Here is a 57,142-nt window from a genome sequence, read left to right as displayed (position 1 = left end):
AGCCGGAGATCGGTTGGTCGCTGAACCGGGCCAGTTGGGGGCGGGGGTTCGCCACGGAAGCGGCGGGGGCATGCATGGACTACGCGATCGATGAGCTGGGATGGCCGGATGTCATCCATCTCATCGATGCCGACAATAGGGCGAGCCAAGCCGTGGCCGCCAAGATCGGCTCGCGGGACCTGGGCCATGACGCCGAGGTCGCCGGGTTCAACATGATCGTCGATGTCTGGGGTCAGAGTTCCAGCGAATGGCGGACCCGCCGCAAATCCTTGCGCTAATACCAGCCGGCGTCGCGTAATTTTGGCGCATAGGTCCGGCTGACCGGTGCTTCGGCACCTGTCGTCAGTGACAGGGTGGCGCGACCATCGCTGCGGGATATGCGTTCGACCGCTTTGCGGGCGACCCACCAGGACCGGTGCGTGCGGGCACCGTCGAGGGGCGCGACAGCCGCGACCGCATCACTCAATCGCATCAGGATCAGGCAGTCGCCGAGGTCGGTATGGACGCGCAAATAGTGATCCTCAGCCTCCAGAGCCAGGATATCGGCGCGGCGAAGCCGCGGCGGAAGCTTGTCAGTCAGTGCAACCGATGGCCGCGTGGCATCCGGGTTGGATGTGCCGCGCGCGCGATTTTGTTCAATCAGAATTGAGACTGTCGTGACAGCTGCCGAGATCACCCAGACGAGAAAGTAGATCATCGGAAGGACATAAAGCGGGTAGCGTCCGCTCAGGACCAGCTGCAGAAGTGCCACGGCCGCAGTCACGGGTATCGACACCAGCAGTGTCGTCGCGAGACCCGTCGCCAATTTGGGCCAGTCCGGTGCATAGCGGTCAAACAGCCAGTTGCAGCCATGGCCGCAAGTCCAGCCCAGCGCCATCAAACCCGTCCAGTAAAGCCAGATCCATGGCAGGCCGAGACTGGCCGTTTCATAGGGGGCAAGGATGGCGAGAAACGTCCCCGCCGCGAGGACGATGGCGACGTTGGGACCCCAGGATTTCACTCTTTCGATCATCGTTGGCCCGGTCATTCACGAAGCGTGAATGAACACCTAGCGCAATTCGCGCAGCGCGGCAGCCCGTTGACGCAATCTCGGTTTCCCCGCGGTGCAGGGTGGCGCCATGCCTGTCCCGACACCCGGTCATGGGACCGGACAGCACGGGAGATAACTCGATGATGATGACCGCAATGATCCTGGCCGCTTGCCTCGGATCCGCCGCCCAAGATGAGGCCAACCTCACAGTCCATGTTGACGGGTTTTCGGAAGCTCGCGGCGCGGTGATGATGGCGGTCTTTGCCTCGGCGGAAAGTTGGAATGGCGGCGACCCGGTTGCCGGCAGCCGCGTTGAGGTGAGTGGCGACACCGTGACGGTCTCTTTCTCGTCATTGCCAGCCGGCGACTACGCCATTCGAATGTTCCATGACGTCGATGGTGACGGAGAACTCAATGTCAATCTGATGGGCATCCCGAGCGAGCCCTTTGCTTTTTCCAACAATGCCCGCGGCAATTTCGGGCCGGCCAGCTGGCAAGACGCCGTCTTCCAGCTGGTGCCCGGCGAGAACACGCATTCGCTGGACCTGCGCTAGGGAGGTGATGATGCAGACTCACCCCAATCGTCGCGACATGCTCGCCCTGCTCGCCGCCGCTGGCGGGGCCGCCAGCCTGCCGGGACTCGCTTTTGCGAGCGAGGGCGCTGATCCTGTCTACCAGGCGTTCGAAGCGGCCAGTCGGCACGATCCGTGGACATTGGGCTTTACCGATGCGCCGGCTACTGGTCTGGATGGCGTGCCGCAACGTCTGCATGGGCGGCTGCCTGACGGCTTGGCCGGGACGCTTTACCGCAACGGGCCGGCGCGCTTCAGCCGTGATGAGTGGCGCTACCGTCACTGGTTTGACGGTGACGGCATGGTGCACGCTTGGCACTTGGCGCCGGGCGAGCCGGTCACCCACAGGGCGCGTTTCGTCGAGACCCCCAAATGGCGGGACGAGGAAGCGGCGGGGCGCTTTTTGATGCCGACCTTCGGCTCACAGCCGCCCAATACCCGCGGCATGCGTGGCCCGGATGACATGAATGCGGCCAACACGTCGGTGATGGTGCTCGACGGCCAGCTGATGGCGCTCTGGGAGGGCGGCTCGGCCTGGCAACTCGATGCGCAAACCCTGGCGAGCCAAGGGCCCCGAAATTGGGGCGACGGTCTGGAGGGGCTGCCCTTCTCGGCCCATCCCAAGGTCGATCCCGACGGCACCGTGTGGAATTTCGGCCAGGCGCCGGCGCAGGAAGCGCTCGTGATCTGGCAATTGGGCCGCGACGGTTCCCTGCGTCGGGCTGAACTCGTCGGCGATATACCGGGCGGCATGATCCATGATTTCGCGGTTACCGACCGCTCGCTTGTCTTTCTGGTCGGCAATCTGCGCTGGGCAGGGCCGCAGCTGCCTTATCTCGACAGTTTCCGCTGGGATGACAGCCGCGCCATGCAAGTCATTGCCATTGACAAGTCGGACTGGTTACAGCGCCGCGTCTGGGAGTTGCCGCCGGGCTTTCTTTTCCATGTCGGTGGTGCCTGGGAAGACGCCGACGGGACGATCCATGTCGATGCTGCCCTGTCCGACGACGCCCGCATGGCAACGATTGGCGCCCGGGACGTGATGCTGGGCAGGCCCAGTCCGGAAAGTGAAGGCGGAAGCCGGATGCACATGATCACCCTGTATCCTGGCGGTCGCTTTGAACGCGCGGCGTTCAACGATGGCGGCGCCGAGTTCCCGCAGGTTGATCCGCGCTACACCGGCTTGGCGCGGCGCTTTACCTGGCATGTCGGCTGGTCGGACGGTCAGGTCCGCGGGGCCAGTCAACTGGTTGAACGGAATCTCTTGTCCGGCGCGACACGACGCTTTGATTTCGGCACAGATGTGGTCGTTGAAGAACCGCTCTTCATCCCACGCGACCGCGCTGCGGAAGAGGGCGATGGCTGGCTCGTCCACACAGCGTTGAACAAGCAGGCGCGCGCCAGCGAACTGCATATCTTCGAGGCGCGTCGCCTTGAAGACGGGCCGGTCGCCAGCTGGCGTTTGCCCTATGCCTGCCCGTTGGGCTTTCACGGTTGCTGGCAGGCGGCTTGATCCGCGCAAGGATGTTTGTCTCCCCGGCCGGGAGTTAATCTGTCGGCAAGCTTGCCGACATTCCGGCCGTGTGAGCCTTGGCTTCCCGGCTCGGGCGTTGGGAGACTGACATGCAGAATTATTGCCTTGCGGCGTTTGGCGCGGCGGCGCTTTTGGCAACGCCCGCCCATGCTCAATCATTGACCGATTGGCGCGACCAGCTGGACCCGGACGCTCTCGCTGGCGGCGAGATATATCTTGAGCTTCAGTATGAAGGCGAGGCTGACGGCTTCATGCGATATGGCTGGCAGACCGACGGTGATGAAATCGCCATTTATGATCGGACAATGTGGGCCTCGCATGAGATCTACGAGACGTTGGAGACGCGGATCCGCTTGGCGGACCTGGCACCGGTCTCCTCCGATATCCGTTTCCATCAAGGCGGCAATTATTATGTCTTTGATATCGATTTCGAGCCGGGGATCGCTCGCGGACGGATGCAGGCTGTCCGTCCAGGACAACCCGACGCATCTCAACCCCTCGCAAGCGAGCTTGAGAGCGGCACGATCCTTCGGGCCAGCATTTTCTTGGTCGCCTCAGCCCTGCCGCTCGAGGTCGGCGACAGCATCGCCTTCAATTGGTACGCCGAGATGGGCAATGCGGTCGCCGCGGTGACGTTGAGCGCGGTTGAGGAGGTCACCATTGAGACCCCTGCCGGCAGTTTTGCGACCTTGCGTCTGGAGCAGCGCGGCGGCACGCCTGCCAACGACATTTTCATTGACCGGCAAAGCGGCGACATCGTCCGGATTGATGTCGGTGGACAGCCGATGCAATTCGTCGCGCCAGCGGCCGCCGAATAGCCGACACGGTATCACGCAATCGGGACAATTGACCCGGCGCGCCGAGTTTGCGACCTCTTTGGCGTCCAGCTCGGAGTTGAGTCATGATCCCAGTCCGCACCGCGTTCGCCGCCCTGCTTGCCGCTCTCGGCGCCTTTATCCTGCCCGGTCACGCCGCCGCCCAGCGTGATGTGCTGCTGAATGTCTGCAATGACGCCGGTTTCAGCGTCGCTGTTGCGGCGGCCTATCGGACCAGTCCCACCGAGGACCGCACCTTGCGGAGCTGGTTCTTGGTCGAGCCGGGCAGCTGTCTTGAGGGCGCGGTCAATAATGTGGTGGGAGATATGCTCGATCTGCACGTGATGTCCGGCGAATGGCGCTGGCCGGCACGTGTCGGTGACGCGGTCTATTGCACACCCGCCAACTCGACGTTTGCCCTGGCGACTACCGAGCCCTGCCGCAATGAGCGCGAGCCGCGCAACTTCGTCCGCTTGCCGATCTCGTCGAGCCGTTACCGGGGTGTGGGGCAGGTTGACTACAGGGTGCGATGTGAAGCGCTGTCCGGCGCGGACGCAGACATGTGTGTCGGTGCGCCCCGGGATGAGCGCGGCCTGGCGCAGATCGTACGTACGTTGGAAGTTTGTCACACCGGCGCACGCCCGGCCGATACTGTCGTGCTCGTGGCGAGGCCTGATGGGCGATATGATGTTGCTGCCCGCCAGATCATTGCCGGTGGTGACTGCGTCGATCTCTATCGGGGCTTTCCGCCCGGCAATCTCGTCATGGTCGGGGCGCTTGGCCGGCGCAATGAAGACGGTGCGGCGTTGTTTTGTGTGCCGGACATGGTCGAGGGGCCCTTGGTGCGCGGTAATGGCGAATGCGGCGGCGATCAAAGCGTGAATGCAGAGGCCCATTCCTTCCGCGCCAACGTGTCCCGTTTCACAGCCTACCTTCAATAGGTAGGTCACAGACCCGCTGGTTTGCCCGCCGCTGATGGATGGCTGACGCAATGCGGGCCTGTCGTTAGTTGCGCGCTCTCGCAACCCATGACGCATTCACATGCCCGAACCCGCTGACCGATGCCTCGGCCACGCGCTCGGGAGCGGCTGCGCTGGTTCGTGGCACTTGTCGCCGATAAAATTTTCGCGCGTTAGGCGCGTTGCGTTGCGCCGCCTGCGGCGCTGTTGCATGGTCCGCGTGCACCCCGCTGCGCCGGGGAAGTCGCACCGGGGGGTGATCATGGACACGAGCGAGCCGTCGGCCCGGGCCGAACGCTTTTTGCCTGACTGGATCGTCGGTGGTGTCGTCCGGGCGAGCTTGATTCCGGGCCTTTGGAGCTGGGGGCGTGCCAATGCGGATGTCTGGCCAGGCGTCATGCCGGATACGATTGCGGCGGCTTCGGTGTGGAACATTCCGCTGATTTCTGCGGTGCAGACAGCCCAGATCGCCGTTTGGGGCGCGCAGCTGATCGCCTTTCTCCTGCTCGTCGGCTTTCTGACCCGCCTCGTCGGACTGGTCCTGTTGGCCGCTTGTGCGATCTACGCATTCTGGATCATGCCCGAGGCGTGGACCTCTGTGGTGGTTTTTGCGGCGTCAGGCTTTTATCTCTTCGCGCGAGGTGGTGGTGCCGTCTCAATAGACGGGGCGATCGTGGCGACACTGCGCTAAATACGGGTCAGACTTACACAATCTCAAGAAGTGTGGGGCAGGCTGGATGAGTCGGAATTGGCCGGACCGGATCGTCCACCATGTCACCAGAACTGCGGCAGAAGCTGAAAACGGCGCTCGTCGGACGTGAGTCCGTCGATATGGGTCAATTTCAGTTCCTCAACTTAGAGCGTGTTCGGGCACGGACCGGCGAGGACTGGCCGCGTTTGCGTGAGAAAGTTTACGAGACGTCGACGCAATTCATCGAGCGGCGCCTTGGCCCGGACGACGTGATGATTCGTGTGCAGGGCGGTTTCCTCATCATTTTTCGCGCCAGTGACGTTGAGGCGGCGCAAGACATGGTTGATGCGATCTCGGGCGAACTCAACACATTCTTCCTGGGCGAGGCCGGTCTCGAAGATGTCCGGACAGAGGCGGATGCCCGTGACGTGCCGACGAGTGAATTGCTGGAGATTGTTGCGCGTTCCCAGCCACATGACCATGCGGGCCAGTCCGCGATATCGCCGGATGCAGGGGCGGGTTTACCGGCGGACCTCGCGACGCCTTGGGCATCATCATCGCCGCCGGAACGAGATGATGATGGCAAGACGCGATGGGTTGAAGCGCCCAAGCCCGAACGGCGCGACCGCCCCTCATTGGTTCCGGGCCAGGCGACGGCAGCGGGCGATGTGCCGCCGAGCTGGGACGATATTGTCTTCAAGCCGGTTTGGGACAGCCGGAAATCCTATATCAGCCACCATATCTGTGTAGCGAGGAAAATCGTCGACGGGTTCGCGTACTATGGCCGCGAGACCCTGTCGGGCGCGGCGGATCGCGACCAGCACCGGCGGCTTGATCGCGTCGTCGCGCTCGCGGCCCAGCGCGGGTTTCAAAAGGCTCGAGCGGCGGGACATGGCAGCATGATCATTGTCCCGGTCCACTATGACAGCCTGTCGTCAGTGTCGCGTCGCATGGAGTATTTCAAAATTCTTCAGCCGATCCCCGAGCCGGCCCGTCGTTTCTTCCTGCTGCGTATCGATGGTGTGCCCGACGGCGCGCCGATGGCGCAGCTGCAGGAAGTTTGCCGGTCGATGAAGCATTTCGGGGCCTATGTGCTGGTCCATCATCGCTTCGGCCTGGCCGGGCTGGACCGGTTCGAGAGCTGCGGCATCGGGATTTTCAGTGCGGACACGCCGCCGCGGCTCAACGATGCCGGCGCTGGCGACAAGGACTTGATGGCCTGTGTCACCTGGGTTTCGACGGTCCAGCAAATGAGCGCCGAGACTTCACTCCTGGAGATCGAAAACACGGCCCTTCTTGAGGCCGCAATGTCAGCCGGCGTTCGCTATTTCTCGGGTCCGGGGATTGCAGCCGCGGCCGAAATGCCCGGCCCGCCGCGCCGCTTGTCATTGTCGGCCATCCTGGCGCCGCCCGACAGCACGGGTGGTCGCGACGAGACATTCGAGATTGACTGACAAATAGACGCTGCGAGTGCGTTGCACCGCAGCAGCCCAGTGCTATAAGGCGAGTCCATTCTGGCCGTTTTGTCGCTTTTATCCTCCCGCGAGGCCCCTACATGAATATCCACGAACATCAGGCGAAAGCCGTCCTGAAATCCTTTGGCGCACCGGTCGCTGAAGGTGTCGCCATTTTCTCTGCCGATGAGGCTGCTGCCGCGGCCGACAAGCTGCCCGGACCGCTCTGGGTGGTGAAGTCGCAAATCCACGCTGGTGGACGCGGCAAGGGCAAATTCAAGGAACTGGGTCCCGACGCCAAGGGCGGCGTCCGTCTCGCCTTTTCCAAGGAAGACGTGATTGCCAACGCCAAGGACATGCTCGGCAATACGCTGGTTACGCACCAGACCGGCCCTGAAGGCAAACAGGTCAATCGCCTCTATATCGAGGACGGTGCCGACATCGCCACCGAGCTGTACTGCTCGTTGCTGGTCAACCGTGAAACCGGCCAGGTCGCCTTTGTCGTCTCGACCGAAGGCGGGATGGATATCGAGGACGTCGCCCACGAAACGCCCGAGAAGATTCAGACGATCAACATCGATCCGGCCACCGGCGTTACCGACGCTTCGGCGGCTGCGGTCTGCGACGCGCTGAAGCTGGAAGGCCAGGCGCGCGACGACATGATGGGGCTCGCCAAGATCCTCTACACAGCCTTCTGTGAGAAGGACATGGCGATGCTGGAGATCAATCCGCTCATCGTCATGGACAATGGCCATGTCCGTGTGCTGGACGCCAAGGTCTCCTTCGACGGCAATGCGCTTTTCCGTCACCCGGACATCATGGAGCTGCGTGATACGACCGAGGAAGACGAGAAGGAAATCGAGGCCTCCAAATATGACCTCGCCTATGTCGCCCTTGATGGGGATATCGGCTGCATGGTCAATGGTGCCGGTCTCGCCATGGCGACGATGGACATCATCAAGCTCTATGGTGCCGAGCCGGCCAACTTCCTCGATGTCGGTGGCGGTGCCACGACCGAGAAAGTCACGGCCGCCTTCAAGATCATCACGGCCGACCCGAACGTCAAAGGTATCCTCGTCAACATTTTCGGTGGCATCATGCGTTGCGACGTGATCGCCGAGGGCGTGGTCACCGCGGTCAAGGATGTCGGCCTGCAAGTGCCGCTCGTTGTTCGCCTGGAAGGCACCAATGTCGCCAAGGGCAAGCAGATCATCAATGAAAGCGGTCTCAACGTGATCGCCGCCGATGATCTCGACGACGCTGCCCAGAAAATTGTCGCCGCCGTGAAGGAGGCCAACTGATGTCGATCATCGTCGATAAGAACACCAAGGTCATCGTCCAGGGCCTGACCGGTAAAACCGGTACCTTCCACACCGAGCAGGCGCTGGAATATTACGGCACCCAGATGGTCGCCGGCGTGCACCCGAAAAAGGGTGGCGAGACCTGGTCGGCCGGCATGGACGGCGCAGCCTCTCTGCCGATCTTCGCCTCCGTCGGTGAAGCCAAGGAAGCCACCGGCGCCGACGCCTCCGTGATCTATGTCCCGCCGGCCGGTGCCGGTGCGGCGATCATCGAGGCGATTGATGCCGAGATCCCCTTCATCGTGTGTATCACCGAAGGCATCCCGGTGATGGACATGGTCAAGGTCAAGGACCGCCTCGACAAGTCGAACTCCATGCTGCTGGGTCCGAACTGCCCCGGCATCCTGACTCCGGAAGAGTGCAAGATCGGCATCATGCCGGGCTCGATCTTCAAGAAGGGCTCGGTCGGCGTGGTCTCGCGCTCGGGTACGCTGACCTATGAAGCCGTTTTCCAGACCTCCCAGGTCGGCCTCGGCCAGACCACGGCGGTCGGCATTGGCGGTGACCCTGTCAAGGGGACCGAATTCATCGACGTGCTCGAGAAATTCCTTGCCGACGACGAGACCCAATCAATCATCATGATCGGCGAAATCGGTGGCTCGGCCGAAGAAGATGCGGCGCAATTCCTGGCCGATGAAGCCAAGAAGGGCCGCAAGAAGCCGACTGTCGGCTTCATCGCTGGTCGCACGGCGCCTCCGGGTCGCACGATGGGCCATGCCGGCGCCATCGTCTCCGGCGGCAAGGGCGGAGCGGAAGACAAGATCGCGGCCATGGAAGCGGCCGGGATCAAGGTTTCGCCGAGCCCGGCGCGCCTGGGTACGACGCTGGCCGAGCTTCTCAAGGGCTAGGGTCGGCGCTATCGCCGAAACAACAAACCGCGTTCCGGGCCTCCGGGGCGCGGTTTTGTTTTGTCACCATCTTGGCAGCAGACCGGCGCGAATCCCTTTCGTGACACGCGGATTAGGCATAGAGGGTTGATTAACCCACTCGGTTTAACCCCATCCAGACACACTCCTGACTCAGGCCTCCCCTCAATATGTCTGACCAAAGCCGTTCCCAAGAAAACCAGAACTTCCTGGATACCTCCTTCCTCCAGGGCGCCAATGCGGTCTATCTCGAGCAGATGGCTGCTGCCTATGCCGCAGACCCGAACTCGGTTCCGCCGAGTTGGAAGGCCTTTTTCGACGCGATGGGCGATGCGCCGTCGGAAAGTTCGCACGCGGCTCGTGGCCCGGCCTGGAAACGCGCCGACTGGCCGCGCAAGGTCAATGGCGAAATGGTATCGGCCTTGGGTGATATTGGCCCGGATGAGGCAGCCATGGTCGACAAGGTCGCCGGTCATGTTGCGGCAACGCAGCCGGGTGCCAGTGCGGACGATGTCCGCAAGGCGACCCAAGCGTCGATCCGCGCGATCATGATGATCCGCGCCTATCGCATGCGCGGTCACCTGGCCGCCGATCTTGACCCGCTGGGTTTGACCGATTTTGGCTACCAGGCTGAACTCGATCCTGCGACCTATGGCTTTTCCGGTGCAGCACTGGACGAGGATGTCTTCATTGACGGCTATCTTGGTCTGGAGACGGCCACGCCGCGCGTCATGCTCGATATCCTGAAGCGGACCTATTGCGGTCCGGTCGGTGTCGAATTCATGCATATTTCCAACCCGGAAGAGAAAGCCTGGTTGCAGGAGCGCTTTGAAGGGCCGGACAAGGACATTTCCTTCACCAAGGAAGGCAAGATCGCCATCCTGTCCAAGCTGATTGAGACCGAGCGCTTCGAACAATTCCTGCATAAGCGCTATCCGGGCACCAAACGTTTCGGCGTCGATGGTGGCGAGAGCATGGTCCCGGCGCTGGAACAGATCATCAAGCGCGGTGGTTCGATGGGTGTCGAGGACATCATTCTCGGCATGCCGCACCGCGGCCGCCTCAATGTGCTCGCATCTGTAATGGGCAAACCCTACCACCAGATTTTCCACGAATTCCAAGGCGGCAATACGCAAGGCGAGGACGAGTTCGGTTCCGGTGATGTGAAATACCATCTCGGTGCGTCGTCTGACCGTGAGTTCGATGGCAACAAGGTCCACCTGTCGCTGACGGCCAACCCGTCTCACCTTGAGGCCGTCGACCCGGTCGTCCTGGGTAAAGCGCGCGCCAAACAAGAGGAAAACTGCCGCAAGAAAGCGGGTACGCCGCGTTCAAGCGTGCTACCGCTGCTTTTGCACGGTGATGCCGCTTTTGCCGGCCAGGGCATCGTGACCGAATGTCTGGGCCTGTCCGGGCTTCGCGGGCACCGCACCGGCGGCGCGATCCATTTCATCGTCAACAATCAGATCGGCTTTACGACCGACCCCAAGGACAGCCGCTCAAGCCCCTATTGTTCGGACGTGGCGCTGATGGTCCAGGCGCCGATCTTCCACGTCAATGGCGATGACCCGGAAGCGGTTGTTCACGCCACCCGTATTGCGACTGAATACCGTCAGCTGTTCGGCAAGGACGTGGTCATCGACATGATCTGCTATCGCCGCTACGGCCACAACGAGGGCGATGACCCGACCTTCACCCAACCGATCATGTACCGCATCATCAAGGACATGCCGCCGGTCAAGAAGAAGTACCAGGACCGTCTCCTGGCCGAAGGCGTACTCAGTGCGGCGGACGCTGAGGCGATTGAGAACGAGTTCGACACATTCCTGGAAACCGAGTTCAACGCGGGCAAGAGCTTTGAGCCCAAAAAGGCCGATTGGCTCGACGGTCGTTGGTCGGGCCTCGGTCTGCCGGAAGGCGATGATCGCCGTGGCGAAACATCGGCAACCATGGAAAGCCTCAAATCGGTCGGCCTCGCCATGACCGAAGTGCCGGAAACCATCAATATTCACCGCACTTTGCAGCGTGTGCTGGGGGCGCGCCGCGCCGCGATCGAAAGTGGCGCCGGCATTGACTGGGCGACCGCCGAACACTTGGCCTTCGGTACTTTGTTGACCGAGGGCTTCCCGGTTCGCCTGTCTGGGCAGGATTGTGGTCGCGGCACGTTCTCGCAGCGCCATTCGCATATCATCGACCAGGAAACCGCGGAGAAGTACACGCCGCTCAACAACCTGTCCTACGACCAGAAAAAATATGAAGTCATAGACTCCATGCTGTCGGAAGAGGCGGTTCTGGGCTTCGAATACGGGTATTCGCTGTCCGCACCGAACACGCTGGTGATGTGGGAAGCCCAGTTTGGCGACTTCACCAATGGCGCCCAGGTCATCATCGACCAGTTCATCTCCTCCGGTGAGCGCAAATGGCTGCGCATGTCGGGCCTGACCATGCTCCTGCCGCACGGTTATGAAGGTCAGGGTCCGGAGCACTCATCAGCGCGTCCGGAGCGCTTCCTGCAAATGTGTGCGGAAGACAATATGCAGGTTGCCAACTGTTCGACACCGGCGAACTACTTCCACATTCTACGGCGCCAGATTCACCGCAACTTCCGCACGCCGCTGGTGATCATGACGCCGAAAAGCCTGCTGCGTCACAAGCGTTGCGTGTCGCAGTTGGCGGCGATGGGGCCGGGGTCGTCCTTCCACCGCGTGCTTTGGGACGACGCCGATGGCGCCTCGCGTCCGGAAGGCGAAAGCCGTCAGACCACGCTTGAACTCAAGTCCGATGCCGACATCCGCCGTGTCGTGCTGTGTACCGGCAAGGTCTATTACGACTTGCTCGAGGAGCGTGAGAGCCGCGGCGCGGATGATGTCTATCTGATGCGGGTCGAGCAACTTTATCCCTTCCCTTACAAGGCACTGATTGCCGAGCTCGCGCGTTTCCCGAATGCCGAGATCGTCTGGTGCCAGGAAGAGCCGCGGAATATGGGTTATTGGACCTTCGTCGAACCCAATATCGAATACGTGCTCGGCAAGATCGAAGGTCAGGCCAGCCGTCCGCGCTATGTCGGCCGCTCGCCGACCGCATCGACGGCAACCGGCATCGCCTCCAAGCACAAACAGCAACAAGACGCCCTGGTCGATGAAGCCCTCTCCTAGGGCCGGCCAACTTCTTTGAAGGAAAGACGAGAGACATGACCGATATCACCGTGCCGCAGCTCGGCGAGAGCGTCACCGAAGCCACCGTCGGCAGCTGGATGGTCAAGTCCGGCGATGCCGTTTCCCGGGACGATGTCCTGGTCGAGCTGGAAACCGACAAGGTCGCGGTCGAAGTCCGCGCCGATGCCGACGGGGTCATGGGCGAGATCTTCGCGAGCGAAGGCGACAATGTCGAGATTGGCGCCAAGCTGGCGGTTCTGGAAGCCGACGGCGAGGCTGACGGCGCGGATCAGTCGGCCGCATCCGAAGGGCCGGCCGAAGACGCAAAACCGTCTTCCCAGTCGGACGCGGCAGCCAGCGACGAGCCGGCGACCCAGGACAAGGCGTCATCCGAATCATCCGGCAAAACCGTCGACGCGACTGTTCCGCAAATGGGCGAAAGCGTAACGGAAGGGACGATCGGGTCATGGCTGGTGAAGGCCGGCGACACGGTCGAGATCGACCAGGCCTTGGTCGAGATCGAAACTGACAAGGTCGCCGTTGAGGTGCCGTCGCCGGTCGCTGGTGTCGTGTCCGATCTCCTGGTCGCAGAGGGCGACACGGTTGCTCCGGGAGACGCGGTGGCACGGATCAGCGAAGGGGCATCGGCACCGGCTGCCAAGGCAGAAGAGGCATCCGGCGATAAAAGCAGCAAGACAGTGATGCCGTCCGCCCAGCGCGTGATCGAAGAGAACAAGCTCGATGCCAACGCGATCGAAGGGACTGGCAAGGACGGCCGGATCACCAAGGGTGATGCCCTGAAAGCCGCTGACGCTCCGAAGTCGGCGCCGGCACCGTCCGCGTCCAAACCAGCTGCTGCACCGGTCAAGGCGCCGTCGGCGCCGCGCGAAACCGGCCCGCGCGAAGAGCGTGTCCGTATGACGCGCTTGCGCCAGACGATCGCCAAGCGTCTCAAGGACGCGCAAAATTCCGCAGCCATCCTCACCACATACAATGAGGCCGACATGTCGGCGATCATGTCGGCGCGTAAGGCTCATCAGGACGCCTTTGTCGCCAAGCATGGCGTCAAGCTCGGCTTCATGAGCTTTTTCGTGAAGGCCTGCTGCCATGCGCTCAAGGAGGTCCCGGCCGTCAATGCCGAGATCGACGGCACGGACCTGATCTACAAGAATTATTATGACATGGGTGTCGCCGTTGGCACCGATCGTGGTCTTGTGGTGCCGGTCGTCCGAGATGCTGACCAGATGTCCCTTGCCGAAATCGAGAAAGAAATCATTCGTCTTGGCAAGCGGGCGCGGGACGGAAAGTTGACGATCGAGGAGATGCAGGGCGCAACCTTCACGATCTCGAATGGTGGCGTGTATGGCTCGCTGATGTCGATGCCGATCCTCAATGCGCCGCAATCGGGCATTCTGGGCATGCACAAGATCCAGGAGCGGCCGATGGCCGAGAACGGTCAGGTGGTGATCCGGCCGATGATGTATCTGGCGCTGTCCTACGACCACCGGATCGTCGACGGCAAGGAGGCCGTTACTTTCCTCGTCCGGGTCAAGGAGAATCTGGAAGACCCCCAGCGCATGCTGTTTGATCTCTAGTGTTTGAAATATATTATTAATTACCCGCCCGGTTGATCCGTTCGACCGGGCGGTTTCGTTTGACCGCACGACCTTGACGCCGCAAGATACTGGCTGCTGCCGGTGGGTTTCTTCCGCCGCCGCGGCGCGCTGGAGGGGCGAGTGCCAAGACCGGAAACCGGGCGTTGGGAGATTGTCGCGCTGCGCTGGGGCCTCATTGTGGGTATCAGTTATTGGGCGCTTACCCAGCTTGGTTCCGCCACGCGGGTCCTGATTATCAAGTTTGGTGATGCGGTGTCGGCCGGGATCGATCCGACCTTGGTCATCATTGTGGACAATATGGGCATGTTTGGTGCCGCCCTGACGGTTGCCAATGCCGTCGCCTATTCCGGGGCTGTTGCGCTGCTCGTAATGCGGATGTCGGCGGCGTTGCCGGTCTACGCTGCGGCGTTGGTCTTCGACCTGACCGGCTGGGTCATCTACTCGACTCACTCGCTCTATGATTTCTGGAGCGACTCCTCGAACCAGATCGAAGACTGGGTGGCCAATGGGCTGCTGCTGGTCGGACTCATTGGCTTGATCATCCTGCGGCAGGCGGGAGCGCTTCCCAAACGGCTCGTCATTTCACGCTGATCCGCTGCATTCGCGATCGATTTACCCCTTACGTTTGCCCTTTTGCGGGGGCATATAGGGCCAACGGGCCGCCTTGGCGGCGAGCACAGCGAGGCAGGCATGTCTGACACATATGATATCGTGATCATCGGCGGCGGACCCGGCGGCTATAACTGCGCGATCCGCGCCGGCCAGCTCGGCCTGAAAACGGCGTGCGTCGAGATGCGCGGTACGCTTGGCGGCACCTGCCTCAATGTTGGCTGTATACCGTCCAAGGCGCTGTTGCACGCTTCCGAATTGTTTGAGGCTGCGAGCACGGAATTTGCGGCGCTTGGCATCAAGACCGGGAATGTGGAACTCGACCTGGACGCCATGCTGGGCCAGAAAGACGAGGCGGTGGATGGCCTTACCAAGGGTATCGAATTCCTGTTCAAGAAAAACGGTGTCGACTATGTGAGCGGCCGCGGGCGCATTGCTGGCGCCGGCAAGGTCGAGGTGACGACCGATGACGGCGTCACGACGCTCGAGACCCGGAATATTGTGATCGCGACCGGGTCGGAAGTTACGCCGCTCCCGGGGGTCGAGATCGATGAGAAGCGAGTGGTCTCGTCCACCGGTGCGCTGTCTCTCGACAAGGTTCCGGGAAAGCTGGTTCTGATCGGGGCTGGCGTGATTGGCCTTGAGTTGGGGTCGGTGTGGCGTCGTTTGGGCGCCGAAGTGACGGTGGTCGAGTATCTCGACCGCATCCTGCCGGGCATGGACAGTGAGCTGGCGAAAACCGCCCAGCGCATTTTTGCCAAGCAGGGCATGGACTTCAAGCTCGGCACAAAGGTGACCGGTGTCGATGCGTCCGGGGACACCCTGGCTGTCACACTCGAGCCTGCGGATGGCGGCGACGCCGAAACCGTCAAGGCGGACACTGTTCTGGTCTGTATCGGCCGCCGGCCCTTTACCGAAGGTCTGGGTCTCGAGACCGTGGGAATCGAAACCGACAAACGCGGCTTCATCGCTCACGATCAATACCGCACATCGGCCGAGAATGTCTGGGTCGTCGGCGACTGCACACATGGTCCCATGTTGGCCCACAAGGCTGAGGACGAGGGTGTTGCTTGTGCCGAGCGGATTGCCGGCAAGGCCGGTCACGTCAATTACGGTGTGATACCGGGTGTCGTTTATACAGCGCCCGAGATCGCGACAGTCGGCAAGACCGAGGACGAGTTGAAGGCGGAGGGCCGCAAGTACAAGAAGGGGAAATTCCCCTTCCAGGCCAATTCCCGTGCACGCACCAATCACGCCACGGATGGTTTCGTCAAAATCCTTGCCGATGCCGAGACGGATGAAATACTCGGAGCGCACATGATCGGTGCCAATGTCGGCGAAATGATCAGCGAGCTCTGTCTTGCGATGGAATTCCGGGCGGCTTCCGAAGACATTGCCCGCACGTGTCACCCGCACCCGACGCTGACCGAGGCCGTGCGCCAGGCGGCGATGGGCGTGGAAGGCTGGACCATGCAGTCCTGACCTGCCTGTCACAACCCCGTCGCACTGAATTGCGATCAACGTGGTAAGATGATGTTGTCGCAGGCTGAGTCGTCGGTCGACGTCGTCCGCGGGGTGCGGTCACAGGGATGTGGCTTGCGAATTGCCATAGTGGGTCTGTACACGTGGGGTCATGGGTTACACGCTGATGCCGAAGCCGATTGAAATCGCTTCGCCGCGCTTGCGGCTGGTTGCGCTGAATGCCGAGTTGGCGACCCTGCAGCTTGAGGACCGCATTGGTTTCTTCAGGGCGTTGGGTGTCGAACCAGAGCCGTCCTGGCCGCCTGAACTGATGGACGGGGACACGTTGGAATGGACGCGAGACCGGCTTGTGGCCCGACCTGCGGACAGTGGTTGGTATTCGTGGGTCTATGTCTCGCCTGTCATGAACCGTTTGCTCGGAACCGGCGGCTTCAAGGGCACGCCTGACAAGCAGGGTGCGGTCGAGATCGGCTATTCGATGTTGTTGTCCTATCGCGAACAGGGCCTTGCCACGGAAGGTGTCGTGGCGCTGCTGGACTGGGCTTACACGCATGAGCGAGTGAAGTCGGTCGTGGCGCATACCCGCGATGATCGTGATGCCTCGCATCGCGTGCTGGAAAAGGCAGGCTTCGTTCAAGGAGCGACCCGGCGCGACAGCGACGAAGGGATCGATGTCATTGCCTGGCACCATACGCCCAGCCGCCGCGCGGCTTGAGGTCAATCGTCAGGGTTGGATCAGGTTGCGGAGCTGGTCGAGATAGGCCAGCCAGGCCGCGCGTCCTTCCGTTGTCAGGGCAGCGCGGGTTTGCGGTTTGCGGCCGACGAAACCCTTGCTGATCTGGATGTAGCCGGCCTCTTCAAGCTTGCGCAGGTGCACTGACAAATTGCCGTCAGACGCGTTGGTCCGGGTTTTGATTTCGCCGAACGTCGCGTCCCGCGTTGCCGACAGGAATGCCATGATCGCCAGCCGTAGCTTGCCATGGATGACGTCATCCAGAGAGTTGGCGTCGAAGTCGTCGGGCATTCACCCAGCCTCCGCCGCTGGTTCGCCGCGCAGTAGCACAAGGCCTGGAATGATGGCCAGAACAGCGATAGCGCCGGCTGCAAAGAGGTAGAGGTCTGAAGTGCCGACAAGGGACAGACCGGCACCACTTGCGAGCCACGCGATGATGGCCATGCCCTGCATCCAGCGGGCGCCGCCCAACTGAGCGCTTACGTGGAATGACAGGCCATATCCGGCGAAGGCCACAAGCGGGATTGTATCGAACAACACCATGTGTCCGCGGCCGACGGCCATAGCAATTACGGCGCCGATTGCGTAGGCCGCCACCATCCAGGTCACGCCGCGCCAGGCGGCGGCCTCGCCGCGATTATTGATGGCGCCGGCGCCCGGCTTGCTGCGCAGGCTGCGGCCGAGCAAGCTCGAACCGGCCATGCCAATCAATCCATAGGCCATCCAGACGAAGCCGACATAAGCCACCGGAATTTCGACAAGCCCGGTCAAGATGGTCCAGTGTGCGAGCAATGCTGGTGCCGCCAGACCACCCCACCAGACAAAGAAGCGGCCGCTCAGCGATGGGGCGTGCTGCCCGCTTGCCGCAACATCACGCAGGAACTCCAGATCCGATTGCTCACTCATGCTTATCTCCTGAGTACTTTAAAATTCAAAGTATATTCATTGGAGCGGTGAGGCAAGTGTCTTGGGTTAGCCAAGGCCATCAGAATGGCGCCAGCGGCACGCGTCGTGCCGCGGACTTTCGGCCACGGCGCGGGTCATCCTCGCCGCGCGCGCGGGTGGGTCCCGTCATAGACCGCCATCAGGCGTGCGCTTTCGACGTCCGCATAGATTTGCGTGGTTGAGAGGCTGGCATGACCGAGCAGCTCCTGTATCGCCCTCAGATCACCGCCATTGGCCAGGAGGTGGGTCGCGAACGCGTGCCGCAAAGCATGGGGCGTTGCCGTTTCGGCCAGCCCAAGGCGACCGCGCAATTCCTGCATCAGGGCCTGCACGGCGCGGGCACCGAGCGCACCGCCTCGAGTGCCGCGAAACAAGGGGGCTTCCGGTTCGAATGTGAATGGGCAGAGCCGGACATAGCGCTCGACGGCCTCCGCCACCGCGGGCAGGACGGGCACAATCCGTGTCTTCCCGCCCTTGCCGGAAATCCGCAGGCTTTCGCCGAGCGGGTGGTCCCGGCCGGTGAGAGAGAGGGCTTCCGATATGCGCAGGCCGCATCCGTAAAGCAGGAGAAGGATGGCCGCGTCGCGCGCTGCGACCCAATCCTGCACCCCGCGTGTGCTGGTTTCCGAGACCAGATCGTGTGCGGCCTGTTCGCTGACCGGTTTCGGCGCTGCGCGGCCGAGTTTCGGACTCTCCACCAAGGACAGGGCGGGGTTATCGAGTGACCAGCGTCGCTTCGCGTAAGCGAAAAAGGTACGGATGGCTGACAGCGCCCGTGCCAGCGAGCGAGATGAGAGGCCGTCTCGGCGGCGCGACGCCATATAGGCCCGAAAGTCGCGGGGGGAGAGCGTCGCCAGGTCAGACAAGCTCAGTGGCCCGCCCACATGACCGGCAAGGAACTCGCCAAAGGCATCAAGGTCGCGCCGATAGGCATCGAGTGTCCGTGGCGACAGGCGTCGTTCGCCGGCCAGGTGGCCCAGGAAGGCATTGAGTGCGGCCTGCCAGCTCGTGCTCAGTTCTGGTGAAGCCATTGCACGACCATTCGTTCGACCGCGCGGGCCAGGAAATTCAATAATTCGGTCCCTTGGCCAGCCTGGAAAAGATGCGCATCCCGCGCGGCCAGAGCCATCAGTCCGTCATGGCCACCGAAATCCAGCCGGACGATCGCCTGCGAACTCACGCGTGCTCCCTGCTGTCCATAGAGGGCGTGGGCGTTGGCTGGATTGACCGGGCCGAGCAGTTCAACGTGATCGCCCAGAACATCACCGACGAAGCCTTCGGCGGCGCCCAGGATCGATTCGGCGTCCTTGAGCGGCGCATGGCCTTCGATCAGCACGCGACATGCATCGATGCCGAGCGCGCCGGTCAGGCGGTTGGACATTTTGCTGTCCAGCCCGGCGAGCGAGTCGACCTCTAACAGGGCGAGGACGGCCATATGGATCTGGGACTGGGTCGCCAGATTCGCCCGGGCCGTTTCCACGATGGAGGCGTTGAGCGATTTCAGTTGCCGGACTTCCTCGCGAAGCTTGTCGCGCGCCGCAGCGCCGAGATCGATGGCGCCGTCACTCCGACCGGTTTCAATCACCAGAGAAAACAGCTCGGCGTCCTCGCGGACGAAATCCGGATTGGCGACAAGGAAATCACGGATCCGGTCGGCGTCAGCGGCTGCCGCATCGGTCTGGTTGTCGTGTTCGGACATCTCGATTGTCTCCCTCGCCTTGACAGCCCACTCTTGGCCTATTCGGTTTACGAGATGCAAACCGTCGGGACACAAGGGCACGGTGCTCGCTATACCCGGCGTCAGGCAGACCACACTTACGTTTCCGGGAGGCGTACTGCGTGACACAAGCGACACAGTATCGCGTTTCCATACTCTTCCCGCTGCCGCTGCCGGAGGCGTTCGATTATCTCGTCCCGGCCGACGTGGTCCTTCATCCCGGGGACCACGTATGCGCGCCACTCGGCAAACGAACGGCCCGAGGCGTTGTGTGGAAGGTGACGCCTGGCACGGGTGATCGCAAGCTCAAGGTGATCGATGCACCGGCCGGCGGCCCGCCCCTGCCGGAGGGCACGCGCCGCTTTGTCGACTGGCTGGCGCGTTACCTCGTTCAGTCCCCCGGTATAGTTCTGCGTTCGGTTCTCCGCTCCAGTGACGCGTTGAGACCATCGCCAACCGAGACCGTGTTCAGACGCGGTCCGGGCGAGCCTGGGCGAATGACTGAGGCGCGTGAGCGTGTGCTCGATGCGGTCGACGCCTTGGTGGAAGCCAGTGCTGCCGAGCTCGCTCGTGAGGCCGGCGTGACGGCCTCGGTGGTCAAGGGTTTGGCGAAATCAGGAGCGCTGACGGAGCAAATTCGCCTGGTCGACCCGCCCTTTCCGCCGCCTGATCCGGAGGGTGAGGGGCTGATGCTCACGCCCATGCAGGTCGAAGCGGCTGGCGTGCTTCGGCGCCTGGTCCGCGCAGGCGGCTTTCAGGCCGCTTTGCTGGACGGCGTCACGGGCTCTGGCAAAACTGAAGTCTATTTCGAGGCAATTGCTGAAATCCTGCGCCGGGAGCCGGAGGCGCAGGTGTTGATCATGTTGCCGGAGATCGCCTTGACCGAGGCGGTACTGTCCCGGTTCAGGGCCCGCTTCGGCGCCGAGCCAGCGCTGTGGCATTCGGGGGCCGGACCAAAGGCGCGCCGCAGGACCTGGCGCGAGGTTGCCGAGGGCCGGGCCCGCATTGTTGTCGGCGCGCGGTCGTCGCTGTTTCTGCCTTTTCCGACGCTGCGCATGATCATTGTCGATGAAGAGCATGATCCCACTTACAAACAGGATGAGGGTCTGCCCTACCAGGGACGCGACATCGCCGTGGTTCGCGCCAAGCTGGAAGGCGCGATGGTCGTCCTTGCCTCGGCCACTCCATCGCTGGAAAGCCTGTCAAATGCCCAGGCCGGCCGCTATGTTCATGTACGCCTCGCGGCGCGGCCTGGTACGGCGATTCTGCCCGAGATTGCGGCAATTGACCTGCGGGAAACGCCGGCCGAAACAGGCCGTTGGATGTCGCCACCCCTGATCCAGGCTGTCCGCGATACCCTTGAGCGCGGCGAACAGGTCCTGCTCTACCTCAACCGGCGCGGCTATGCCCCACTGGTCCTGTGCCGAGCGTGCGGGCATCGCATGGTGTCACCGGACACGCAGTCATATCTGGTCGAGCACCGCTATAGTGGCCGCCTCGTTTGCCATGTGACCGGGTTTTCCATGGTGAAGCCGAAGCATTGCCCAAGCTGCAATGCCGAGGACAGTCTCACCTCGATCGGCCCCGGGGTTGAGCGGGTCGCCGAAGAGGCAAAACTCACCTTTCCGGACGCGCGCGTCGAGATCTACTCCTCGGACAGCCGCTCGGGCGCCGAGATTGTCACGCGTATGGAGCAAGGCGAGATCGACATTCTCGTCGGCACCCAGATTGCTGCCAAGGGGCATAACTTCCCCGGTCTGACTCTGGTCGGTGTGATTGACGCCGATCTCGGATTGGCCGGCGGCGATCCGCGAGCGGGAGAGCGGACCTTCCAGACGCTGGTGCAGGTTGCCGGGCGGGCCGGGCGCGCAGAGCGACCGGGCCGGGCGCTCCTGCAAACCCACCAGCCCGAGCACGACGCGATCCAAGCCCTGATCGCCGGTGACCGTGACGCCTTCCTGGATATGGAATTCATGGTCCGGGAATCGCTGGGCCTGCCGCCTTTCGGGCGGCTTGCGGCGATCAGCTTCATGTCGATGAACACGGAGACACTGGACCGGGTTGCCAATGACTATGCCGCCAAGGCGCCGAATTCTGAAGGCGTTGAGATCTGGGGGCCGGCCGAGCCGCCCCGCGCCATGATCCGGGGCTGGCACCGCCGCCGCATCCTGGTGCGGGCCGACAAGGAGATCGACATCTCCGCCTATCTCCGAGCGTGGTCGAAACGGGTCAAGACCCCGCTATCAGTGCGGGTTTCAATCGACGTCGAGCCGTACAGCTTCATTTGAAACGGCGTCGATGGGCGTGCCTCGGAAAAGACGACCTGCAAGACTGGACATTGCATCACGGGTCTCGGCATGCTGCCGGTGTTGCCGAAACCGGATGCCGATCCATGCTCGAACTGCTCGCCTCGCCTGAAATCTGGCTCTCGCTCGCCACGCTGACTTTCCTCGAGATCGTGCTGGGAATCGACAATGTGATTTTCGTGGCTCTGATGGCGTCGCGGCTCCGCGAGGAAGAGAGGGCAAAGGCGCGCGCCCTTGGACTGGGCATGGCGCTGGTCTTCCGGGTGGTCATGCTGTTCGGCCTCGTCTGGATAACCCGGCTGGAAAGTGAATTGTTCGCCGCCTTCGGTCACAGCTATTCTTGGCGCGACCTGATCCTCATCGCGGGCGGCCTATTCCTTTTGGGCAAGGGGACCCTGGAAATTCATCACGCGGTCGAAGGTCCGCATCATGACGGCGCCAATCCTGCCACGGCCGCCTTCGCCTCTGTGGTCGCGCAGATCGTGGTGATCGATGTCGTCTTCTCCCTCGACTCGGTGATCACGGCGGTCGGCATGACGGACCATGTGCCGGTGATGATCGCGGCCGTGGTTATTGCCATGGCGGTCATGTTGCTCGCCGCGACGACTGTTGCCGGCTTCATTGAGCGACACCCGACCACGAAGATGCTGGCCTTGTCCTTTCTGTTGTTGATCGGCGTGGCGTTGGTGGCCGACGGCCTCGGCTTCCACATCCCGCGTGGCTACCTCTACTTCGCAATCGCCTTCTCCCTGTTGGTCGAGGTGCTCAACATCCTGGCCAGGAAGAACAGGAAGCCCCGCTAGGGTTCCAAAATTTGATTTTGCATGGCGCGCGGTGTCGGACGCCCGGTTTTGCAACTGTGTGGGAATCGCTCCGCACGCTGAAACACCCGGTGTGAGTGGCTTGCTGCCCGCTCCCCCCTGTGCTATCGCAGCGCCGAACCTGAGGGGCTAGCGGTTCGACCCGTGTGGCCTTGTTTTTTATGTCGTTGAACATCAAGCGCTTTTGCCGGTCCCGGCAAATTGATGAGTGCTGATCCAGCAAGAGAGTGACGTCACGGTGAAGACCGGTGCAGACGCCATGACAGCCAACGCCGCGGGCCGCTATGCGACCGCGTTGTTCGAGCTGGCGAAATCCGAGGGTGTTGCTGACGCTGTGGAGGCTGATCTGGCCGCCCTGCGCGTCATGCTCGACGAATCCGCAGAGCTGGCCGAGGTGCTTACCTCGCCCCTGCACTCAGCTGAGGTGAAGGTCGGCGTCCTCGCCGCCTTGGCCAAGAAGGCAAAATTCAATGCAATGACAGCGAACGCCTTTGGTGTGACCGCCCGCAATGGTCGTGCCGGCGAGCTCGGCTCGGTCGCGCGTGTCTACGCCGCGTTGGCCGCCGCTGATCGTGGCGTTGTCACGGCGGACGTCCAAACCGCTGCAGCGCTGACGAAGAAACAGACCGAAGCCCTTGCGGCTTCGCTGAAAAGTGCCTTCGGGCGCGAAATCGAGGTTCGTACGGATGTACGGCCTGAATTGATGGGCGGGCTGATCGTGAAGGTCGGCTCCCGCATGTTCGACTCCTCCCTCCGCACCAAGCTGGATGGGATGAAGACCGCGATGAAAGAGGCCTAGGTCCATGGACATCCGTGCCGCAGAAATCTCTGCGATCCTCAAGGATCAAATCAAGAATTACGGCGCCGAAGCGAAAGTTTCGGACGTCGGTAGCGTTCTGTCCGTTGGTGACGGTATCGCTCGCGTCTATGGCCTCGATGAGGTGAAGGCCGGTGAGCTCGTTGAGTTCCCGGGCGGCATCAAGGGCATGGCCCTGAACCTCGAGCGCGACAATGTCGGCTGCGTGATCTTCGGCGATGACCGGGGCATCAAGGAAGGCGATACCGTCAAGCGTCTCGGCTCGATCGTGGACACCTCTGTCGGCAAGGGCCTGCTGGGTCGCGTCGTGGATGGTCTCGGCGAGCCGATCGATGGCAAGGGTCCGCTCAAAGACGTTGCCGAGCGCCGCCGCGTCGACGTCAAGGCGCCGGGCATCATCCCGCGCAAATCCGTGCACGAGCCGATGGCAACCGGCATCAAGGCGATCGACGCTATGATCCCGGTTGGCCGTGGCCAGCGCGAGCTGATCATTGGCGACCGCCAGACCGGTAAGACCGCCATTGCGATCGACACCATCCTGAACCAGAAACAGATCAATGAGGGTGATGACGAGAGCGCCAAGCTCTACTGCATCTACGTCGCCGTCGGCCAAAAGCGGTCCACCGTTGCCCAGATCGTGAAGACGCTCGAGGAAAATGGCGCGCTGGACTACACCATCATCGTCGCCGCGACGGCTTCGGACCCGGCGCCAATGCAGTTTCTGGCGCCGTTCACGGCCTGTGCCATGGCCGAGTATTTCCGTGACAACGGCATGCACGCACTGATCGTCTATGATGATCTGTCCAAGCAGGCTGTTGCCTATCGTCAGATGTCGCTTCTGCTGCGCCGCCCGCCGGGCCGCGAAGCCTATCCGGGTGACGTCTTCTATCTTCATTCCCGCCTGCTCGAGCGTGCCGCGAAGCTGAACGAAGCGAACGGTTCGGGTTCCATGACGGCCCTGCCGATCATTGAAACCCAGGCGAACGACGTGTCGGCCTATATCCCGACCAATGTGATCTCGATCACCGACGGCCAGATCTTCCTGGAAACCGACCTCTTCTACCAGGGCATCCGCCCGGCGGTGAACGTCGGTCTCTCGGTGTCGCGCGTTGGCTCTGCCGCCCAGACCAAGGCGATGAAGCAGGTTGCTGGCAAGATGAAGGGCGAACTGGCCCAGTACCGCGAAATGGCCGCCTTTGCCCAGTTCGGTTCCGACCTCGACGCCGCGACCCAGAAACTGCTGAACCGGGGTCAGCGTTTGACCGAGCTCCTCAAGCAGCCGCAATTCTCGCCGCTGTCGATGGAAGAGCAGGTCTGTGTGATCTATGCCGGTACGCGCGGCTATCTCGACAAGCTGCCGACGGCTGATGTCCAGCGCTACGAGGCAGATCTGCTGCGTCATCTGCACAGCGAGCATGCCGATCTTCTCTCGTCCATCCGGACCGAGAAGAAAGTGTCGGATGAAAGCGAAAGCAAGCTGAAGGCGGCCCTTGCCAAGTTCACGGAACATTTTGCGTGAACCTGACCGAGATCAACCGCTGAGGAGTGCCTGATGGCGAGCCTTAAGGACCTTAAAAACCGGATCGGAAGCGTCAAGTCGACGCAGAAGATCACCAAGGCGATGCAGATGGTCGCCGCAGCGAAACTGCGCCGTGCGCAGGAAGCTGCGGAAGCCGCGCGCCCCTATGCCGAGCGCATGGCGGCTGTGATGGCCAATCTATCGACCGCCATGTCGGGGACGCCGGGCGCTTCGCCGCTTCTGGTCGGCACCGGCAAGTCGGACGCCTATCTGCTGGTCGTCATGACCGCGGATCGTGGCCTTTGCGGCGGCTTCAACACGAATATCGTGAAGAAGGCCCGCGAGCGCGTTCTCGCGCTTCAGGCCGCCGGCAAGGACGTCAAGATCATTTGTGTGGGCAAGAAGGGCGCTGACCAGCTCAAGCGCAATTTCGCCTCACTGATCGTCGACAAGATGGACCTGTCCGGCGAGAAGAAGATCTCTGGCGCGACATCGGCCCGGATCGGCGACAAGATTCGCCACATGTTCGAGAATGGCGAGTTCGATGTTTGCGAACTCGTTTCGGCCGAATTTGTCTCGGTCATTTCCCAGAAGCCGCGTGCCAAAGTCCTCATCCCGGCGATCGACGCCATTGATGAAGGCGTTGAGCGTCCGGATCTGGGCGGTGCCGTCTACGACGCTGAGCCGGATGAGGAAACCATCCTCAACGTGCTGCTGCCGCGTTATGCCGACACGGTCATCCTGTCTGCCCTGCTGGAAAATGTTGCCGGCGAAATGGGCGCCAAGATGGCTGCGATGGACAACGCCACGCGCAATGCCGGCGAACTCATCGACAAACTCAACCTTGTTTACAACCGCACCCGTCAGGCGCAGATCACCACGGAGTTGACTGAAATCATCTCCGGCGCCGAGGCCCTCTAGGCAGAGGAACACCCGCTATGAGCACATCCCAAGGCCGCATCGTCCAGATTACCGGCGCTGTCGTTGACGTTGAATTTGACGGCACCCTGCCGGACATTCTCAACGCGCTTGAAACCACCAATGATGACAAGACGCTGACGCTTGAGGTCGCCCAGCACCTCGGCGAGAACACCGTCCGCGCCATCGCCATGGACGCGACCGAAGGTCTGCAGCGCGGCACCGCCGTGACGGACACAGGTGGCCCGATCATGGTTCCGGTCGGCCCGGGCACGCTCGGCCGTATCATGAGCGTCACCGGTCAGCCGATTGATGAGGCGGGTGATGTCCCGCACACGATGAAAGCCCCGATTCACCGCCCGGCTCCGTCCTTTGACGAGCAGGCCACGGAAGCGGAAATTCTGCCGACCGGTATCAAGGTTGTCGACCTGCTCTGCCCCTACGCCAAGGGCGGCAAGATCGGCCTGTTCGGCGGTGCTGGCGTTGGCAAGACGGTTCTCATCCAGGAATTGATCAACAACATCGCCAAGCTGTTCGGCGGTTACTCGGTCTTCGCCGGTGTCGGCGAGCGGACCCGTGAAGGTAACGACCTGTATTGGGAAATGATCGAGTCGGGCGTGAACAAGGACCCCAAGGAGCATGATGGCTCGACGGAAGGTTCGCGTTGCGCCCTGGTCTTCGGCCAGATGAATGAGCCTCCGGGCGCCCGTGCCCGCGTCGCCCTGTCCGGTCTCGCCCAAGCTGAATATTTCCGCGATGAAGAGGGCAAGGACGTTCTCTTCTTCGTCGACAATATCTTCCGCTTCACCCAGGCCGGTTCGGAACTCTCCGCGCTGCTGGGCCGCATCCCGTCTGCCGTGGGCTATCAGCCGACCCTGGCCACCGACATGGGTGCGCTGCAGGAACGCATCACCTCGACCAACAAGGGTTCGATCACCTCTGTGCAGGCCGTTTACGTGCCGGCCGATGACATGACCGACCCGGCCCCCGCCACGACCTTTGCCCACCTTGATGCGACCACGGTTCTCAACCGGGCGATCTCGGAAAAGGGCATTTACCCGGCTGTTGACCCGCTCGACTCCACCTCGCGTATCCTCGAGCCGCGCATCGTCGGTGACGAGCACTATGGTACGGCCCGTCGCGTCCAGGAAATCCTCCAGCGCTACAAGGCCCTGCAGGACATCATCGCGATCCTGGGCATGGACGAGCTGTCGGAAGAAGACAAGCTGACAGTGGCTCGCGCCCGCAAGGTCGAGCGCTTCCTGTCGCAGCCGTTCGACGTCGCCGAAATCTTCACCGGCTTCCCGGGCATCCAGGTGCCGGTTGCTGACACCGTGAAGGGCTTCAAGGCGATCTGTGACGGTGAGTATGACCACCTTCCGGAAGCGGCGTTCTACATGGTTGGTACCATTGAAGACGCTGTGAAGAAGGCCGAGAAACTGGCTGCGGAAGCTGCGTAACGCAGCTTCCGGCCTAGCCCGGAGGTAGCCTGATGGCTGACAAACTCCATTTTGATCTCGTCTCTCCGGAGCGCCGCCTGTTCGCCGGCAATGTCGACCAGGTTGTGGTGCCGGGTGAAGAGGGTGATTTCGGTGTGCTGCCGAACCACGCCCCCTTCATGTCGGTAATCCGTCCCGGCGCGATCACCGTGATTGATGGCGGCGTGGAGACACGCACCTTCATTCATGGCGGTTTTGCGGAAGTAACGCCGGCCGGTTTGACCATCCTGGCTGAAGAAGCGATTGCCGTCGCCGATATCGACACGGCCAAGCTGGCTCAGGATCTGTCCGACGCCCGTGAAGACGTGTCGGTGGCCAAGGACGAAGAGGCACGCGAACAGGCTGCCGCGCTGGTCGCCAAATTCGAAGCCATGCAAGCGGTTGTCGCTCACTGAAGCAGAGCTTCGACAGCACAGAATGACAAGGGTCGCGTCCGGTAGGAGCGGCCCTTGTTCGTTCAGGGCGTCGCGAAATCTTCAAATCGCTTAGCGACTTCGACATAGACATCCCGCTTCCACGGAATGATCAGGTCCGGGATTTCGCTGAGCCGACCCCAGCGCCAGGCGTCGAACTCGACTTCGGCATGGGCCTGCAGGTCGATGTCATTGTCGTTGCCATCAAAGCGGAAGGCGAACCAACGCTGCTTCTGGCCGAGATGGCGCTTTTTGTGAAAGCGGGGATCCTCGCGAACCTCCGGCGGGTAGTCATAGGCGAGCCAGTCTTTGATCTCGCCGAGATAGGAAACCAGGTCAGGAGATATCCCGGTTTCTTCCTGAAGTTCGCGCAAGGCGGCCGCCCTGGCGTCCTCGCCGGCATCAATGCCACCTTGTGGCAATTGCCAATTCCAAGGTCCCGGCGTGCTGTCACGTCGCCCCAGCCAGACAGCGCCATCGGAATTGAACAAGGCAATACCGACATTGGCCCGATGATGGGGGTAGGTGTCGGACGTCGCGCCGGACATCAGTGCCCGCTGGACGCGCTGGCCGCGTCATCCGGATTGCGGGCCCACCGATGGTCGGTAGACGCAGCGTCATCGTGCGGCGTTCCGGCTGTGGCCTCAGCTGCGAGGCGCGCTTCGAGCCGCCGCCGCGCCATTACAGCGGATGGCGGCGCAAGCTCATAGCCGCGCAGATCAAGGCTGACGGCCCAGTCGCGGATCTGGTCGACGGTTGCCGGATAGGCGAAGCCGGTACCCAGGGCCGAACCGTTCTGGATCGCCAGGGCCTCCAATGCCAGAAGGCGTTCGTCGATCGCGTCTGGTGACAGGTCCTCGTCGAGAATCCGGTCTGCGACGGCGTATTCGATGTCGGTCGCATCAGCGGCGGCCTCAATCGTCGAGCGTCGACCCGCCCCGTCATGCAGGAAGGCGACACCGCGCTCTTCCAGAGTGCCGAAAACCTGTCGCATTGCGCCCTGTGATGCCGAGAAACGAGCGCCGAGATAGTTGGTAACGCCGTAGTATCCGGTGGCGCGGCTCATGACCCAAGCGAGGCGCCGACCGTTTTCCTCAGCGGTACCGTCGGCAAGCAGGGTGTGCGGCCCCGGATCATTGTTGGGATAGTCAAACGGTTCCATTGGCGCTTCGATCAGGACTTCATGCCCGGCGGCGCGGGCGCGATCGATCCAGCTCTGCAGGTCGCGCGTGTAGACGGCGAAGCTCAGGGCGACTTCAGGGGGAAGCTCGTTGATGGCGGCTTCCGTGACGGTTGAATTCAGTCCCATCCCACCGATCACGACGGCAATTGTCGGTGCACCGGGATCGCCATGATAGGGGCGGGCATAGGCCCGTGATGGGCGGGTTCCGTTCGTCGCGATGATGGGAAGCGGGCCGCCGGGCCCTGGTTCGGTCAGGCCGGCTATCGGCGCCGGCGCGAGTGCATTGGGATTGGCAACCGTCGACGGCGTCGTCGCATGGCGCGACTCCGCGTCGGCAGGGTCCGAGCCGCTTGTATGGTTCGCAGTCGTGCCCGTTGCGGCTGCGTGGAAACCTTCTCCGACACCGGTCAAGGAAACCTCGTCTTCGCCCTCCGGGTCAAGAAAGCGAATGGGCGTGCCGGTTTCGGCGTGATCCGCGCGCAAATCATTGCTGGCCAATTCCGGCGCCGGCGCCGGTTCAACCCCGCGTACTGCCCGGGGGAGTGTGATTTCGCCGTCACCGAACAGGGCAACCCCGCCGATCATGAGGCTGAGCACGCCGGCGGCGGCGAGGCCCGCAAACAGCGGGGCCCGCAGCGTCAGGAGCGGTTGGGCGTGGCGAAGAATGGCAGTCGACATGGCGGTGGCACGGGGTTGTGTATTGTGTCAGGACAGGACCTTCCGGTCCTCTGCTCGTCCGCCAATCTGCCTGTGTTCGCTGTAAGAAACGGTTAACGGCGACAAGCTCGCGCCCGCCGCCGTCAACATGTTGTTCGGTGATATTGACCCGGTCAGGGCCGCAGGGAGGCCTGTTGGGTCTCCATCGCGGCATTGAGCACTTGGACGGCGCGATGCAGTTGATAATCCTCGTCCTCAGGCCAGTCTGCGGGCGGTTGCTCGACCGAGGCGATGTCCGTGCCTTCCCGTTCATCACCATTCTCATTGACCAGCGCGCCGTCCAGATCCGCTTCCGAGCCGATCTGCGGGACATCCGCCTCCTCATCATCGCTCAAGGCCCAAGCGGAAATCTGCTGGTCCGGAATGATGCCGGTGGCCTGGATGGAGCGCCCGGCAGGCGTATAGTAGCGCCCGGTGGTCAGGCGCAGGGCGCCGTCGCGGCCGCCACGTAGCGGAATGATGGTCTGGATCGAACCTTTGCCGAAACTGGTCATGCCGATCAGCTCCGCCCGTTCCCGGTCCTGCAGCGCGCCGGCGACGATTTCCGCAGCGCTGGCCGTGCCTTCATTGATCAGGATCACGATCGGGGCGCCATTCAGGCGATCACCCGGGCGGGCATTGTAGCGTTGGGTGTCGCGCGGATCACGTGTGCGGGTTGAAACCACTTCCCCGCCATCGAGGAAAACGTCAGTCACGCCGATCGCCTGATCGAGCAGGCCGCCGGGATTGAACCGCATGTCAATGATCAGGCCCGGCAAATCCGTGCCGAATTCGTCGCGCAATTCTGTGAGGCCTTCATGGACCATCTCGGTTGTGCGCTCGTTGAAGCCGGCAATGCGCATATAGGGTACGCCGTTCTCGATCCGGGTGGCGACCGTACGCAGCGGTATGGTGTCGCGCACCAGGGTGACGTCAAACGGGTCGTCTTCGTCGCGGGCGATGGTGATGGTCACCGGGTCGCCGACAGCGCCGCGCATGAGGGCAACGGCCTCGTCGACCGAAATGCCGACAATCGCGTCCCCGTCGACGGCGATAATGCGGTCATTGGTCCGCAGGCCGGCGCGTTCCGCCGGTGTGTCGGCAATCGGCGATACGATGGTGATGTATTGGTCGCGTCGCACGACCTCCATCCCGAGGCCACCATACTCACCGCGTGTCGTCACGCGCAGGTCTTCATAGGCATCGGGATTGTGATAGGCGGAATGGGGATCAAGCGAGGACAGCATGCCTTCGATCGCGGCTTCGATCAGTTCGGCCTGATCTGTGTCGGACACATAGTCCGCCTCGATCCGGCTGAGGACGTCGCCGAAGAGCTCGATCTGCCGGAAACTGGCCGACCGGTCTTCCTGGGCACCTTCCGCAGACACCGCGATGGCCACGGCGCCGACAGCAAAAGCCACCATTGAAGCGAAGACATTGATACGCATGCAATCTCGCGTCCTTTGAGCGCGACGGGTCTAGCCCTGTTGCGACCGGGTCCGGAACCAGGGGCCGGGATCGATCGCATCATCATTCCGTCTCAGCTCCAGATACAAGTCTGGTGCCGTTTGGGCAGTTTCGGACATTGCGCCGACGGGTTCACCGGCGAGTACGCTTTGACCGACACTGGCATAGGTTACGGACATGCCTGCCAGTACGACATAGTAGCCATCGCCAACATTGAGTATCAAGAGGCCGCCGTATGTGTTGAACGGTCCGGCAAACTCAATGCGACCATCAAAGGGTGACACTACCTGTGCCCGGGCTCGGGTCCGAATGAATATTCCTTCAGATGCTGTGCCATCTTCGGCCAGTTCGCCGAATGCGCGGACGATTTCGCCGGAGGCTGGCATCCGCAGGCGACCGCGGGCATCGGCAAAGCGCAGTGTTTCCAGTGGCGCATTCGGCACGCGGGCAGCGACAAGGTCGCGCGGTGGCCGTGGCCGCGGGGCCGGAACGCCGGTTTCAGGCGGCAGGCGGCGTGGATTGAGGCTCGGCATGACCTCGGACATGCGGCTGAGTTCGCTGATCAGGGACCGAATGGAGCGCGCCCGCTGACCGGCGTCACTGGCTGCCTCGAGGAATGAGACCGCCTCGTTGCGCCGCCGCGCCTCGAGCGCTCTTCGTTCCGCAATCAAGACTTCCAGCTCCAATCTTTGGGCGGAGAGCGCTTGTTCGGCAGTCGACAGTGACGCTTGTTCAGATTCGATCGAGGCGCGCACCTCACGCAGTTGTGTCAGCTGGGTCGCGATCTGGTCAGCGCGCTCGCGCAGCGCCGGTGCCACCTCGGCCATGAGAGACGCGGCACGTGCCGCCTCCGCAGCATCGTCAGGTGCAGCCATGACCGCCGGTGGTGTCTGGCTCTCAATTCTTTGAATCGCGGCGAGGATATCGATCAGCGTTTCCCGGTCGGCCGTCAGTCGAGACAGTAATTCGGCCTCTTCCTGGCCGAGCCGGGCCAATTCCCGCTCTGCGCCCAGCGCCGCATTTTCGCTAGCCCCGACGCGTTCGCCGAGATCCACCAGCTGGCGCTGCATCAGACCGACTTCACTGGCCAGTTCTTCGGCTTGCCGGCGAGCCGCCTCGGCGCGTTCAGCGCTTTCGCGCTCTTCCTGTTCCAGACGTGCCGCTTCGCCCGCATCGGGTGGCGGCGCGGGTTGGGTCTGGGTCAGAAGCAGGGCGGCAAAAACGGTCAACATGGCGGGAAGGCTAGCTCTCTCGCGGTTAACGCTCAATCACGATGGTAGGGCGTGCCGGCGAGGATCGAGACGGCGCGGTATAATTGTTCCGCCAGCATCACCCGGACGAGTTTATGGGGAAAAACGGCAGGTCCGAATGAGAGCATCAGGTCCGGCTTGGGGAATTGCGAGCGGTCATGCCCGTCGGCGCCACCAATACAGAAGACCGTCTCTCGGCACCCTTCATCACGCCAGCGCTCGATCTGGCCGGCGAGTTGGCGCGAGCTGAGCGCTTTGCCGCGCTCATCGAGCAGGACAAGCCGGGCGCCGCTTTCCAGGCTCGCCGCGAGTGCACGGCTTTCCTCCCCGGCGGTCTTGAGCGCGCGATTGTCGATTTCGGTCTCGAGGCAGGGGCCCAGCCCCACGGCGCGGCCCGTTGCGGTGCCGCGTTCCAGATAGTCATCGACGAGGAGGCGCTCCGGGCCGGATTTGATCCGGCTCAGGGCGGCGATGCGCAGTTTCACCTAGGAGGCCGACGCGTCCGGTTCGACCGACCACATCTTTTCCAGATTGTAGAACTCACGCACTTCCGGCCGGAAGAGGTGGACGATGACATCGCCCATGTCGATCAGAACCCAGTCATTCGTCTGGGTGCCCTCGATCCGGGCCTTGCCGCAGCCGGCTTCCTTGAGCTTGCGCACCAAGTGATCGGCCAGCGCGGCGACATGCCTCGCCGAGCGACCGGATGCGATGATCATGATGTCGGTGATGGATGATTTTCCACGCAGATCGATGGCAACGACGTCTTCCGCCTTGTCGTCATCAAGCGAGTCGAGGATAAGGGTTTCCAAGGCCTCAACAGGGCCGTCATCGCCGGTGACGCGAACGGCGGATGCCGTTTCCTGCTCAGCGCGGCGCGATAATTCCGTAGACAGGGTCAATGTCCTCTCTGTCATCCAAACACAACTCAGCTATATCACGCTTTTGCTGATGGTTCGAGCCAGTGAAGCGAGAACAGCTCAGCCTCGTCAGACCAAGTGTGAAGCACATCAAAACCCACTGATTTTGCAAGGGAAGTGAAGCTGTCCGGGGTGAATTTATGCGAGTTTTCCGTATGGATGCTTTCGCCCTCGCGCAGTTGGAAAGTACGCCCCGCGACGTCGAACTGTTGATCGGCATCGGCACGAAGATGCATCTCGATGCGGTTGAAATCGGGGTTCCACACAGCTTCGTGTGACAAGGCGCCTGCATCGATTGTACCGCCCAGTTCCCGATTTATCCGTTCGACAAGATTGAGGTTGAAGCGCGCAGTCACGCCCTGGGCGTCGGCATAGGCCGCGACAAGCGTGGCGGGGTCCTTCACCCGATCGGCGCCAATCAACACGGCATCTCCAGGCCGCATGGCTCGCCGAAAGCCCGCCAGCAGAGCGTGGGCGCCATTCGGTTCGAAATTGCCGATCGTGGATCCCGGGAAGAAGATTATGCGCCGACCGCTTTCCAGCGGAAGATGGCTGAGATCAAGGCCTTGGGTGAAGTCGGCGCAAATGGCGCCGACTTGCAGTGCCGGATAGTCCGCCGCAATCTCCTGGCACGCCGCCTCCAGGTGTTCGCCGGAAATATCGAGACCGACATAGGCCGCAGGCTCCGACAGTGCGTTCAAGAGCTTGCGGATTTTCACGCTGGAGCCGGATCCGGGTTCGATCACGACCGCGCCGGGCCCGGCCAGTGCAGCCAGTTCCGGGCCGATCCTGTCGAGTATCGCGAGCTCTGTGCGGGTGACGTAGTATTCCGGCAGTGCTGTGATTTCGTCGAAAATCGCCGACCCTTTGGCGTCGTAGAAATAGACTGGGGTCAGCTGCTTGGGGGTCCGCGAGAACCCGTCCAGCACGTCCGCCAGAAAGTCGCCGGCGGGCGGGTGTTGGTCGTCATAGAAGGCAAGCGTTGCGTGGGCGCTCGGGCGGCCGGTTATCCGGTCGTGCATGGGATTGTCCTGTCGGCGGCGGCGGAAAGATCAGTGGCGCGCGCGCAGCGCTGTCGATGAGTGTGAGTGTAGCCGCTCAGTCAGATAGGTCCATGCCGGAGCTGATTGCAGGGGGAGGGCGGCGGCTTCGCTTTCACGAATGCGAGATGTCGCGAATTGGGTCGCCGCCCGTGACAGGCGTGCCCGCACAGCGTCCTGGGGGCGCGCGATCACTGCCACCGGGACCGAGCGGAATATTTGTGGCCAATGGGCCCAGCGGTGAATGCCGGCGAGATTGTCGGCGCCCATGAGCCAGACGAAGTGAACGCCCGGATGGCGGGTCTTGAGGTGCGTCAGCAGGTCGATTGTCCGGGTGGTGCCGAGCCGGGATTCAATATCAGTAATGTGCATACCGGGTTGGGTGGCGAGGGTCCGGACGGCATTGAAGCGTCGTTGGAAGTCGCCCGAAGGCGAAGTTTTCAAGGGGTTCTGCGGGGAGACCAGCCACCAGACCTGGTTCAGTCCAAGGCGCCGCAAGGCAGTTCGCGCGACGTGGAGATGGCCGGCATGCGGCGGATCGAAACTGCCGCCGAACAGGCCGATGCGCATCCCGCGCGCCAGCCCGTCGCCACGAAGTGCGCCGGCCCGGCTCATGCGTCGAGACCCGGCGCGACCACGCAGACGATGTCATCGGCATGGACAAGGGCGGCGGCGCGTCGGTAGCCAAGTCTGGCTTCCGCCTCGTCACTCCGACATCCGGCGACGCGCCGGGCGTCGTCGGCGCAGTAGGCGGAGACGCCGCGAGCGACAAGGCGTCCATCCGGGTCGAGGATGCGGATGGTTTCCCCGCGCTCAAACTGCCCATCGACCGACCGGACGCCGACAGGGAGCAAGGATTTTCCTGCCAACAGCGCGTGTGTGGCCCCGGCATCTATGCGGACGGCGCCGCTGCGGCTCACAACCCCGGAAATCCAGCGTTCACGGGCATTTGCAGAATTGCGGGCAGGGTGAAACCAGGAGCCGTGATCGGCGCGCGCCAGGCTGAGTACCGGGTTCGGCGCGGTGCCAAGCGCAATTGCGGTCGCGCAACCAGAACTGCCGGCGAGTTCGGCGGCGAGTATTTTGGTGCGCATGCCGCCCGTGCCGACGCCAGCGGCGGTATTGGCATCGCCGGCCATGGCGTGAATGGCGGCGTCGATGACCGGGATATCGTGAAGCGGGCGGGCGGCGGTGACGGTGCGGGGATCGGCATCATGCAGCGCCGCGACGTCGCTGAGCAGCACCAGCAGGTCGGCGCCGGTCAGCTGTGCGACGCGCGCGGCAAGGCGGTCATTGTCGCCATAGCGGATTTCGTCGGTGGCGATGGTGTCATTCTCGTTGACGATCGGGATTGCGCCGAGTTCGAGCAAAGTTCCCAGCGTTGCCCGGGCATTCAGCCAGCTGCGCCGGTTCTCGGTTACGTCAAGGGTCAGAAGGGCTTGGGCGGTGACAGCACCATGCGGCGCAAAGGCGCGATCCCACAGGTCAAGCAGGCGCGGCTGGCCGGCCGCTGCGGCGGCCTGTTTCTGTTCGAGACTGAGACTGCCGGACGGCAGGCCGAGGCGATCACGTCCGAGGGCAACGGCACCGGATGAGACAATCGTCACCCGCGCGCCCCGGGCCCGTAGTGCGACAATATCGTCCGCAATCGCGGCGATGACCGCATCGCCGGCCTGCAGGAGGCTCGATCCGGCCTTGACCACGACGCAATGTGCGGCGTCGAAGCCCGTTCGGGTCATGACGGTGTCCAGCCCTCTTCGCCGTTTTCTGCCGCGAGCTGGGCCTCAATGGCTTCCTTTTCGGCCCGGCGCGTGTCCAGGACGATCTCCCACGCGCCGCCGCACAATTCCTTGACGCCATCGCCGGAGACGCCGGACAGGGTCATCACGGTCTTGCCGCTCACGGCTTCGAGTTCTGCGACTTTCCCGGCGACCATGTCGGCATCCAGGGCGTCGATCTTGTTGAGGGCCAGGATTTCCCGCTTGTCCGGCAGGCCGTCGCCATAGGCCTCCAGCTCGCCACGGACCGTCTGGTAGGCCGCCGCAACATCGTCTTGCGTGCCATCGACCAGATGGATCAGAGAGGCGCAGCGCTCGATATGGCCCAGGAAACGGTCACCGATGCCGGCGCCTTCATGGGCACCTTCGATCAGGCCCGGAATGTCGGCCACGATGAAGCGTGAACTCGGTCCGAGATCGACGACGCCGAGATTGGGATAGAGTGTGGTGAAGGGATAGGCGGCAATCTTTGGATTGGCGCGGCTGACGACCGACAGGAAGGTCGACTTGCCGGCATTGGGCAGGCCGACAAGACCGACATCGGCGATCAGCTTGAGGCGCAGCCAGATCCAGCGTTCCTCGCCGGGCCAGCCGGGAATGGTCTTGCGCGGGGCCTGGTTGGTCGAGGTCTTGAAATGGGAATTGCCCTTGCCGCCATCGCCGCCGCGCGCCAGCAGCACGCGCTGACCGATCTCGGTCAGGTCGGCGAGGATTTCTTCCCTGTCCTCATCGAGGATCTGGGTGCCGGCCGGGACCTGCAAGACGACATCCTCGCCGCTGGAGCCTGTCCGGTTGCGTCCCATGCCGTGCATGCCGGTATCGGCCTTGAAATGCTGCTTGTAGCGATAGTCGATCAGCGTGTTGAGGCCCTCGACCGCCTCGATCCAGACATCGCCGCCCTTGCCGCCATCGCCGCCATCGGGACCGCCATATTCGACATAGGCCTCGCGCCGGAACGACACACAGCCGCCGCCACCATTCCCGGAGCGGACATAGACTTTGGCTTGGTCGAGAAATTTCATGGCTGCGTGTTCCTGATCAATCTGTTTCGGCTATAGCGGTTTCTGCGTCGGTTGGCACGCGCCCAACAGGGCGGGGTTACAGGGCCAACGAAAGCTCATGCATGTCTGCCGGACCCATGCGCGCCATGGAGAATGCACGGACGCCCTCGCCCTCGTGAACGAAGCCGAGCTTTTCGAGCACGCGTCCGGACGCAGGGTTGTCCTTGTAGTACCCGGCGATCAGCCGGCGTGTGCCCAGGCTCTCGCGGGCATAGTCCACCAGGCCGCGGCCGAGCTCGGTTGCGAGGCCCTGGCCCCACCAGGGCCTGCCGATCCAGTAGCCGATCTCCCAATCGGCATCGGCTTTGCGCTTGAAAACGCCGCCACCGCCGATCGCTGCCCCATCCATCTCGACGGTCAGCGACAGATTGCCGCCGGGTTGCCAGCCGGCGCGCGTTATCAGCACCCACATCTCGGCAGCGAGTTCCGGATAGGGGTGCGGCACCCGTGCCGTGTTCTTGGCGACATCAAAATCACCTAGATAGGTGGCGATATTGGTTGCGTCCTCCAGGACGGGCAGACGCATCACCAGGCGTTCGGTTTCGATCCGCGGGCCCATGACCCTCTCCTCGACGGGGACAAAACAAAAGGGGAGGCGGTGGTCCGTCTCCCCTTTAACGCGTCTGGCGCTGTCGGACCCTGCCTGTTCAAGACACGGTCCGAGTATGTGCGAACCGCTTATTCTGCAGCTTTGGCAATCGGCTCGACCGAGACGAAAGACTTGCCACCGGATTTCTTCGCGAAGACCACGCGGCCTTCGGTAAGCGCGAAGAGGGTGTGGTCCTTGCCCATGCCGACATTGGCACCCGGATTCACCTTGGTGCCGCGCTGGCGCACGATGATGTTGCCCGGAATGACTTCCTGGCCGCCATATTTCTTCACACCAAGGCGGCGACCTGCGGAGTCGCGACCGTTACGGGATGAACCGCCTGCTTTTTTGTGAGCCATTGATCAATCCTCCGATTACTTGGCCAGCGCCTTGGCGGCGTTGATCCAGTCGTTTTTCTCAGCCTTGGCCTTGAGACCGGTGATGGTCTCGTTCAGGGCGTCCAGGTCGGCGTCGGTCCAGGCCGCGACTTGCGCGAACGTGGTGATGCCGGCTTCATTCAGCTTGGTGGCGAGGGCGGGGCCCACACCGGTCAGCTCGGTCAGCGCGTCGGCAGCAGCCGCTTTCGGGGCAGCGGCCTTCTCGGCTTTCGGAGCCGCCGCTTTTGCAGCTTTCGGGGCAGCAGCCTTCTCGGCTTTCGGAGCGGCCTTCGCCTTCGGGGTCTCGGCAGACTTCGGGGCCGCCGTGGTCGACTTCAGAGCCGTCTTGGCCTTGTCGCCCGGTGCAACGATTTCCGCGATGCGAACGACGGTGCCCCACTGACGGTGGCCCTTCGTGCGACGATAATTCTGGCGGCGGCGCTTCTTGAAGACGATGATCTTGCGCGCACGATTGGTGTCGAGCAGTTCGCCGATCACCTGGGCGCCATCAACGGTCGGCGAGCCGACCGTGACGCCGGCATCGGAGCCGAGCATTAGAACTTCACCGAGATCGAGCGTGTCGCCAGCGGCGCCTTCAAGCTTCTCGATGCGAATTTCGTCGCCAGCGGCAACACGGTACTGCTTACCGCCTGTCTTGATCACAGCAAACATGATCGTTTCTATCCTTGTGTCCGATCCGTCCGGTTGCCACGGGATCACCTTGATCCTGTTGGCCCGGCGGGTCCTTTTTCTTCACTCCGTATGCCCGGAGCGTTGTTCATGATTTATGGGCCCGCAACGGCAAGCCGAGCGAGCAGGAGCGGGCGTTATACGCATGCCCGTCAAAGAGTCAACGAAAAGGGCAGTGGGGGCATGTCCGGTGGTCCTGTATGCCGACCGCGATCCCCCCTTGATTTTGTCCGTTCATTCGGCCACAACCCCGCTTCCCCGCGGAGAGGTGCCGGAGTGGTCGATCGGGGCGGTCTCGAAAACCGTTGAGCGCGCAAGCGTTCCGAGGGTTCGAATCCCTCTCTCTCCGCCACTATTCCCAAAACCTCAAATCCCTCCACGGGGTACGATTTTGGCGTTTGGCGGTCAGGCCAAAACGTTCCTATTACCTATTCCTATTCCTCCCACGGGAGGCGGTGCGATGAGCGGCCGCCGGGTGCAACATTTCGTCGTGCGCGGAAAGAGCTTCCAGGTCCGGCTCTATGTGCCGGTAGATCTTCAGCGGGCGTTGGAGCGCAAGGAGCTTCGTTGGTCGGTCAGAATCCGCGAGTCCAAGGTGGCGTAGCGCCGAGCGTTGAATGCGACGCTCGCCTTTGCGCAGTTGTGCGATAAGCTACGTCTCGTGAAGGGCTTAAGCATCAATGATGCCCGCGAAATCGCTCAAGCATTCTACCGGAAGCTAGCAGAGGGGTATCGCTCGCCGCCGCCGCCGCCGGAGCCGGATGCCGCGCCACCGTGTTTGTTCGACCAGCAGGAAGAGATCGCCAGGTTAACCCACCCGGTTGAACTCCGTCATTCAATCCAGGCCTGATCCATATTGCGGGGCAAGTGGCTACCCAGACGGGGCTTCAAATGCCTGACACCGGCAGCGAGGAATTCCAGGCGTTAAGTGAGAACCCACACCTAGCGCTGGGTTTTCAATCGGTTAGGCGATTCATGGCGCGCTGTCGCTTCCGCTTTTGGTGCGTCGCAAAGCATTATGTCTGACAATAAAAATTTCTCCCACATTCACGCGCTTGAGCCCGGGTTCGGGCTCATGATGAGCAGAAACTCGCCTCAAGTGGGAAATTTCTCGTGAGAATGACGCAAAACAACAATTGACATCGTACGACAAAAGCGCAAACGTTGACGCTGCACGTTGTGATGTTGCTGCTGCGTTGGCCGGCCTGTATCCACCCGACCGGAGGTTAAACCCCGTGTTGGTTTTATATGTCTGACAAATAGGCGTCAGCGGCAATTCGCCGAGAAAGGGGAGGCAGGGGCCTGAACGAAGCGAGGAGGGGCTGACCGCGACGCCATGTCGGCACGCATTGTCGATACCATTCGACCGCGGCTTCGTAGGCCAATCTGTTTAACCAGACCTGCAACGTGCCGAAACAGGCACCAGAATTCCCGGGACATCAAAAGGTGCCCGGCGACCACATCCAGGGGAGGAACGGATGACAAGTTCAAACAAGCAAGCGGGGCTAATGGGTCCCGTCCGGCGATTCGGCCGGGTGGCACTTCTGGCAGGCGTGTCGACCATGGCGGTCGGCGCCCTGGCTCCGGCACAGGCCCAGAACAATGGCAGCGAGGATGTGATCACCGTGACCGGTGTGCGCGGTTCGCTCGAACAGGCCATGGACATCAAGCGGGACGCTCATGGCGTGGTCGACGCCATTTCGGCCGACGACATCGGCAGTTTCCCCGATACCAACCTTGCGGAATCCCTTCAGCGCATTACCGGCGTGTCGATCAACCGTGTGAACGGTGAAGGCTCACTGGTCACGGTGCGCGGGTTCGGCAGCGGCTTCACCCTGGTCACCTTGAACGGGCGGACGATGCCGACGGCGAATGTCGAGACAGTTGGTGGTGATCAGAATGCCGATTTCGCGACCGGCGACAGCCGTTCCTTTGATTTCTCCAACCTCGCCTCGGAAGGCGTTCGGACGCTGGAGGTCTACAAGACCGGGCGCGCCGAAATCGCGTCCGGCGGCATTGGCGGCACGGTCAATATTGCGACCCGTCGCCCGCTCGACAATCCGGATGGCCTGACGGGCACAATCGGGGTCCAGGGCATGCACGACACGGGTGTCGTCACCGGTTCCGACCTGACGCCGGAATTGACTGGCCTGCTCAGCTGGGCCAACCCGGAAGAGACCGTGGGTGTATCCCTGTTCGGCTCCGTCCAGCGTCGTGACAGTGCCTCGCGCTCCGCTACGGTGAATGGCTGGAACGTCGAACGTGGCAGCGCCTTCCTTGATCCGGCCAACGGCCGGGTCTCGGCCGGGACCACGATTACCAATTCGCCGGATCCCAACCAGCTGGTGGCCTATCCCAATGACAGCCGCTACCACCTCGCCCAGGCCGAACGCGAGCGCATCAACGGCCAGCTTGTCTTCCAGTTCCGGCCGACCAATGCGCTGACGCTTACCGCGGACGCCACCTATGCCCGGAACGATATTGATGAACAGCGCACGGACCAGACCAACTGGTTCAACCGTCCGTTCAACCAGGTGACCTTCGACGGCAACCCGGTTGTCGCTTCGACCCTGTTCCTGCAAGAAAACATCGCCGGCGTGAAAGACACCGGTTTCGAGCAGCAATACCGGGCCACAAGGGACACATTGCAGTCCTTTGGTTTCAATGCTGAATGGTGGTTGTCGGATGACTTCTCGCTGACCTTCGACGCGCACACCTCAAGCTCGGAGAGTACGCCGAACAATCCGATGGGTGTCAGCTCGACCCTGATCAGCATGGGCGCGCCGGTTATCGCCGCGCACTCTGTCGATTTCTCGAGCGGTTTCCCGGTTCAGAGCATCACGATCGATGACAGCGTCCGCGGCAATGGCAATGGCGTTCTTGATGTCGGTGATATCGGTACGCAGATCGCCCGAACCATTGCGTCCAGCCAGGAACATGACATCGATGAGTTCCGTCTCGATGCCGGTTGGGACTTGGGCAATGGCAGCCGGTTTGATGCTGGTATCGGCTACCGCAGTTCGACGATGGTCCAGCAGCGGTCCCAGACGCAACAGACGCTTGGCGACTGGGGCATCTCGAATGTCGGTGATGTCGAGCAATACGCCGCCGGCATGCTGGAATCCTACTGCCTGACCTGCCTCTTCGACTCCTATGATCCGATGTCCAGTGGCGACTCATTGGTCGCGTTCCGCGGCAATGCGGTCGACATCTACAACGCCCTGTCTCCGGTCTATGCCGGCATGGGCAACGCTGTGAGCGCGACGGGCGAGGATTTCAACCAGGTCGATGAGGAGATCTGGTCCGCCTACGCGCAGGTGATCATGGAAGGCGAGCTCATGGGTCGCCCGGCCAGCTTCGTGGCGGGTGTCCGCTATGAAGACACGTCGGTCGAATCCACCGCACTGGTCGCTGTTCCGGAAGCCATTATCTGGCAGTCGGACAATGATTTCACGATCCAGCTCTCCAACGCGGTGCAGCCGGTCTCCTCGACAGGGTCCTATGACAATGTCCTGCCGAGCCTCGATTTCCAGATCGAGATCGTGGATGACGTGATTGCCCGGGCCTCGTTCAGCAATACGATTGCGCGGCCCAGCTACGGCGATCTCTTCGTTGCCGATGATGCCGACACGCCGCCGCGGCCAACCGCGCTTGGTGGTATCGCATCAGGCTCGACCGGGAATGCCGGACTGCTTCCGCTGGAGTCCGACAATTTCGACGTCTCGCTGGAGTGGTATTATGACGATGCGAGCTATGTCTCGATCGGCTTCTTCGACAAGCGTGTCCGCAATTTCGTCGGGACCGGCCAGACTACCCGCAACCTGTTCGGCCTGCGGGATCCGAGTTCCGGCGCGGCCGGCACACGGTCCGGCGATGCGGTTGATGCACTCGGGGCAATCGGCGCAGATCCGACCGATGTGAACCTGTTCACGATGACGGCCCTGATCGAGCAACGTGGCTCGGTTGCTGCGGCAACGGCTGAATTCCAGGCCAACTATAGTGGCGGTGCCTTGGACCAGGCCTTCATCGACGCGATTCTCGCAGCCTATGATGTGACACCGAATGCGAGCGATCCGCTCTTCCAGTTCGAAGTCACGGGTCCGATCAACAATCGGGAAGGCAAGATCCACGGTCTGGAAATCGCGGCCCAGCACTTCTTCGGCGATACCGGCTTCGGCGTCCAGGCGAACTACACCCTGGTCGAAGGTGATGTCTCCATCGATGTGGGGGCGGATCCCAGCGTTGACCAGTTTGCCCTTGTCGGTCTTTCCGACACGGCCAACCTGACGCTGATCTACGAGAAGCACGGACTGTCCGCCCGTCTCGCCTACAATTGGCGTGACGAGTTCCTGTCCCAGACAAACCGGGGCGGCGGATCGCGCAACCCGGTCTTTGTCGAGGCCTTCGGACAGCTTGACCTGAATGTGTCCTACGACGTCACCGATGACCTGGTGGTCTCCTTCGAGGCGATCAACATCACAGGTGAAGACCTGCGGACATTTGGTCGCGACAGTTCCAATGTCTGGTTCGCTCAGGAATTGGATCCGCGATATCTGCTGGGGGCTCGCTACCGCTTCTGACGGTGGCAGGCTTTCCAATCAGATACTTCCTGCAGTGACAATGATCAGTCACTCCTCACCTGCGGCCGCCACTTGTTGGCGGCCGCCTCTTCTTGTCCGGCTGGTCGCGTCAATGGCCGAGGCCAGCGGTGGGGCATTGAACCCGACGCGGGTTTGTCCGACGATGACATCGAAAGACAGGTGCGAGCATGAATGCGATGACAAATACGGTCCTGCTGGACAATGTCAGTCACAAGGATCTCTGCGTCCGGACCGACCAGGGCGTTGACCCCGGTCACCGGGTCAACCAGATCCTGGTCTTCCCCGCGGAGTTCGCCGACCTGCAGCGGGAATACCCGATCCTGTTCCGAAAGGAGGCGGATGGGTACAAGGCCATTGCCTTGCTCGGCCTTGACCGCGATGAGAACCTGTTTCTCGACGATGATGGCTGGACGAGCGAATACCTGCCGGCCGTGCTGGCGCGTGGGCCCTTCCTGATCGGCATGCAGGAGCGCCAACAGGATGGTCAATCCGTTCGTGAGCCCATGATCCAGGTCAATCTGGACGATCCGCGTGTTGATATTTCCGGGCAGGAAGGTGAGCCCGTCTTCCTGCCAAAAGGCGGCCATGCGCCCTATCTTGAGCGGGTCGCCCATATGCTGGGTGTGATCCATAACGGGCTGGAACAGGGTCCGCAAATGTATGCGGCCTTCGACGCGGCCGGTCTGTTCGAACCTGTCGCGATCGAGATCCAACTCGATGACGAGACCGCGTACCGTCTGCCGGATTTCCATACGATCAGCGAGGAAAAGCTCGCCGCACTCGACGCGAAAACACTGAAGACACTGAACGCCTCCGGCTTTCTCGGTGCGGCTTTCCTGGTTGCCGCGTCGCTGGGCAATGTCACTCGCCTGATCGCCCGCAAGAATCAGAAGCGGGCGAGGGGCTGAGTGCCATGGCGTCATCGGCAGCGCTGGCTGCAGTCAGACGTGTGCGGGAGATCGCGGGACGCAAGGCCACCGCGGATGATGTTGACGCCTGCCTGTCTGACGGCGAACCCGTCATCTTCAAGGGCATGGTTGCGGACTGGCCGGCCGTCGCCGAAGGGCGGGAATCGGTCGGGCGAGCGATGGCCTACCTGCTTGGCTTTGCCGGAACGCGCGATGTCGTTGTCTATCGGGGAGAGGCCGGGATAGACGGCCGTTTTTTTTACAATGATACCCTGACCGCCATGAATTTCTCGGCGTCGCGAGCGCCGCTGGCCTCGGTGTTCGACACCCTGGGGAGGTCGGCAGATGCGGCCACGACCGATGCGGTCTATGTCGGTTCAACCGATGTCGATGCCTACCTGCCCGGCCTGCGGGCCGAGAACGATCTCGACACGGCGGCCCTGTTTGCCGGCGCGCGGCCCATTGTCAGTCTGTGGATGGGCAATCAGACCATGGCTGCAGCGCATTTTGACATTTCCAACAATCTCGCCTGTTGCCTCGTTGGCCGCCGCCGTTTCACCCTTTTCCCGCCCGACCAGGTTGCCAATCTCTATCCCGGCCCGCTGGAGCCGACGCCAGGCGGACAAGTCGTCTCGATGGTCGATTTCCGGACACCGGATTTCGTGCGCTACCCGGCTGCCCGGCAGGCGCTGGATGCGGCACGCGTCGCCGAACTCGATCCGGGAGATGTGTTGATCTATCCCGCGCTGTGGTGGCACCAGGTCGAGGCACTCGATTCGTTCAATGTGATGATGAACTACTGGTGGAATCCGGTGCCCGATTTCATCGACACGCCAATGCATGCCCTGCAGCTCGCCATGATGAGCCTGCGGGATCGACCGCGCGCCGAGAAGGACGCCTGGCGGTCCCTGTTCGACTATTACATTTTCGGCGATGCCGAGGCGCCGGCTGCGCACTTGCCTGCGCATGCCCGGGGGGCGCTGGCGCCGATGGATGATCGTCTTGCCCGCCGCTTGCGGGCGCAGCTGCTGCAGCGGCTAAATCGCTGAAACCGGGAGGCCCGATGGCAGAGTCACGAAGCAAGCGTGTGGTGATCGCCGGCGGCGGGACAGCGGGCTGGATCGCCGCGGCGGCCCTCGTTCGCCAGCTTGGTCCCCTGCTCGACATCACGCTGGTCGAATCCGACGCGATCGGGACGGTCGGTGTCGGCGAGGCGACGATCCCGACCCACCGTACATTCCATCATCTGCTGGGCATTGATGAGCGCGCCTTCATGCGCGAGACCCAGGCCAGTTTCAAACTGGGAATCGCGTTTGAAAACTGGGCCCGCGAGGGCGACCGGTATTTCCACTCCTTTGGCCAGCTCGGCAAGTCGACCTGGATGGCCGATTTTCACCATCTCTGGCTGGAGGCTCGCGCGGCGGGACTGGCTGGAGAGCTGGGCGCGTATTGTCTCGAGCTCCAGGCCGCCGAGGCTGAAAAGTTTGCAACCGGTCCCAATGCCCGGATCAATTACGCCTATCATCTTGACGCCAGCCGCTATGCCGGCTTCCTGCGGAAGATTGCCGAAGACCAGGGCGTGAAACGGGTTGAGGGGCGGATTGCCGACGTTGAAACCGAGGGCGTCAGAACGGACGGTGCGCGCGGCGATATCACGGCGCTCAGGCTGGACGACGGCACCCGGATCGCGGGTGACTTTTTCATCGACTGCACCGGTTTTCGCGCCTTGCTGATCGGCGATGCCCTCGGCACCGGGTTCGAGGACTGGTCGCACTGGTTGCCGATGGATCGGGCCATTGCCCTGCAGACCGGCTCGACCGGCCCGGCCAGACCCTATACGCGCTCCATCGCGCACGGCGCAGGCTGGCAATGGCAGATCCCGTTGCAGCACCGTGTCGGCAATGGTCTGGTCTATTGCAGCGCCCATCTCGATGACGGAGCAGCGCAGGACTTGTTGCTCGAGAATGTCAGCGGTGCCCCCCTGACCGAGCCGCGCGTGATCCGCTTTCGGACCGGTCGGCGTGAGCAGGTCTGGACCCGCAATTGCCTTGCGCTCGGCCTCTCGAGCGGATTTCTGGAGCCGTTGGAATCGACCAGCATCCACCTCATCCAGGCCGGGGTGATGCGGCTGATCCAGATGTTCCCCTTCGGCGATCAGTGTGACGCCTTGCGTGACCGCTACAATGCCCTGTCACGCGACGAGCTGGAGCGCATTCGCGACTTCATCATCCTGCACTACAAGGCCACGCAGCGGGATGAGACGGCGTTCTGGCGCCAGTGTCGGGACATGTCGATACCCGACAGCCTGGCCGCCCGGATCGAGCTGTTCCGGCAGTCGGGCATGGCCTATCAGGACGGGGCTGACCTGTTCCGGGTCGATTCCTGGCTACAGGTCTTGCTGGGCCAGCGTATCGAGCCGCAATCCCACCATGCGATGGGCCGACTGATGACATATGACCAAATGCGCCAGGCGCTGGACGCGGTGAAGTCGAATATCGCCGCATCGGTGAGCAAGCTGCCGCAACACCAGGACTTTCTCGACCAGTATTGCGCGGCCGAAACTGCCTGACCGGAGCTGGAGGCCGGGAACGTCTCGACCTGCCGGACCTGTGTGCTAGGGTTGTTCCATTCGAGTTCAGCGTCACATGTCCAAACGCGCCGCCACAGGGCCGTGCCAGCGAGGCTGTATGGGGGAGGATCAGACATCGGGTGACGACAAGGCCGAGGCGACCGCAGCACGGGCGCCGGGCGGTCGCGCGTTGATTGTGCTCGTTTTTCTGATCCTTGCGCTCGTCATTGCGGGCCTTGCCTGGTGGGTCTTGCAGATGCGTGATGCTCCGCCCGACGACCTGTGGGAAGTCGGCACCCACGAGATTGATCCCGACTGTGTTCCCGGCAGCGCGGCCTGTCCCGTTCTCATCTCCCCCCGTCCGATCGGCCACGGCAGCGCCGGGGAAGATGACATGGTGCTGACCGCTGTTCGCTATCCCGAGCTTGATGACCCGATCGCGCAATGGGGCGCATGCATGGACACGGTGCTGACCTGCCTGGCGCCGACAGCCGACAGCACGCCGGACGACAAGTCTGCAGCCCTGCGAAGCTGTGTTGCGGCGGCGGACTGTCCGCAAGCCTGTCGCGACCGCTTTGCGGATCGTGCCGACCAGGCCGGCGCAGACTTGGCCCGCCTGATGGCAGAATTTGACGCGATTTTCGTCGCGGAGGAGGCGTGGTGCGCACCGGTGCAGTGACTGATCCGGCCACCAAGCGCTCGCGCTGGCAGCGCTTGGCCCATTATGGCCGACTGGCTGCCATCGTCGTCCTGCTGGGGCTCACCACCGCCTATGACACAAAGGAATCGGCCCGTGCCGGTGCCTTCAGCGGCCATGTGACCGATGCCAATAAATGGCACGGCATCTATTATTGTCATCAGAGCTCGCGCGATAATTGCCATGAAAACGAGCACGCTTGGCTGGCCCAGGTCGCGCTGGACCGGGTGGCGCCCAATTCGCCGTGGGGCTTCTCACCGACCCATCGCCTGACTGTGCGGGATCTGGCGACCGGCTATTTCCGATCCGAGATCGGCAGCAGCCGTGAGGGCTCGACCTGGGATCCCGATGACGTGATGGGGCTGCCGCAGCGGACGGTTCCCGGCGCGGCGAATTTCGCGGGCATCCCCGATTTCAGTTACTCGCTCTATGACTGGATCAATCGCAACGAGCTGTGTCCGCCGATGCCCAACGGGCAGATGCCGGCTGGCACGCCCGCCGATTGTCACAACTACATGTACTGGCAGGGCGGCGGGTTCAACGCGTCGCATTTCGGCTCGCAAGCGACTCGCTCCTACCAGCAATTGCACGCCACAGCGATGGGGCTGGCCGCACGGGCGCGGCGGCTGCGTGAGCGCATGGCCGACGATCCGGCCAATATTGAAGCCTATCGCGATGTCGTTCGCGAAGCGGAGATGGAGGCGCTCGCATTCGAGGGCTATGCCCAGCATTTCCTGCAGGATCGTTGGGCCATGGGGCATATGTTCGAGCGCTGGGGCTCGCCGGAATACAATGCCAACGGGATCGCCCTCGATCCGACCCGCGCCCTGATGGCCGGGGCGTTTACCGGAATCATCCATGGCTATCAGTCGGTCGCGGCAGTGCCCGACGCCCTGTCCTCGCCGGAAGTCGGCGTGGTCAATACCGTGGTCAATGTGGCCGCGCGGGGCTTCAACTGGATCGGAAACCAGCTCGGTTTGACCGAGCCGGGAGATCCGCCCGCGACTCGGCTCGAGATCGCCAACTGGCGCCGCCCGGGCGATGAGGAACAATATCCAGGCGTTGGCGACTATCTCGCCTGGGACATGCAACGTGGCCGCTATGCGGCCCGTGTCAGCCTGCCGGGGCATATCGTTGAATATAACTCGGAAACCGCTCTGCCGGTGCAGCGCCAATATAACGAGCTGATGGCCTGTTCGAGCTCCGGTTTCCGCGATGTGATCCGGGCCTTTGGAAGCGATGGGAACGGGTTTGGCATCGATGGTGTCGCCCTCAATGAGCTGGCTGGCGAGAGCCTGGGCCCGCACTGTTTCAACGCCTGGGCGACCAATGAGGCGATTGTCTTTGGCATGGGCAATGAGTTCGCAGCGGCCGGCGCGATCTCGACCCTGGCCCAGGCCGGGTTCCGGATCGGCAATGTGATCAATGAGGTCACCGGAAACGCCACCACAGAAGACCTGCCGCCGGAGATGCGCGGTTTCATCTACAGCCGCAATGACACGCTGTCGGTGACCCGCATCTATGTCCGCGCCCGCATGGCGGCCTTCGCCGATCCGTCCGGCCTCAACATGGCCCAGGGCGGGCTGGGCACGCTGCTCGGCGTGCCGACAGGCGACGTTTACCCGGCCGCCAGCTATCTCGAACCGGCTGCGATCACCACGCTGCCCGATCGCGATCCGCGCGGCCGCGATGCGCAGACCGTGTTCGGCTTTTTCAATCGCTCCCATGCCGATTATTTCTGCCGCCAGTCCGACACGCTGTTGCCGCAGCTGCGCGGTTCGGCGGATGACAATGAACGGGCGACCTGCCGCATTCTCGCCCAGCGCCTCTATGATGAAACCGATGATGCCACCGGCATTTCCGAACACGCCTTTGTCGATCTCAACGGGTCGCGTGAACGGACCGAGCCCTTGTGCCGGATCGTCAATGACAACTGGTCCGCACCGCGCTTCGGCGGTGACCGGATCGACACGCTCCACCCGGGATATGTCAGCTGGGACTTCAGTGCCGACCAGAGCCGCGCCTTCGCGATGGATGATGCCGGTCTGGCCATGCAGTCGGTTGCCAATTGGTGCGATCAGACACCGGTCGTCGATGCCCTGTCCGAGGAGGAGCTTGCAGTCGCGGGCGTGGTGGCAGTCCTTGAGGACACGCGCGACACGATCGAGATCCGCGGGCGGCATTTCGGCGACACGGCTGGCGAGTTGCGGCTCGGGCTGAATCCGGGAAGCGCTGTTGCTGTGACGGATATTGTCGACTGGTCGGACACACGGATCCGCTTTCGGGTGGCCGAGATATTCAGCGATATCAGCTTCGCAGACCCTGCCGGCGGGTCGGGAACAGGCGACAGTCACACCTATGTTTTCGTGTCCCGCGCCGAAACCGGAAACTCGGATCCGGGCCGCGCCAGCGCCGGGCGTTTCGTGCTGCGCCGCGAGGTCGAAATTCCCCGCCTGGTCTCCGTCAATGTGACCGCAAGGGGTGAGGACCTGCCGCTCTATGCCTATGTGGAGCCGCCCGCTGAAGATGCATTCGGGGCCGATCCGGAGACACTTTTCGAGACCCCGGCCCTCCCGCCCCCTGATCCGGAGGACCGCGCTTTCCGGCCGGTGCTGCCGGGCGCGGAACTAACGATTGAATTGCGCTTTGGCGCCGAAATCGAGCGCGATGCGGAGGGCCAGATACTGACGCTTGGCGGCGAACCGCTGGACGGACGCTGGCTGGATTCACGCCGCTGGCGCGGGCGTTTCGACGTGGCGGATGGTGACGCCTATGACGCGCTGCGCGGGCCCTTGCCGCTTCAGGTGAGCGTGCAATCGCGGCGTGGCGCCTGGACCGATGGCGACCCGCAAACTGTTGGTGCCCAGCCGAATGAGGATCACCAGCTGCTTGTCGACCGGATTCCGACCCATCTCGAGCGCATCGAGGTGCGCGCGGGCAACCGCACGGTCTATCGCGCCGAGTGGCAGGGCGGTCCCGACTATGACGCGGAGCGCGAGTTGACGTCGTACGCGCTGGGCGCGCCGGTCCGCACGCTTGATGTCGATGTGGCGCGGGCGGTCAGCGAGACCGGGCAGGGGCGGATGCGGCTGGAATTCTCCGGTCCGCTGGCCGCGGCCCCGATCGTGACGGTGGGGGGCGCGACGGCGACTGTGGACGGTGAAAATGCGCGCTGGGAAGCCCGTTTCGATCTTGAGACCGCGGCGACACTGCGCGACGAAAATGGTGATCTGCAGGTCACGGTCAGTCTCGAGGGCCAGCCGCTGGATGCCGACCCGGCGAGTGCGGTGGTGATCAATGATCCCGCGCAATGGCGGTCGGGCCAGTATTGGGCCGGTCTGGAAGCGCTGCGGGCCGGGGCAGTTTCGGCCCAGGGCGGCCCGGATAGCTGGCACAGGCTGGGCGAGGGGCCGGCGCTTTCCCTTTTGATTATCCTCGATGGTTCGGGGTCGATGAATGATGGCAACCGGCTCGCCAATGCTCGGGCCGGTATCACGCAAACCTTTGAAAATCTTCCCGAAGACCAGGTAATCGAGTTCGCCGCCGTGGCCTTTAGTGGTTGTGGTGGCTTCACGACGCGGCGCTTTACCCGCGATGCCGCCGGTATTCGAGACTTCCTGGTTTCGGCCTCGGCGAGTGGCGGAACGCCCCTGGCGGCGGCGCATGACCGGGCTCGCAGCCTGTTCACCAGCTTTGCGGATCCGCGGGCGCAGGAATGGCGCTATGCCAGCTTTACTGATGGCGCGGAGACCTGTGACGGTAATGTCGCCGGATCGATCCGTCAGCTTGAGTCGGTCCTCGCCCAGCATCGCGCCCCGGACGCGACCCCGCCGCCGGAGCCCGCCGCGGCTCCGCCGCCCCAGCCGCCGGTCAATTGCCAGGCCGAGACCTGGTCGGGTTATGCCGTGGAGGTCACGGACGGCGGTCGGCATCTCGACCGTATCACCCTGATTGAACACAGCTATATTGAACGGGTCCTGCCTGACGGCCGGTGTCTGGCGGTCTATGAGGTCAAGGATTACGGCGTCTATTACGGGCGAACTCGCCAGTCCGGACTGCGCTGGGGGATCAATTCCAGACCCAGTGAAACCGTCACCGATGTCGGGCGCAGCTCGCGGGGGCGCGCGGATATGGACCGCGTGCGCAATCGCGCCAACCAGGCCCGCGGCAATCTGGTTGAGCTTCCCGAGGCGCGTCGCCGGGTCGGTGATGCGGTCTCTCGGGCCGAGCCGGAGAGCGGCTGATGGTGGCGTTTCAACCTCCGCTTCATCCTTGGCGTCTTGATCGGTGTCTGAGTCGGGTCTTCGTCGGCGTCATCATGGTGGTCTTGGTGACGGCGTTTGCGACAGGCCCGTCTGCAACGCAGACCCGATTGGATCCAAACGAGATCACACTGGTCGAATTTGACGAGGCGGGGTGGGCCGAGATCAGCGTCCGGCTCGAGCGTCCGGCCCAGATCCGCTTCGATGTGTTTTCCGGACCCGAGGCGCTGACCGAGGTGACTGTGCGCGCGATCGAGGATGATGCCGCCGCCGGAAAGGTGATGGATGCACCGGTGATGATGCTCGGGCCGGGGCGTCACAGCCTGCGACTGATGGCGTCCGGTCCCGCGGGCGCCGCCGGCGGTGTGGTTCAGGGGCGCCTGTTTGCCCGACCGCCCAATGATGCGTTCGAGCCGAACAATGTGGTCGAGCAGGCGCGCGATATTGATCTGCCCTTTCACAGTGTCATACGGCTGGCGAATAATGACTGGGACTGGTTCCGGATCGATCCGCCGCGCCGCGGGGTTCTCGGCATTCAGCTGCATGCTTGGCGCGCCGGTTATGACGGGCCGGAAATCCGGGTTGTCGATGCCGATGGCGAGTCGCTCTACGTCTCGCCGACGACGAGCGGTGGCTGGAACGGCATGCGGTATGTCCAGGTCAGCGGCCGCCCGGTCTATGTCGGTGTTACCGACCCGGGCGCCTGGCTCGACCGGCAGACGGATGGCTATAAGTCGCTCGAGATCGTGATGATCCAGCCGCTCGACCGGATGGAAGGCCAGTTGATCACGCTGGGGTTGGCTGAAGATGATCCGGCCCTGCACCAGCTCGCCCAGATCGGCGAGGCGCTGGGTGTCGAGTTGCGGGCCGCCAATGAGTCCGGCGCCGTGGCCAGCGAGTTGACCCGTGTCGTCGAGGGCCGGCGATCGGCCCGCTTGCCGCTTTGGCCATCAATACTGGCGGTCATTCTTGTCGTCGCGGCGTTCGGCCTTGGCGGTTGGTTCTATCTGCGCGGCCGGCGGGCTGTCACGAGCCCGGCGCCGGACGATATGGACATGCCGGTCAGCGAGGATGGCGCGCGCGGGGATGACACTGGCGAAGACAACAAGCCCAACTCCGAGGCCGCGTCAGATTAAACGCGGATTGAGCGCGATCGCTTCGAAACGTCGAGGATCTGCTCCACGAGCGTGACATCAGAGAAGCATTCAAGGCGAACCGGTCCGCCGCGCTGGCCGAATGGCGCCAGTTGTCGCTTGCGTTATGGTCGATGGTTGATTTCGGAGACAGGGGGGCGTTTGTCTAACGTCACCGCCACATATCCTCCTGAAGCAATTAGATAAAACGGCGTCGCGCAAATCCCGAGCTGTTTCCGCGCCTTCGCGGAAATTTCTGTGCACGAAGGTTGCGATGTCTCGGCCACCATTCCTTGCAGACTGGAACGGACTTCCGAGAGGGAGACCCCTTGAAACGAGGCCGAAGGCCGCCAAACGCCAAACGCTGTTCACCGGTTGGTGCTATCCGCAAGCCTTCGGTCATGTCCTCATCAGTGCGCCCCAGGTCGCAAAACCGGGTCCGAAGCGGCATCTGCCGGCGACGAGCGGTTCGCTGTGTCCGGCTCGGCCTAGGTCGGCGCATCTGTTGTGTCGAAGGCGGAGCGCTTGATTTGGCCCCAATGTTTGCTGCCCTTGAGAAAATCGAGGGTTCCGGCGAAGCGCCAGATATTGCTCAGCTGCCGATAGCCGAAATTCTCGACAGCCGCGGCAAACAGCAATTGGCTGATCGCTTTCAGAGAGGCGGTGCGGCGCAATTCGATCTCCTGCAGCAGGATGGCTGAGGCCGACAGCAGGAAACCGAAGCTGCACACAAGGGCGAACAGGGCGGCGAACCAGTTCCAGGAAATCTGTCCGGTCACGGCGAGCAGAAAGGCTAGGACATACCCGAGCACTTCCAGGCAGGGGCCGATCACGTCGATCACGATCATGCTGCCAAGTCCCAGCGTTCCCGGCAGGCCATAGCCGGGGCGAAGGGCCGCATCGCGGTGGCGCCATAGCGTCTCCAGCGCGCCGCGTTGCCAGCGTCGGCGCTGGCCGGCCAGATCGGACAGGCGTTCGGGCACCTGGGTCCAGCAGACCGGTTCGGGAATGAAACGCACTGCGGTGGGGCGGTCGCTGTCGCGACCGTCGCGGTGCAGGCGGACGATCAGCTCGGCGTCTTCGCCGACCGTGCTGGGATCATAGCCGCCGACCTCGACCACGCGGCTCCGATCGAACATGCCGAACGCGCCGGACACGATCATCAGGGCGCCCAGTTCGCTGAGGGCGAAACGGGCAACCAGGAAGGCGCGCAGATATTCCAGTGACTGGACGAGCGGCAGGAAACGGCGCGGCAGGCCGGCTTCCTCGACCGCGCCTTCCCGCAGTCGACAACCATTGGCGACACGGACCGTGCCGGCCACCGCAGCGGTGTCGGGATTGTCGAGGAAGGGCTGGCTGGTGCGGATCAGGGCGTCGGCCTCCAGCAGGGAATCCGCATCAATGGCACAGAACAGGCTGCCGGACGCATGGGCAATTCCCGCATTGAGGGCGTCGGCCTTGCCGCCATTGACCTTGTCGATCACCCAGAGCGGGACCGGTCCGGGTCGGTGATAGACCCCGCGCACCGGCGCGAAATCCAGGCGGTCCGAACATTCCCGGTCTGCCGGTTTCAGGTCGAAAGCCCGCACCAACCGGTTCAATGTGTCGTCACTCGACCCGTCATTGATCACGATCACTTCGTAGTTCGAGTGGTTCTGACGCAGCAGGGCCCGGGTGCAATCGACCACGGTCTCGGCCTCATTATAGGCCGGCGCGAGTATGCTGACCCGCGGCGCTTCCTGGCCGATCCGACGCACCAATCTGTGCGAATTCCGTTCGAAGCGGCGTCGCATCAGGGTGACACCGGCGATCGCGATCAGCACAGCGTAGAGCGTGTCCTGGAAAAGGGCGCTGGCCAGGATGAGAAAGGTGACCGGGAATGTGACGTCCGGCCACACAAAGAAATCGATGATCATATCCATTGGATCACTCCTGACTGTTCGGCCTGGCGGGCAGGCTCATGGATCATCCGCAAGGCGCGACGCGCGGTCTCCCGCACCCGCCAGGACGGATCATTATGCATCTCGGCGATGCGGTCGGCGGCGGCTGTCACACGCAGATCGGCCAGGCCTGCCAAGGCGAGGCTTCGTGCCTCGGCGTCGTCATCGCGCAAGGCACGGACAAAGGTTTTCGTGGCATCGGGATGGCCCCGCCAGACCAGCGCACGCAAAGCTCTTCGTCGCTCACCAACCAAAGAAGACGTTGCCATCCTGTCGAGATCGCCAATGGCCAGTTCCAGAGAGGCGTCGCCCCGAACGGTGGGCAGGCAGAGCGGCCGCTGGCGGGACGGCGACAGGGCGGCGAAGCGGTCGGACAAATGACGCAGGGCGTCGCCTTCCATGCCAGCCAGCAACTCGGCCAGCTGACGGGCAGTGCGCGACCAGGCCCGGGCAGAACGGCGGCTCTTGACCCGCGGCAGCGCTGCGCCAGTGGCGACGTGATCCAGCAGACAGGCGGTGCGGTAGGCATCCCGACTGGCGCGCACCGGCGCCTGCCAGCGCTCGAACAGAACGATGATTGCCGCGCTGGCCACCAGGCCGAGCCCAAGCGTGCAAAAGACTACTGCTGCCGTCCATATCCATTCGAGCGAGTGCATGATTGTCCTCAGAAACGTTGGCGCAGGGACAAGGCGAGGCCTGTGCGTGCATAGCTGCCCGACCGGTCGACCTGCGACACGGTCCAGCCGATTTCCCGGTCCGGTCCAAAGGCGCGGCGGACGCCGAACTCGACACTTCGGGTCCGGGCCACGCGGCCCGCCTCGACATCGGGCGCAAGGCTCAGCCCGCCGCGGATCCGCCATTTCGCGCCCAGGGCCGTGTCGCCGCGCAGGGCGAGACCGCTTTCCCAATCGCCACCGGAAGCCCGCACGAAAATCGGCGAGACGGAAAGCCAGGCATCGCGACCCGCCAGATAGTGGACAAGGCCGGGTGCCAGCACGGTCACCACGCCGTCGCCATAGTCAGCGAACCGCGCGGTCAGGTCGAAATCCGTCCCGCCGGCGCCTTGAGCGGGCCGCCAGGCGGGTCGGGTCCAGGCGAGGCGCAAATCGATATCCTCGCGAAAATCGCCGCCGAATGCGCTGCCCAGCGCCACCGAAGCGACGCCGCCGGCCAGTCGGTCCTGCAGACCGGCCTGCAGGAACAGGTCCTGCGCACCAAAACGACGGGACCATTCAGCGCGGCCCCAGGTCAGGCGGTTGTCGGCATTGCGGTAGCCCAGCTGCAGCCCGGCGCCAGACCAGTCGTCCAGTGTGGTTCGGGACAGGGCGACTTGCTCGACCACCAGATCAGCGGTCAAGCCGGCCGCCGGCTGGGCCATGGCGGGACCGGCCATCAGGCTGGTCAGCGCCAGGCCGCCAATCAGGCAGGACCGGATGTTCATGCCGCGATCTTCTGGCGCGACAGGGCACCCGAGATACGCGCAACCAGTTCGCGCGGCTGGATCGGTTTGACGAGGCAATCATGCGCCCCGCCCTCCAGTGCGGCCACCGTATCGCCTTCATGGGCATAGGGCAGCAACATCATGACGGGCACGTCGGCAGTGGCCGCAACTTGCTTCAGTCGCGACAGCACTTCGAGTCCGCGCATGTCCGGCAGCACCATGTCGACAAGGACCAGTTTCGGGCGGGCCCAGCTGACCAGGTCGAGGGCGGAGCGGCCGTCGATCGCGGTGAGCACCGAGTGACCATTCATGGTCAGGCGGTGGCACAGCAGCGTTGTCATCATTGGCTCGTTCTGGACAACCAGGATCGGTTTCATCGCAATGTTTCCCTGTATGAAAGTGAAGATTGAAAGGCGCCGGACCCAAAAAGGGGGGGGGAGGTCCGGCGCCTTCCGCTGGCTCAATCGACGTTGATGCTGACGGAGTTGCCGATAGCGGCCGCCGTGGCGGCTGCGTCGGTGCCGTAGCTGATGGTCGCGTTGAGCACAGCCAGCTGGCCGGCCGTGTTCCACTGATTGACCGAGCTCGAGACATTGCCGGCAATGGCGCTGTTGAGGCTGGTCAGGCTGTAGGAATTGCCGATCGAAGCGGCGGTGACCGCAGCGTCGGAGAAACCGGCCAGCGAGCCGTTGAGTTCGGCAATCATGG

53 protein-coding genes and 1 tRNA gene (2 of these 54 only partly in view) are annotated in these 57,142 nt (G+C 62.8%); 31 read left to right on the top strand and 23 right to left on the bottom strand.

What is annotated here, in order from left to right; all coding sequences use genetic code 11:
• Window positions 1-278: the 3' portion of a GNAT family N-acetyltransferase gene (locus tag AWH62_RS08515; protein WP_075190052.1), read on the top strand. 265 nt of this gene lie to the left of the window's left edge; only the last 278 of its 543 coding nucleotides appear in the window; the start codon falls outside the window, past its left edge; it ends in the stop codon at window positions 276-278.
• Here the strand turns inward: AWH62_RS08515 and AWH62_RS08510 are convergent.
• Window positions 275-1,000 (bottom strand): LytTR family DNA-binding domain-containing protein, encoded by a 726-nt coding sequence (locus AWH62_RS08510; protein ID WP_158025591.1) that lies wholly within the window; start codon window positions 998-1,000, stop codon window positions 275-277. The genes AWH62_RS08515 and AWH62_RS08510 overlap by 4 nt on opposite strands.
• Window positions 1,001-1,170: 170 nt before the next feature.
• Here AWH62_RS08510 and AWH62_RS08505 point away from each other — a divergent pair, with 170 nt between their 5' ends.
• The 13 genes from AWH62_RS08505 (at window position 1,171) to AWH62_RS08445 (ending at window position 16,859) form a co-directional block, all read left to right on the top strand.
• Complete coding sequence (locus tag AWH62_RS08505) at window positions 1,171-1,584, top strand: DUF2141 domain-containing protein (RefSeq protein ID WP_075190051.1); 414 nt, start codon at window positions 1,171-1,173, stop codon at window positions 1,582-1,584.
• A 10-nt stretch (window positions 1,585-1,594) separates the two neighbouring features.
• Window positions 1,595-3,115: a carotenoid oxygenase family protein gene (locus AWH62_RS08500; protein ID WP_158025590.1), complete on the top strand. Its 1,521-nt coding sequence runs from the start codon at window positions 1,595-1,597 to the stop codon at window positions 3,113-3,115.
• A 110-nt stretch (window positions 3,116-3,225) separates the two neighbouring features.
• Entirely contained in the window at window positions 3,226-3,954 is a 729-nt protein-coding gene (locus AWH62_RS08495) for a DUF3108 domain-containing protein (RefSeq protein ID WP_075190049.1), read from the top strand.
• A gap of 83 nt (window positions 3,955-4,037) precedes the next feature.
• Window positions 4,038-4,892 carry a DUF1036 domain-containing protein gene (locus AWH62_RS08490; protein ID WP_075190048.1) on the top strand — a complete coding sequence of 285 codons (855 nt, stop codon included), beginning with the start codon at window positions 4,038-4,040 and terminating at the stop codon, window positions 4,890-4,892.
• A gap of 280 nt (window positions 4,893-5,172) precedes the next feature.
• Window positions 5,173-5,601, top strand: a complete 429-nt coding sequence (locus AWH62_RS08485) for a TQO small subunit DoxD (RefSeq protein WP_075190047.1) — start codon at window positions 5,173-5,175, stop codon at window positions 5,599-5,601.
• Window positions 5,602-5,681: 80 nt separating this feature from the next.
• Window positions 5,682-7,055, top strand: coding sequence for a hypothetical protein (locus AWH62_RS08480; protein ID WP_075190046.1), 1,374 nt, complete (start codon window positions 5,682-5,684; stop codon window positions 7,053-7,055).
• A gap of 101 nt (window positions 7,056-7,156) precedes the next feature.
• Window positions 7,157-8,356 (top strand): ADP-forming succinate--CoA ligase subunit beta, encoded by a 1,200-nt coding sequence (sucC, locus tag AWH62_RS08475; protein WP_075190045.1) that lies wholly within the window; start codon window positions 7,157-7,159, stop codon window positions 8,354-8,356.
• A complete protein-coding gene (gene sucD / locus AWH62_RS08470; protein WP_075190044.1) occupies window positions 8,356-9,264 on the top strand; it encodes a succinate--CoA ligase subunit alpha in 909 nt (302 codons plus the stop codon). Before sucC ends, sucD begins: the two co-directional genes overlap by 1 nt.
• A 188-nt stretch (window positions 9,265-9,452) precedes the next feature.
• Window positions 9,453-12,437, top strand: coding sequence for a 2-oxoglutarate dehydrogenase E1 component (locus AWH62_RS08465; RefSeq protein ID WP_075190043.1), 2,985 nt, complete (start codon window positions 9,453-9,455; stop codon window positions 12,435-12,437).
• 35 nt (window positions 12,438-12,472) lie between these two features.
• Entirely contained in the window at window positions 12,473-14,032 is a 1,560-nt protein-coding gene (odhB, locus tag AWH62_RS08460) for a 2-oxoglutarate dehydrogenase complex dihydrolipoyllysine-residue succinyltransferase (RefSeq protein WP_075190042.1), read from the top strand.
• A 141-nt stretch (window positions 14,033-14,173) separates the two neighbouring features.
• Window positions 14,174-14,644: a hypothetical protein gene (locus tag AWH62_RS08455; protein WP_147422672.1), complete on the top strand. Its 471-nt coding sequence runs from the start codon at window positions 14,174-14,176 to the stop codon at window positions 14,642-14,644.
• Between the two features lie 99 nt (window positions 14,645-14,743).
• Window positions 14,744-16,144 carry a dihydrolipoyl dehydrogenase gene (gene lpdA / locus AWH62_RS08450; protein ID WP_075190040.1) on the top strand — a complete coding sequence of 467 codons (1,401 nt, stop codon included), beginning with the start codon at window positions 14,744-14,746 and terminating at the stop codon, window positions 16,142-16,144.
• Between the two features lie 166 nt (window positions 16,145-16,310).
• A complete protein-coding gene (locus AWH62_RS08445; protein WP_158025589.1) occupies window positions 16,311-16,859 on the top strand; it encodes a GNAT family N-acetyltransferase in 549 nt (182 codons plus the stop codon).
• A 9-nt stretch (window positions 16,860-16,868) separates the two neighbouring features.
• Here AWH62_RS08445 and AWH62_RS08440 read toward each other — a convergent pair whose 3' ends face one another.
• From AWH62_RS08440 to AWH62_RS08425, 4 genes are all read right to left on the bottom strand, one after another.
• Window positions 16,869-17,168: a transcriptional regulator gene (locus AWH62_RS08440; RefSeq protein WP_075190038.1), complete on the bottom strand. Its 300-nt coding sequence runs from the start codon at window positions 17,166-17,168 to the stop codon at window positions 16,869-16,871.
• Entirely contained in the window at window positions 17,169-17,783 is a 615-nt protein-coding gene (locus AWH62_RS08435; protein ID WP_075190037.1) for a hypothetical protein, read from the bottom strand. It abuts the gene before it with no gap.
• A gap of 134 nt (window positions 17,784-17,917) precedes the next feature.
• Window positions 17,918-18,853, bottom strand: a complete 936-nt coding sequence (locus tag AWH62_RS08430) for a tyrosine recombinase XerC (protein WP_075190036.1) — start codon at window positions 18,851-18,853, stop codon at window positions 17,918-17,920.
• Window positions 18,835-19,521, bottom strand: a complete 687-nt coding sequence (locus AWH62_RS08425; RefSeq protein WP_075190035.1) for a DUF484 family protein — start codon at window positions 19,519-19,521, stop codon at window positions 18,835-18,837. The genes AWH62_RS08430 and AWH62_RS08425 overlap by 19 nt, the downstream gene beginning before the upstream one ends.
• Window positions 19,522-19,661: 140 nt before the next feature.
• On the opposite strand from AWH62_RS08425, the gene AWH62_RS08420 reads away from it, so the two are divergent.
• From AWH62_RS08420 to AWH62_RS08390, 7 genes are all read left to right on the top strand, one after another.
• Window positions 19,662-21,827: a primosomal protein N' gene (locus AWH62_RS08420; protein WP_075190034.1), complete on the top strand. Its 2,166-nt coding sequence runs from the start codon at window positions 19,662-19,664 to the stop codon at window positions 21,825-21,827.
• Window positions 21,828-21,931: 104 nt separating this feature from the next.
• On the top strand, window positions 21,932-22,648 hold the full coding sequence (locus AWH62_RS08415) for a TerC family protein (RefSeq protein WP_075190033.1): 717 nt from the start codon (window positions 21,932-21,934) through the stop codon (window positions 22,646-22,648).
• A 277-nt stretch (window positions 22,649-22,925) separates the two neighbouring features.
• Window positions 22,926-23,465 carry a F0F1 ATP synthase subunit delta gene (locus AWH62_RS08410; RefSeq protein WP_075190290.1) on the top strand — a complete coding sequence of 180 codons (540 nt, stop codon included), beginning with the start codon at window positions 22,926-22,928 and terminating at the stop codon, window positions 23,463-23,465.
• 4 nt (window positions 23,466-23,469) lie between these two features.
• Window positions 23,470-25,002, top strand: coding sequence for a F0F1 ATP synthase subunit alpha (gene atpA, locus AWH62_RS08405; protein ID WP_075190032.1), 1,533 nt, complete (start codon window positions 23,470-23,472; stop codon window positions 25,000-25,002).
• A 33-nt stretch (window positions 25,003-25,035) separates the two neighbouring features.
• Window positions 25,036-25,923: a F0F1 ATP synthase subunit gamma gene (locus AWH62_RS08400; RefSeq protein ID WP_075190031.1), complete on the top strand. Its 888-nt coding sequence runs from the start codon at window positions 25,036-25,038 to the stop codon at window positions 25,921-25,923.
• A gap of 17 nt (window positions 25,924-25,940) precedes the next feature.
• Window positions 25,941-27,380, top strand: a complete 1,440-nt coding sequence (gene atpD / locus AWH62_RS08395; RefSeq protein ID WP_075190030.1) for a F0F1 ATP synthase subunit beta — start codon at window positions 25,941-25,943, stop codon at window positions 27,378-27,380.
• A 32-nt stretch (window positions 27,381-27,412) separates the two neighbouring features.
• Entirely contained in the window at window positions 27,413-27,814 is a 402-nt protein-coding gene (locus AWH62_RS08390; protein ID WP_075190029.1) for a F0F1 ATP synthase subunit epsilon, read from the top strand.
• Window positions 27,815-27,876: 62 nt separating this feature from the next.
• Here AWH62_RS08390 and AWH62_RS08385 read toward each other — a convergent pair whose 3' ends face one another.
• From AWH62_RS08385 to AWH62_RS08325, 13 genes are all read right to left on the bottom strand, one after another.
• The gene (locus AWH62_RS08385) at window positions 27,877-28,380 is read right to left on the bottom strand and encodes an RNA pyrophosphohydrolase (RefSeq protein WP_075190028.1); all 504 of its coding nucleotides are present in this window, start codon (window positions 28,378-28,380) and stop codon (window positions 27,877-27,879) included.
• Complete coding sequence (locus AWH62_RS08380) at window positions 28,380-29,693, bottom strand: divergent polysaccharide deacetylase family protein (RefSeq protein ID WP_075190027.1); 1,314 nt, start codon at window positions 29,691-29,693, stop codon at window positions 28,380-28,382. The genes AWH62_RS08385 and AWH62_RS08380 overlap by 1 nt, the downstream gene beginning before the upstream one ends.
• A gap of 152 nt (window positions 29,694-29,845) precedes the next feature.
• The gene (locus AWH62_RS08375; RefSeq protein ID WP_075190026.1) at window positions 29,846-31,159 is read right to left on the bottom strand and encodes a S41 family peptidase; all 1,314 of its coding nucleotides are present in this window, start codon (window positions 31,157-31,159) and stop codon (window positions 29,846-29,848) included.
• A 30-nt stretch (window positions 31,160-31,189) separates the two neighbouring features.
• Window positions 31,190-32,410: a murein hydrolase activator EnvC gene (locus tag AWH62_RS08370; RefSeq protein WP_075190025.1), complete on the bottom strand. Its 1,221-nt coding sequence runs from the start codon at window positions 32,408-32,410 to the stop codon at window positions 31,190-31,192.
• A gap of 32 nt (window positions 32,411-32,442) precedes the next feature.
• Window positions 32,443-32,913 carry a 23S rRNA (pseudouridine(1915)-N(3))-methyltransferase RlmH gene (gene rlmH, locus AWH62_RS08365; protein ID WP_075190024.1) on the bottom strand — a complete coding sequence of 157 codons (471 nt, stop codon included), beginning with the start codon at window positions 32,911-32,913 and terminating at the stop codon, window positions 32,443-32,445.
• Window positions 32,914-33,345, bottom strand: coding sequence for a ribosome silencing factor (rsfS, locus tag AWH62_RS08360; protein ID WP_143742986.1), 432 nt, complete (start codon window positions 33,343-33,345; stop codon window positions 32,914-32,916).
• A 20-nt stretch (window positions 33,346-33,365) separates the two neighbouring features.
• Complete coding sequence (egtD, locus tag AWH62_RS08355) at window positions 33,366-34,370, bottom strand: L-histidine N(alpha)-methyltransferase (RefSeq protein ID WP_075190023.1); 1,005 nt, start codon at window positions 34,368-34,370, stop codon at window positions 33,366-33,368.
• A gap of 30 nt (window positions 34,371-34,400) precedes the next feature.
• Entirely contained in the window at window positions 34,401-34,958 is a 558-nt protein-coding gene (locus tag AWH62_RS08350; protein ID WP_198928880.1) for a nicotinate-nucleotide adenylyltransferase, read from the bottom strand.
• Between the two features lie 41 nt (window positions 34,959-34,999).
• A complete protein-coding gene (proB, locus tag AWH62_RS08345; protein WP_075190021.1) occupies window positions 35,000-36,127 on the bottom strand; it encodes a glutamate 5-kinase in 1,128 nt (375 codons plus the stop codon).
• Window positions 36,124-37,188 (bottom strand): GTPase ObgE, encoded by a 1,065-nt coding sequence (gene obgE / locus AWH62_RS08340; RefSeq protein ID WP_075190020.1) that lies wholly within the window; start codon window positions 37,186-37,188, stop codon window positions 36,124-36,126. Before obgE ends, proB begins: the two co-directional genes overlap by 4 nt.
• A gap of 76 nt (window positions 37,189-37,264) precedes the next feature.
• A complete protein-coding gene (locus tag AWH62_RS08335) occupies window positions 37,265-37,786 on the bottom strand; it encodes a GNAT family N-acetyltransferase (protein WP_075190019.1) in 522 nt (173 codons plus the stop codon).
• A gap of 119 nt (window positions 37,787-37,905) precedes the next feature.
• Window positions 37,906-38,175, bottom strand: coding sequence for a 50S ribosomal protein L27 (gene rpmA / locus AWH62_RS08330; RefSeq protein WP_075190018.1), 270 nt, complete (start codon window positions 38,173-38,175; stop codon window positions 37,906-37,908).
• Between the two features lie 15 nt (window positions 38,176-38,190).
• Entirely contained in the window at window positions 38,191-38,865 is a 675-nt protein-coding gene (locus AWH62_RS08325; RefSeq protein WP_075190017.1) for a 50S ribosomal protein L21, read from the bottom strand.
• Window positions 38,866-39,145: 280 nt separating this feature from the next.
• On the opposite strand from AWH62_RS08325, the gene AWH62_RS08320 reads away from it, so the two are divergent.
• The 10 genes from AWH62_RS08320 to AWH62_RS08280 all read left to right on the top strand — a co-directional run bounded on the left by AWH62_RS08320 (window position 39,146) and on the right by AWH62_RS08280 (window position 53,056).
• A tRNA-Ser gene (locus AWH62_RS08320) sits at window positions 39,146-39,235 on the top strand.
• A gap of 108 nt (window positions 39,236-39,343) precedes the next feature.
• On the top strand, window positions 39,344-39,487 hold the full coding sequence (locus AWH62_RS17000; RefSeq protein ID WP_158025588.1) for a hypothetical protein: 144 nt from the start codon (window positions 39,344-39,346) through the stop codon (window positions 39,485-39,487).
• Between the two features lie 9 nt (window positions 39,488-39,496).
• The gene (locus AWH62_RS08315) at window positions 39,497-39,733 is read left to right on the top strand and encodes a hypothetical protein (RefSeq protein ID WP_075190016.1); all 237 of its coding nucleotides are present in this window, start codon (window positions 39,497-39,499) and stop codon (window positions 39,731-39,733) included.
• Window positions 39,734-40,361: 628 nt separating this feature from the next.
• Entirely contained in the window at window positions 40,362-43,463 is a 3,102-nt protein-coding gene (locus AWH62_RS08310; protein WP_198928879.1) for a TonB-dependent receptor, read from the top strand.
• A 188-nt stretch (window positions 43,464-43,651) separates the two neighbouring features.
• Window positions 43,652-44,392 (top strand): SapC family protein, encoded by a 741-nt coding sequence (locus tag AWH62_RS08305; RefSeq protein ID WP_198928878.1) that lies wholly within the window; start codon window positions 43,652-43,654, stop codon window positions 44,390-44,392.
• A 5-nt stretch (window positions 44,393-44,397) separates the two neighbouring features.
• On the top strand, window positions 44,398-45,441 hold the full coding sequence (locus tag AWH62_RS08300; protein WP_083635089.1) for a cupin-like domain-containing protein: 1,044 nt from the start codon (window positions 44,398-44,400) through the stop codon (window positions 45,439-45,441).
• A 14-nt stretch (window positions 45,442-45,455) separates the two neighbouring features.
• Window positions 45,456-46,961 (top strand): tryptophan halogenase family protein, encoded by a 1,506-nt coding sequence (locus tag AWH62_RS08295; protein ID WP_075190015.1) that lies wholly within the window; start codon window positions 45,456-45,458, stop codon window positions 46,959-46,961.
• Window positions 46,962-47,079: 118 nt separating this feature from the next.
• On the top strand, window positions 47,080-47,640 hold the full coding sequence (locus AWH62_RS08290; RefSeq protein WP_075190014.1) for a hypothetical protein: 561 nt from the start codon (window positions 47,080-47,082) through the stop codon (window positions 47,638-47,640).
• Window positions 47,622-51,902, top strand: coding sequence for a VWA domain-containing protein (locus AWH62_RS08285; protein ID WP_143742985.1), 4,281 nt, complete (start codon window positions 47,622-47,624; stop codon window positions 51,900-51,902). Before AWH62_RS08290 ends, AWH62_RS08285 begins: the two co-directional genes overlap by 19 nt.
• Window positions 51,902-53,056, top strand: coding sequence for a hypothetical protein (locus tag AWH62_RS08280; protein ID WP_143742984.1), 1,155 nt, complete (start codon window positions 51,902-51,904; stop codon window positions 53,054-53,056). Before AWH62_RS08285 ends, AWH62_RS08280 begins: the two co-directional genes overlap by 1 nt.
• A gap of 485 nt (window positions 53,057-53,541) precedes the next feature.
• Here AWH62_RS08280 and AWH62_RS08275 read toward each other — a convergent pair whose 3' ends face one another.
• The 5 genes from AWH62_RS08275 to AWH62_RS08255 all read right to left on the bottom strand — a co-directional run.
• Window positions 53,542-54,975 (bottom strand): glycosyltransferase, encoded by a 1,434-nt coding sequence (locus tag AWH62_RS08275; protein ID WP_083635088.1) that lies wholly within the window; start codon window positions 54,973-54,975, stop codon window positions 53,542-53,544.
• Window positions 54,966-55,649: a HEAT repeat domain-containing protein gene (locus tag AWH62_RS08270; protein ID WP_083635087.1), complete on the bottom strand. Its 684-nt coding sequence runs from the start codon at window positions 55,647-55,649 to the stop codon at window positions 54,966-54,968. Before AWH62_RS08270 ends, AWH62_RS08275 begins: the two co-directional genes overlap by 10 nt.
• A gap of 8 nt (window positions 55,650-55,657) precedes the next feature.
• Complete coding sequence (locus AWH62_RS08265) at window positions 55,658-56,434, bottom strand: YaiO family outer membrane beta-barrel protein (protein ID WP_075190010.1); 777 nt, start codon at window positions 56,432-56,434, stop codon at window positions 55,658-55,660.
• Window positions 56,431-56,811 (bottom strand): response regulator, encoded by a 381-nt coding sequence (locus AWH62_RS08260; RefSeq protein ID WP_075190009.1) that lies wholly within the window; start codon window positions 56,809-56,811, stop codon window positions 56,431-56,433. The genes AWH62_RS08265 and AWH62_RS08260 overlap by 4 nt, the downstream gene beginning before the upstream one ends.
• 83 nt (window positions 56,812-56,894) lie before the next feature.
• Window positions 56,895-57,142, bottom strand: partial view of a hypothetical protein gene (locus AWH62_RS08255; protein WP_075190008.1) — the 3' portion only. 712 nt of this gene lie beyond the right edge of the window; only the last 248 of its 960 coding nucleotides appear in the window; its start codon lies off the right edge, out of view — the gene reads right to left on this strand; the stop codon is at window positions 56,895-56,897.

It is taken from the genome of Maricaulis sp. W15 (assembly GCF_001924955.1).
GTDB classification, from domain to species: Bacteria; Pseudomonadota; Alphaproteobacteria; order Caulobacterales; family Maricaulaceae; genus Maricaulis; species Maricaulis maris.
Note: the sequence above shows the minus strand (reverse complement) of the source record. Positions and strands in the feature narration are given on the sequence as shown.

What these genes read in the sequence shown, in the direction of transcription:
- AWH62_RS08505 (WP_075190051.1), top strand. Translation starts at nt 1,171, where the DNA reads ATGATGATGACCGCAATGATCCTGGCCGCTTGCCTCGGATCCGCCGCC.
- AWH62_RS08500 (WP_158025590.1), top strand. Translation starts at nt 1,595, where the DNA reads ATGCAGACTCACCCCAATCGTCGCGACATGCTCGCCCTGCTCGCCGCC.
- AWH62_RS08495 (WP_075190049.1), top strand. Translation starts at nt 3,226, where the DNA reads ATGCAGAATTATTGCCTTGCGGCGTTTGGCGCGGCGGCGCTTTTGGCA.
- AWH62_RS08490 (WP_075190048.1), top strand. Translation starts at nt 4,038, where the DNA reads ATGATCCCAGTCCGCACCGCGTTCGCCGCCCTGCTTGCCGCTCTCGGC.
- AWH62_RS08485 (WP_075190047.1), top strand. Translation starts at nt 5,173, where the DNA reads ATGGACACGAGCGAGCCGTCGGCCCGGGCCGAACGCTTTTTGCCTGAC.
- AWH62_RS08480 (WP_075190046.1), top strand. Translation starts at nt 5,682, where the DNA reads ATGTCACCAGAACTGCGGCAGAAGCTGAAAACGGCGCTCGTCGGACGT.
- sucC (WP_075190045.1), top strand. Translation starts at nt 7,157, where the DNA reads ATGAATATCCACGAACATCAGGCGAAAGCCGTCCTGAAATCCTTTGGC.
- sucD (WP_075190044.1), top strand. Translation starts at nt 8,356, where the DNA reads ATGTCGATCATCGTCGATAAGAACACCAAGGTCATCGTCCAGGGCCTG.
- AWH62_RS08465 (WP_075190043.1), top strand. Translation starts at nt 9,453, where the DNA reads ATGTCTGACCAAAGCCGTTCCCAAGAAAACCAGAACTTCCTGGATACC.
- odhB (WP_075190042.1), top strand. Translation starts at nt 12,473, where the DNA reads ATGACCGATATCACCGTGCCGCAGCTCGGCGAGAGCGTCACCGAAGCC.
- lpdA (WP_075190040.1), top strand. Translation starts at nt 14,744, where the DNA reads ATGTCTGACACATATGATATCGTGATCATCGGCGGCGGACCCGGCGGC.
- AWH62_RS08445 (WP_158025589.1), top strand. Translation starts at nt 16,311, where the DNA reads ATGCCGAAGCCGATTGAAATCGCTTCGCCGCGCTTGCGGCTGGTTGCG.
- AWH62_RS08440 (WP_075190038.1), bottom strand. Translation starts at nt 17,168, where the DNA reads ATGCCCGACGACTTCGACGCCAACTCTCTGGATGACGTCATCCATGGC.
- AWH62_RS08435 (WP_075190037.1), bottom strand. Translation starts at nt 17,783, where the DNA reads ATGAGTGAGCAATCGGATCTGGAGTTCCTGCGTGATGTTGCGGCAAGC.
- AWH62_RS08430 (WP_075190036.1), bottom strand. Translation starts at nt 18,853, where the DNA reads ATGGCTTCACCAGAACTGAGCACGAGCTGGCAGGCCGCACTCAATGCC.
- AWH62_RS08425 (WP_075190035.1), bottom strand. Translation starts at nt 19,521, where the DNA reads ATGTCCGAACACGACAACCAGACCGATGCGGCAGCCGCTGACGCCGAC.
- AWH62_RS08415 (WP_075190033.1), top strand. Translation starts at nt 21,932, where the DNA reads ATGCTCGAACTGCTCGCCTCGCCTGAAATCTGGCTCTCGCTCGCCACG.
- AWH62_RS08410 (WP_075190290.1), top strand. Translation starts at nt 22,926, where the DNA reads ATGACAGCCAACGCCGCGGGCCGCTATGCGACCGCGTTGTTCGAGCTG.
- atpA (WP_075190032.1), top strand. Translation starts at nt 23,470, where the DNA reads ATGGACATCCGTGCCGCAGAAATCTCTGCGATCCTCAAGGATCAAATC.
- AWH62_RS08400 (WP_075190031.1), top strand. Translation starts at nt 25,036, where the DNA reads ATGGCGAGCCTTAAGGACCTTAAAAACCGGATCGGAAGCGTCAAGTCG.
- atpD (WP_075190030.1), top strand. Translation starts at nt 25,941, where the DNA reads ATGAGCACATCCCAAGGCCGCATCGTCCAGATTACCGGCGCTGTCGTT.
- AWH62_RS08390 (WP_075190029.1), top strand. Translation starts at nt 27,413, where the DNA reads ATGGCTGACAAACTCCATTTTGATCTCGTCTCTCCGGAGCGCCGCCTG.
- AWH62_RS08385 (WP_075190028.1), bottom strand. Translation starts at nt 28,380, where the DNA reads ATGTCCGGCGCGACGTCCGACACCTACCCCCATCATCGGGCCAATGTC.
- AWH62_RS08380 (WP_075190027.1), bottom strand. Translation starts at nt 29,693, where the DNA reads ATGTCGACTGCCATTCTTCGCCACGCCCAACCGCTCCTGACGCTGCGG.
- AWH62_RS08375 (WP_075190026.1), bottom strand. Translation starts at nt 31,159, where the DNA reads ATGCGTATCAATGTCTTCGCTTCAATGGTGGCTTTTGCTGTCGGCGCC.
- AWH62_RS08370 (WP_075190025.1), bottom strand. Translation starts at nt 32,410, where the DNA reads ATGTTGACCGTTTTTGCCGCCCTGCTTCTGACCCAGACCCAACCCGCG.
- rsfS (WP_143742986.1), bottom strand. Translation starts at nt 33,345, where the DNA reads ATGACAGAGAGGACATTGACCCTGTCTACGGAATTATCGCGCCGCGCT.
- egtD (WP_075190023.1), bottom strand. Translation starts at nt 34,370, where the DNA reads ATGCACGACCGGATAACCGGCCGCCCGAGCGCCCACGCAACGCTTGCC.
- AWH62_RS08350 (WP_198928880.1), bottom strand. Translation starts at nt 34,958, where the DNA reads ATGCGCATCGGCCTGTTCGGCGGCAGTTTCGATCCGCCGCATGCCGGC.
- proB (WP_075190021.1), bottom strand. Translation starts at nt 36,127, where the DNA reads ATGACCCGAACGGGCTTCGACGCCGCACATTGCGTCGTGGTCAAGGCC.
- obgE (WP_075190020.1), bottom strand. Translation starts at nt 37,188, where the DNA reads ATGAAATTTCTCGACCAAGCCAAAGTCTATGTCCGCTCCGGGAATGGT.
- AWH62_RS08335 (WP_075190019.1), bottom strand. Translation starts at nt 37,786, where the DNA reads ATGGGCCCGCGGATCGAAACCGAACGCCTGGTGATGCGTCTGCCCGTC.
- rpmA (WP_075190018.1), bottom strand. Translation starts at nt 38,175, where the DNA reads ATGGCTCACAAAAAAGCAGGCGGTTCATCCCGTAACGGTCGCGACTCC.
- AWH62_RS08325 (WP_075190017.1), bottom strand. Translation starts at nt 38,865, where the DNA reads ATGTTTGCTGTGATCAAGACAGGCGGTAAGCAGTACCGTGTTGCCGCT.
- AWH62_RS17000 (WP_158025588.1), top strand. Translation starts at nt 39,344, where the DNA reads ATGAGCGGCCGCCGGGTGCAACATTTCGTCGTGCGCGGAAAGAGCTTC.
- AWH62_RS08310 (WP_198928879.1), top strand. Translation starts at nt 40,362, where the DNA reads ATGACAAGTTCAAACAAGCAAGCGGGGCTAATGGGTCCCGTCCGGCGA.
- AWH62_RS08305 (WP_198928878.1), top strand. Translation starts at nt 43,652, where the DNA reads ATGAATGCGATGACAAATACGGTCCTGCTGGACAATGTCAGTCACAAG.
- AWH62_RS08300 (WP_083635089.1), top strand. Translation starts at nt 44,398, where the DNA reads ATGGCGTCATCGGCAGCGCTGGCTGCAGTCAGACGTGTGCGGGAGATC.
- AWH62_RS08295 (WP_075190015.1), top strand. Translation starts at nt 45,456, where the DNA reads ATGGCAGAGTCACGAAGCAAGCGTGTGGTGATCGCCGGCGGCGGGACA.
- AWH62_RS08290 (WP_075190014.1), top strand. Translation starts at nt 47,080, where the DNA reads ATGGGGGAGGATCAGACATCGGGTGACGACAAGGCCGAGGCGACCGCA.
- AWH62_RS08280 (WP_143742984.1), top strand. Translation starts at nt 51,902, where the DNA reads ATGGTGGCGTTTCAACCTCCGCTTCATCCTTGGCGTCTTGATCGGTGT.
- AWH62_RS08275 (WP_083635088.1), bottom strand. Translation starts at nt 54,975, where the DNA reads ATGGATATGATCATCGATTTCTTTGTGTGGCCGGACGTCACATTCCCG.
- AWH62_RS08270 (WP_083635087.1), bottom strand. Translation starts at nt 55,649, where the DNA reads ATGCACTCGCTCGAATGGATATGGACGGCAGCAGTAGTCTTTTGCACG.
- AWH62_RS08265 (WP_075190010.1), bottom strand. Translation starts at nt 56,434, where the DNA reads ATGAACATCCGGTCCTGCCTGATTGGCGGCCTGGCGCTGACCAGCCTG.
- AWH62_RS08260 (WP_075190009.1), bottom strand. Translation starts at nt 56,811, where the DNA reads ATGAAACCGATCCTGGTTGTCCAGAACGAGCCAATGATGACAACGCTG.